General features: G+C 73.7%; 53 protein-coding genes and 1 tRNA gene (2 of these 54 cut by a window edge). 29 read left to right on the forward strand and 25 right to left on the reverse strand.

Annotated elements, in window-relative coordinates:
* Positions 1-802: the 5' portion of a gala protein gene (locus ABZ565_RS20875; protein ID WP_361028743.1), read on the reverse strand. It extends 335 nt beyond the left edge of the window; 802 of the gene's 1,137 nt are visible here — the first part of the coding sequence; it begins with the start codon at positions 800-802; its stop codon lies beyond the left edge, outside the window.
* Positions 803-826: 24 nt separating this feature from the next.
* Positions 827-902: transfer RNA gene (locus ABZ565_RS20880), tRNA-Cys, on the reverse strand.
* A 212-nt stretch (positions 903-1,114) separates the two neighbouring features.
* Between ABZ565_RS20880 and ABZ565_RS20885 the strand changes: the two genes are divergently transcribed.
* The 4 genes from ABZ565_RS20885 (at position 1,115) to ABZ565_RS20900 (ending at position 5,937) form a co-directional block, all read left to right on the forward strand.
* On the forward strand, positions 1,115-3,403 hold the full coding sequence (locus ABZ565_RS20885; RefSeq protein ID WP_361028746.1) for a glycosyl hydrolase family 18 protein: 2,289 nt from the start codon (positions 1,115-1,117) through the stop codon (positions 3,401-3,403).
* Between the two features lie 145 nt (positions 3,404-3,548).
* Positions 3,549-3,836, forward strand: coding sequence for a BatC protein (locus ABZ565_RS20890; RefSeq protein WP_361028749.1), 288 nt, complete (start codon positions 3,549-3,551; stop codon positions 3,834-3,836).
* Positions 3,833-5,044 carry a cupin domain-containing protein gene (locus ABZ565_RS20895; RefSeq protein ID WP_361028752.1) on the forward strand — a complete coding sequence of 404 codons (1,212 nt, stop codon included), beginning with the start codon at positions 3,833-3,835 and terminating at the stop codon, positions 5,042-5,044. The genes ABZ565_RS20890 and ABZ565_RS20895 overlap by 4 nt, the downstream gene beginning before the upstream one ends.
* Positions 5,041-5,937 (forward strand): sucrase ferredoxin, encoded by an 897-nt coding sequence (locus ABZ565_RS20900; protein WP_361028755.1) that lies wholly within the window; start codon positions 5,041-5,043, stop codon positions 5,935-5,937. The genes ABZ565_RS20895 and ABZ565_RS20900 overlap by 4 nt, the downstream gene beginning before the upstream one ends.
* 60 nt (positions 5,938-5,997) lie before the next feature.
* Here ABZ565_RS20900 and aceB read toward each other — a convergent pair whose 3' ends face one another.
* Together aceB and ABZ565_RS20910 are read right to left on the reverse strand one after the other, a co-directional pair.
* Entirely contained in the window at positions 5,998-7,617 is a 1,620-nt protein-coding gene (gene aceB, locus ABZ565_RS20905) for a malate synthase A (RefSeq protein WP_361028758.1), read from the reverse strand.
* A 231-nt stretch (positions 7,618-7,848) separates the two neighbouring features.
* Positions 7,849-8,442 (reverse strand): nucleotidyltransferase family protein, encoded by a 594-nt coding sequence (locus tag ABZ565_RS20910; RefSeq protein WP_361028761.1) that lies wholly within the window; start codon positions 8,440-8,442, stop codon positions 7,849-7,851.
* A 186-nt stretch (positions 8,443-8,628) separates the two neighbouring features.
* On the opposite strand from ABZ565_RS20910, the gene ABZ565_RS20915 reads away from it, so the two are divergent.
* Positions 8,629-8,943 (forward strand): DUF5955 family protein, encoded by a 315-nt coding sequence (locus ABZ565_RS20915; protein WP_361028764.1) that lies wholly within the window; start codon positions 8,629-8,631, stop codon positions 8,941-8,943.
* Positions 8,944-8,955: 12 nt separating this feature from the next.
* On the opposite strand, the gene ABZ565_RS20920 is transcribed toward ABZ565_RS20915, so the two are convergent.
* Together ABZ565_RS20920 and ABZ565_RS20925 are read right to left on the reverse strand one after the other, a co-directional pair.
* The gene (locus tag ABZ565_RS20920; RefSeq protein ID WP_361028767.1) at positions 8,956-9,591 is read right to left on the reverse strand and encodes a response regulator transcription factor; all 636 of its coding nucleotides are present in this window, start codon (positions 9,589-9,591) and stop codon (positions 8,956-8,958) included.
* Positions 9,588-10,790 (reverse strand): sensor histidine kinase, encoded by a 1,203-nt coding sequence (locus tag ABZ565_RS20925; RefSeq protein ID WP_361028770.1) that lies wholly within the window; start codon positions 10,788-10,790, stop codon positions 9,588-9,590. Before ABZ565_RS20925 ends, ABZ565_RS20920 begins: the two co-directional genes overlap by 4 nt.
* A 110-nt stretch (positions 10,791-10,900) precedes the next feature.
* Between ABZ565_RS20925 and ABZ565_RS20930 the strand changes: the two genes are divergently transcribed.
* The gene (locus tag ABZ565_RS20930; protein WP_361028773.1) at positions 10,901-11,974 is read left to right on the forward strand and encodes an ABC transporter permease; all 1,074 of its coding nucleotides are present in this window, start codon (positions 10,901-10,903) and stop codon (positions 11,972-11,974) included.
* Complete coding sequence (locus tag ABZ565_RS20935) at positions 11,971-12,651, forward strand: ABC transporter ATP-binding protein (RefSeq protein WP_361028776.1); 681 nt, start codon at positions 11,971-11,973, stop codon at positions 12,649-12,651. Before ABZ565_RS20930 ends, ABZ565_RS20935 begins: the two co-directional genes overlap by 4 nt.
* A 51-nt stretch (positions 12,652-12,702) precedes the next feature.
* On the opposite strand, the gene ABZ565_RS20940 is transcribed toward ABZ565_RS20935, so the two are convergent.
* On the reverse strand, positions 12,703-13,503 hold the full coding sequence (locus tag ABZ565_RS20940) for an IclR family transcriptional regulator (protein ID WP_361028779.1): 801 nt from the start codon (positions 13,501-13,503) through the stop codon (positions 12,703-12,705).
* A gap of 314 nt (positions 13,504-13,817) precedes the next feature.
* Between ABZ565_RS20940 and allB the strand changes: the two genes are divergently transcribed.
* A complete protein-coding gene (gene allB / locus ABZ565_RS20945; protein ID WP_361028782.1) occupies positions 13,818-15,167 on the forward strand; it encodes an allantoinase AllB in 1,350 nt (449 codons plus the stop codon).
* Positions 15,164-16,279 (forward strand): allantoicase, encoded by a 1,116-nt coding sequence (gene alc, locus ABZ565_RS20950; RefSeq protein ID WP_361028785.1) that lies wholly within the window; start codon positions 15,164-15,166, stop codon positions 16,277-16,279. Before allB ends, alc begins: the two co-directional genes overlap by 4 nt.
* A gap of 30 nt (positions 16,280-16,309) precedes the next feature.
* Here the strand turns inward: alc and ABZ565_RS20955 are convergent, their stop codons facing one another.
* The 5 genes from ABZ565_RS20955 to ABZ565_RS20975 all read right to left on the reverse strand — a co-directional run bounded on the left by ABZ565_RS20955 (position 16,310) and on the right by ABZ565_RS20975 (position 19,885).
* Complete coding sequence (locus ABZ565_RS20955; RefSeq protein WP_361028788.1) at positions 16,310-17,140, reverse strand: aldo/keto reductase; 831 nt, start codon at positions 17,138-17,140, stop codon at positions 16,310-16,312.
* 83 nt (positions 17,141-17,223) lie between these two features.
* On the reverse strand, positions 17,224-17,970 hold the full coding sequence (locus tag ABZ565_RS20960; protein WP_361028791.1) for an SDR family oxidoreductase: 747 nt from the start codon (positions 17,968-17,970) through the stop codon (positions 17,224-17,226).
* A 96-nt stretch (positions 17,971-18,066) separates the two neighbouring features.
* Positions 18,067-18,651 (reverse strand): TIGR03086 family metal-binding protein, encoded by a 585-nt coding sequence (locus ABZ565_RS20965; RefSeq protein ID WP_361028794.1) that lies wholly within the window; start codon positions 18,649-18,651, stop codon positions 18,067-18,069.
* Between the two features lie 29 nt (positions 18,652-18,680).
* On the reverse strand, positions 18,681-19,115 hold the full coding sequence (locus ABZ565_RS20970; protein WP_361028797.1) for a hypothetical protein: 435 nt from the start codon (positions 19,113-19,115) through the stop codon (positions 18,681-18,683).
* A gap of 125 nt (positions 19,116-19,240) precedes the next feature.
* Positions 19,241-19,885 carry a TetR/AcrR family transcriptional regulator gene (locus tag ABZ565_RS20975; RefSeq protein ID WP_361028800.1) on the reverse strand — a complete coding sequence of 215 codons (645 nt, stop codon included), beginning with the start codon at positions 19,883-19,885 and terminating at the stop codon, positions 19,241-19,243.
* Between the two features lie 158 nt (positions 19,886-20,043).
* Here ABZ565_RS20975 and ABZ565_RS20980 point away from each other — a divergent pair, with 158 nt between their 5' ends.
* Entirely contained in the window at positions 20,044-20,973 is a 930-nt protein-coding gene (locus ABZ565_RS20980) for a DMT family transporter (RefSeq protein ID WP_361028803.1), read from the forward strand.
* 5 nt (positions 20,974-20,978) lie between these two features.
* On the opposite strand, the gene ABZ565_RS20985 is transcribed toward ABZ565_RS20980, so the two are convergent.
* Positions 20,979-21,182, reverse strand: coding sequence for a hypothetical protein (locus ABZ565_RS20985; protein WP_361028806.1), 204 nt, complete (start codon positions 21,180-21,182; stop codon positions 20,979-20,981).
* A 146-nt stretch (positions 21,183-21,328) separates the two neighbouring features.
* Here ABZ565_RS20985 and ABZ565_RS20990 point away from each other — a divergent pair, with 146 nt between their 5' ends.
* The 8 genes from ABZ565_RS20990 to ABZ565_RS21025 all read left to right on the forward strand — a co-directional run bounded on the left by ABZ565_RS20990 (position 21,329) and on the right by ABZ565_RS21025 (position 29,431).
* Positions 21,329-22,549 carry a histidine kinase gene (locus ABZ565_RS20990; protein WP_361028809.1) on the forward strand — a complete coding sequence of 407 codons (1,221 nt, stop codon included), beginning with the start codon at positions 21,329-21,331 and terminating at the stop codon, positions 22,547-22,549.
* The gene (locus tag ABZ565_RS20995; protein WP_361028812.1) at positions 22,546-23,244 is read left to right on the forward strand and encodes a response regulator transcription factor; all 699 of its coding nucleotides are present in this window, start codon (positions 22,546-22,548) and stop codon (positions 23,242-23,244) included. The genes ABZ565_RS20990 and ABZ565_RS20995 overlap by 4 nt, the downstream gene beginning before the upstream one ends.
* 87 nt (positions 23,245-23,331) lie before the next feature.
* Positions 23,332-24,507: a cytochrome P450 gene (locus ABZ565_RS21000; RefSeq protein ID WP_361028814.1), complete on the forward strand. Its 1,176-nt coding sequence runs from the start codon at positions 23,332-23,334 to the stop codon at positions 24,505-24,507.
* Between the two features lie 171 nt (positions 24,508-24,678).
* Positions 24,679-25,662 (forward strand): sugar ABC transporter substrate-binding protein, encoded by a 984-nt coding sequence (locus ABZ565_RS21005; protein ID WP_361028817.1) that lies wholly within the window; start codon positions 24,679-24,681, stop codon positions 25,660-25,662.
* Positions 25,659-26,705, forward strand: a complete 1,047-nt coding sequence (locus ABZ565_RS21010; protein ID WP_361028820.1) for an ABC transporter permease — start codon at positions 25,659-25,661, stop codon at positions 26,703-26,705. Before ABZ565_RS21005 ends, ABZ565_RS21010 begins: the two co-directional genes overlap by 4 nt.
* Entirely contained in the window at positions 26,702-27,544 is an 843-nt protein-coding gene (locus ABZ565_RS21015) for an ATP-binding cassette domain-containing protein (protein ID WP_361028823.1), read from the forward strand. Before ABZ565_RS21010 ends, ABZ565_RS21015 begins: the two co-directional genes overlap by 4 nt.
* A gap of 113 nt (positions 27,545-27,657) precedes the next feature.
* Complete coding sequence (locus ABZ565_RS21020) at positions 27,658-28,821, forward strand: ROK family glucokinase (protein WP_361028827.1); 1,164 nt, start codon at positions 27,658-27,660, stop codon at positions 28,819-28,821.
* 13 nt (positions 28,822-28,834) lie between these two features.
* Positions 28,835-29,431: a hypothetical protein gene (locus ABZ565_RS21025; RefSeq protein ID WP_361028830.1), complete on the forward strand. Its 597-nt coding sequence runs from the start codon at positions 28,835-28,837 to the stop codon at positions 29,429-29,431.
* Here ABZ565_RS21025 and ABZ565_RS21030 read toward each other — a convergent pair.
* Positions 29,393-30,976: an isocitrate lyase/phosphoenolpyruvate mutase family protein gene (locus ABZ565_RS21030; RefSeq protein WP_361028833.1), complete on the reverse strand. Its 1,584-nt coding sequence runs from the start codon at positions 30,974-30,976 to the stop codon at positions 29,393-29,395. The genes ABZ565_RS21025 and ABZ565_RS21030 overlap by 39 nt on opposite strands.
* 65 nt (positions 30,977-31,041) lie before the next feature.
* On the opposite strand from ABZ565_RS21030, the gene ABZ565_RS21035 reads away from it, so the two are divergent.
* Positions 31,042-31,716 carry a winged helix-turn-helix domain-containing protein gene (locus tag ABZ565_RS21035; protein ID WP_361028836.1) on the forward strand — a complete coding sequence of 225 codons (675 nt, stop codon included), beginning with the start codon at positions 31,042-31,044 and terminating at the stop codon, positions 31,714-31,716.
* Positions 31,717-31,726: 10 nt separating this feature from the next.
* On the opposite strand, the gene ABZ565_RS21040 is transcribed toward ABZ565_RS21035, so the two are convergent.
* On the reverse strand, positions 31,727-33,295 hold the full coding sequence (locus ABZ565_RS21040; RefSeq protein WP_361028839.1) for a family 20 glycosylhydrolase: 1,569 nt from the start codon (positions 33,293-33,295) through the stop codon (positions 31,727-31,729).
* Between the two features lie 237 nt (positions 33,296-33,532).
* On the opposite strand from ABZ565_RS21040, the gene ABZ565_RS21045 reads away from it, so the two are divergent.
* On the forward strand, positions 33,533-34,828 hold the full coding sequence (locus ABZ565_RS21045; RefSeq protein ID WP_361028842.1) for a family 1 glycosylhydrolase: 1,296 nt from the start codon (positions 33,533-33,535) through the stop codon (positions 34,826-34,828).
* Between the two features lie 10 nt (positions 34,829-34,838).
* Positions 34,839-35,426 carry a TetR/AcrR family transcriptional regulator gene (locus tag ABZ565_RS21050; protein ID WP_361028845.1) on the forward strand — a complete coding sequence of 196 codons (588 nt, stop codon included), beginning with the start codon at positions 34,839-34,841 and terminating at the stop codon, positions 35,424-35,426.
* 140 nt (positions 35,427-35,566) lie between these two features.
* Here the strand turns inward: ABZ565_RS21050 and ABZ565_RS21055 are convergent, their stop codons facing one another.
* Together ABZ565_RS21055 and ABZ565_RS21060 are read right to left on the reverse strand one after the other, a co-directional pair.
* Entirely contained in the window at positions 35,567-36,658 is a 1,092-nt protein-coding gene (locus ABZ565_RS21055; RefSeq protein WP_361028848.1) for a serine hydrolase domain-containing protein, read from the reverse strand.
* A gap of 1 nt (position 36,659) precedes the next feature.
* Positions 36,660-38,954 (reverse strand): glycoside hydrolase family 3 C-terminal domain-containing protein, encoded by a 2,295-nt coding sequence (locus ABZ565_RS21060; protein WP_361028851.1) that lies wholly within the window; start codon positions 38,952-38,954, stop codon positions 36,660-36,662.
* A gap of 320 nt (positions 38,955-39,274) precedes the next feature.
* Between ABZ565_RS21060 and ABZ565_RS21065 the strand changes: the two genes are divergently transcribed.
* A complete protein-coding gene (locus ABZ565_RS21065; RefSeq protein ID WP_361028854.1) occupies positions 39,275-40,195 on the forward strand; it encodes an SGNH/GDSL hydrolase family protein in 921 nt (306 codons plus the stop codon).
* A gap of 4 nt (positions 40,196-40,199) precedes the next feature.
* Here the strand turns inward: ABZ565_RS21065 and ABZ565_RS21070 are convergent, their stop codons facing one another.
* On the reverse strand, positions 40,200-40,832 hold the full coding sequence (locus ABZ565_RS21070) for a helix-turn-helix domain-containing protein (protein ID WP_361028857.1): 633 nt from the start codon (positions 40,830-40,832) through the stop codon (positions 40,200-40,202).
* A gap of 165 nt (positions 40,833-40,997) precedes the next feature.
* On the opposite strand from ABZ565_RS21070, the gene ABZ565_RS21075 reads away from it, so the two are divergent.
* The 6 genes from ABZ565_RS21075 (at position 40,998) to ABZ565_RS21100 (ending at position 47,656) form a co-directional block, all read left to right on the forward strand.
* On the forward strand, positions 40,998-42,533 hold the full coding sequence (locus ABZ565_RS21075) for an ABC transporter substrate-binding protein (protein WP_361028860.1): 1,536 nt from the start codon (positions 40,998-41,000) through the stop codon (positions 42,531-42,533).
* A 28-nt stretch (positions 42,534-42,561) separates the two neighbouring features.
* Entirely contained in the window at positions 42,562-43,503 is a 942-nt protein-coding gene (locus ABZ565_RS21080) for an ABC transporter permease (protein ID WP_361028863.1), read from the forward strand.
* The gene (locus ABZ565_RS21085; RefSeq protein ID WP_361028866.1) at positions 43,500-45,236 is read left to right on the forward strand and encodes a dipeptide/oligopeptide/nickel ABC transporter permease/ATP-binding protein; all 1,737 of its coding nucleotides are present in this window, start codon (positions 43,500-43,502) and stop codon (positions 45,234-45,236) included. Before ABZ565_RS21080 ends, ABZ565_RS21085 begins: the two co-directional genes overlap by 4 nt.
* Positions 45,233-46,096, forward strand: a complete 864-nt coding sequence (locus ABZ565_RS21090) for an ATP-binding cassette domain-containing protein (protein WP_361028869.1) — start codon at positions 45,233-45,235, stop codon at positions 46,094-46,096. Before ABZ565_RS21085 ends, ABZ565_RS21090 begins: the two co-directional genes overlap by 4 nt.
* A gap of 206 nt (positions 46,097-46,302) precedes the next feature.
* Positions 46,303-47,001: a hypothetical protein gene (locus ABZ565_RS21095; RefSeq protein WP_361028872.1), complete on the forward strand. Its 699-nt coding sequence runs from the start codon at positions 46,303-46,305 to the stop codon at positions 46,999-47,001.
* A 49-nt stretch (positions 47,002-47,050) separates the two neighbouring features.
* Complete coding sequence (locus ABZ565_RS21100) at positions 47,051-47,656, forward strand: class F sortase (RefSeq protein ID WP_361028875.1); 606 nt, start codon at positions 47,051-47,053, stop codon at positions 47,654-47,656.
* On the opposite strand, the gene ABZ565_RS21105 is transcribed toward ABZ565_RS21100, so the two are convergent.
* From ABZ565_RS21105 to ABZ565_RS21115, 3 genes are all read right to left on the reverse strand, one after another.
* Positions 47,596-48,180 carry a hypothetical protein gene (locus ABZ565_RS21105; protein ID WP_361028878.1) on the reverse strand — a complete coding sequence of 195 codons (585 nt, stop codon included), beginning with the start codon at positions 48,178-48,180 and terminating at the stop codon, positions 47,596-47,598. The two genes, ABZ565_RS21100 and ABZ565_RS21105, sit on opposite strands and share 61 nt — an antisense overlap.
* 353 nt (positions 48,181-48,533) lie before the next feature.
* Entirely contained in the window at positions 48,534-49,598 is a 1,065-nt protein-coding gene (locus ABZ565_RS21110; protein WP_361028881.1) for a DUF917 family protein, read from the reverse strand.
* A gap of 54 nt (positions 49,599-49,652) precedes the next feature.
* Complete coding sequence (locus ABZ565_RS21115; RefSeq protein ID WP_361028884.1) at positions 49,653-51,293, reverse strand: OPT/YSL family transporter; 1,641 nt, start codon at positions 51,291-51,293, stop codon at positions 49,653-49,655.
* 202 nt (positions 51,294-51,495) lie between these two features.
* Between ABZ565_RS21115 and ABZ565_RS21120 the strand changes: the two genes are divergently transcribed.
* The gene (locus ABZ565_RS21120; RefSeq protein ID WP_361028887.1) at positions 51,496-52,266 is read left to right on the forward strand and encodes an IclR family transcriptional regulator; all 771 of its coding nucleotides are present in this window, start codon (positions 51,496-51,498) and stop codon (positions 52,264-52,266) included.
* A 16-nt stretch (positions 52,267-52,282) separates the two neighbouring features.
* On the opposite strand, the gene ABZ565_RS21125 is transcribed toward ABZ565_RS21120, so the two are convergent.
* The 4 genes from ABZ565_RS21125 to ABZ565_RS21140 all read right to left on the reverse strand — a co-directional run.
* Positions 52,283-52,954 (reverse strand): AroM family protein, encoded by a 672-nt coding sequence (locus tag ABZ565_RS21125; RefSeq protein WP_361028890.1) that lies wholly within the window; start codon positions 52,952-52,954, stop codon positions 52,283-52,285.
* Between the two features lie 147 nt (positions 52,955-53,101).
* Complete coding sequence (locus tag ABZ565_RS21130) at positions 53,102-53,881, reverse strand: 4'-phosphopantetheinyl transferase superfamily protein (RefSeq protein ID WP_361028893.1); 780 nt, start codon at positions 53,879-53,881, stop codon at positions 53,102-53,104.
* A gap of 7 nt (positions 53,882-53,888) precedes the next feature.
* The gene (locus ABZ565_RS21135) at positions 53,889-55,175 is read right to left on the reverse strand and encodes an MFS transporter (RefSeq protein ID WP_361028896.1); all 1,287 of its coding nucleotides are present in this window, start codon (positions 55,173-55,175) and stop codon (positions 53,889-53,891) included.
* A gap of 110 nt (positions 55,176-55,285) precedes the next feature.
* On the reverse strand, positions 55,286-55,733 hold the 3' portion of the coding sequence (locus tag ABZ565_RS21140) for a hypothetical protein (RefSeq protein WP_361028899.1). The gene runs 125 nt beyond the window's last position; the window shows 448 of its 573 coding nt (coding positions 126-573); its start codon lies off the right edge, out of view; its stop codon occupies positions 55,286-55,288.

A 55,733-nucleotide genomic window follows, 5' to 3' on the forward strand; every position in this document is an offset into this window, starting at 1 on the left:
CGGCCAGGGCGCGGGCTCCCTCGGGTCCGATGCCGTTGCCGCCCAGGCCGAGCCGGATCGGGCGGGCCGGGTCGACGGCGCCCGCGAGGACGGCGGCGCCCTCGTCGCCGAGGTGGTTGGACGGGAGGTAGAGCTCCCGCACCCCCGCGTCCAGGATCAGCCGGGCCAGCAGCGGCGCGGCGTCGGCGCCCAGCCCGTTGCCGCCGAGGAAGAGCCGCTCGACGGGGCGCGGACGGGTGCTCAGGACGTCCAGCAGGGCGGCGAGTCCGTCGGCCGTGACCCCGGTGTTGACCAGGTCGAGGGTGCGCAGCACGGTGTTGCGGCGCAGCATCGGGAGCAGGGCGCGGACGCCCGCGTCGCCGAGGGGGTTGCGCTTGAGCCAGAGGGCCCGGACGGTGGCGTCGTCGGCCAGGGCGGAGGCGAGGGCGGCGGCCCCTGCGGCGCCGATGCGGTTGCAGCCGAGGTAGAGGGTGTGCAGCCCGTGGCCGGTCCCGGCCGTCGCCGCGGCCACGGCCGCAGCGCCCTCGTCGCCGAGGGAGTTGGTCCCGAGCAGTACGTGGGTGGCGTGCGGCGAACGGGCGGCGGCGGGCATGACCCGGGCGGCGCCGGCCGCGCCGAGCCCCTGCTTGCAGAGGTCGACGCGCCCGTCGGCGCGCAGCGCGCCCAGCGGGAACGTCTCGTCGGCCGCGACGGGCTCCTCCGCCGCCAGCCGGTCGAGCAGCGGCCCGAGCAGCGCCGGGTCGGCGAGGGGCAGGTCCGGATGGTCAATGGCCGGACAACGCACCGGCAACGGCTGCGACATCTCTTACCCCCGTCTACGAAAAGGTGGCAAGACCGGTCGGATTCGAACCGACGTCCTCCAGCCTGCTGCTAGGGCGCGACGACCTCTGCGCTACAGCCTTGCCGTCGGTGATCCTAACCGTGACGGCGATCAATTCGCACACCTGCACCCATGGTTGGGCGGGCGTTGGCGTCCGAGCGGTGCTCGAACTTCAAGTGGTCTGTACCTCTTGACGACTTGGTCCAGACCAATTAGCTTCCCGGGTGCTCCATGGCACGACATCCGCACCTCCCCGAGGACCGCCTCACCGGTCCCTGCCGTAAGGGAGAAACCATGTTCGAGCACATGCCACTCAGACGGAGAACGGCGACCGCGCTGCTCGCCGTCCTCGGCCTCCTCCTCACGCTCCTGTCCCTGCAGGCCGTCCCCGCGCACGCGGCGGGCAAGCTCACGGCCACCTTCGCCTCCGCCGACAACGGCCCCTGGTGGAAGGGCACCTACGTCCTGCGCAACGACACCGACACCGCCGTCACCGGCTGGAGCCTGGAGTTCGACCTGCCCGCCGGGGTCGCCATCCAGTCCTCGTACAACGGGACCACCACCACCCGGGGCAGCCACATCACCGCCGTCAACGCGCACTACAACGGCACGGTCGCCGCGCACAGCAGCACCGAGCCGTACAGCTTCTGGTTCGTCGCCACCGGCCCGATCACCGCTCCGACCGGGTGCCGGATCAACGGCGACAAGTGCGACGGCTCCGCCGACGTGCCCCCGGGCGCGCCCGGCGGGCTGAAGCAGACCGACGTCACCGCCCGTACCGCGTCGCTGTCCTGGACGGCCGCCACCGCGGGCGACTTCCCCGTGGCCTCGTACGACATCCTGGCCGGCGGCAAGGTCGTCGGCTCCGCCACCGCGGCCACCTCCGCCACGGTCACCGGCCTGACCCCGGCCACCGCCTACGCCTTCACCGTCCGGGCCAAGGACATCCGGGGCAACGTCTCCGCCGAGAGCGCCCCGCTCACCGTGAAGACCGTCGACCCGGCCACCGACACCTCGGCCCCGACGGCCCCCGGCGCCCTGCGCGCCACCGCCACCGACTCCTCGTCCGTGACGCTCGCCTGGACCGCCGCGACGGACAACCAGCGCGTCGCCGCGTACGACGTCTACCGCGGCTCCGCCCTCGCCACCACGGTCTCCGGCACCACGACCACCGCGACGGTCGGCGGCCTCTCGCCCTCCACCTCGTACACCTTCACCGTGAAGGCCCGCGACGCCGCCGACAACGCCTCCCCGGCCGGCAACACCCTCACCGTGAAGACCGACGACATCGTCGGCGCCGGCAACTACGCCAAGGTCGGCTACTTCGTCCAGTGGGGCATCTACGGCCGCCAGTACTTCGTCAAGAACCTGGAGACCTCGGGCGCCGCCGGCAAGCTCGACATCGTCAACTACGCCTTCGCCAACATCGACCCCAACAACCTCACCTGCCTCAACGGCGTCACCAAGGGCACGACCGCCGACCCCCAGGACCCCGAGCAGGGCACCGGCGCGGGTGACGCGGACGCCGACTACGCCCGCCCGTTCAGCGCCGCCCAGTCCGTGGACGGTGTCGCGGACGACGGCTGGGGCAAGCTGCGCGGCAACTTCAACCAGCTCAAGAAGCTGAAGAAGCTGCACCCCGATCTGAAGATCGTGGTCTCGCTCGGCGGCTGGACGTACTCCAAGTACTTCTCCGACGTCGCCGCCACCGACGCCGCCCGCAAGAAGTTCGTCTCCTCCTGCATCGACATGTACATCAAGGGCAACCTGCCCGTGTACAACGGCGCGGGCGGCCCGGGCAGCGCGGCCGGCATCTTCGACGGCTTCGACATCGACTGGGAGTGGCCGGGCACCGGCACCGGGCACCCCGGCAACCACTACTCGCCCGACGACAAGGACAATCTCACCCTGCTGCTCGCCGAGTTCCGCAAGCAGCTCGACGCACTGGGCGGCGGCCACCGGCTGCTCACCGCCTTCACCCCCGCCGACCCGCAGAAGATCGACGAGGGCTGGGACCTGTCCAAGGTCTTCGGCTCGCTCGACGTCGCCAACGTCCAGGGCTACGACTTCCACGGCTCCGGCAGCGACAACTCCTGGGAACCCCACCGCACCGGCCACCAGGCCAACCTCTACAACGACGCCCAGGACCCGTACGACTTCCACTTCAGCGCGGACAGCGCCATCAAGGCGTACACCGACGCGGGTGTCGAACCACGCAAGCTGACCCTCGGCATCCCGTTCTACGGCCGGGGCTGGCAGGGCGTCACCGACGGCGGCGTCGCGGGCGAGTGGCAGCCGGCGGGCGGGGCCGCACCCGGCCAGTTCGCCGAGGAGGCCGGCACCCGGGGCTACTCGAACCTCATCGGCGCCTATCCGGCGATGACGGTCCATCACGACGAACAGTCCATCTCCACGTACGGCTACACCGGCAGCCAGTGGTGGTCCTTCGACGACACCTGGTCCATCGGCAGGAAGACGGACTACGTCAAGGACAAGGGGCTGCTCGGCGTCATGGTCTGGGAGATGTCGGGCGACACCACCCAGGGCACGCTGATGGGCGCCCTCGACAACGGGCTGAAATAGCCGTCACCGCTCGATTTCCCTCAAATCGAGACTTACCTCCCATAGCGGTAGGCTGTTCGCGGCGGTGCCCCCGTGGCACCGCCGTGCCTCACCACCGGGCCCGTCACGGGTCCGGCCCCAGCCGTTCGACGCGCGGGAGGAAGCAATGACCAGCCCCGAGCAGGACCCGAACCAGCAGGAAGGCCCCGCGGACGGTGGCGCGGCCGGTACGCCGGGCGTGCATGACGGCGGGGCGGACGGCGGCGCCGACGGCGGGGCGGACGGTGGCGCCGACGGTGGTGCCGAGGGTCCTGCGGACGGTGGCGCGGCCGGTACGCCCGGCGTCCAGGACGGCGGCGCGGACGGTGGTGCCGAGGGTCCGGCCGACGGCGGAGCGGCGGGTACGCCCGGCGTCCAGGACGGCGGGGCCGACGGCGGCGCGGACCGTTCTTGAGCACATCCCCGACCGGCACCCAGGACCCCCCGGCCGCGACGGCGGCCCCCGGGGTCCTGGAGTCGCGCCTGACACCCGGCACCGGCCGGGACGCGTTCGCCCGCGACTTCTGGGGCCGCGAGGCGCTGCTCACCCGCCGGGCCGGTGACTTCTCCGACCTCTTCTCGGCCGCCGCCGTGGACGAACTCCTCTCCCGGCGCGGACTGCGTACGCCGTTCCTCCGCGTCGCCAAGAACGGCGCCACGCTGCCCTACGCCTCGTTCACCTCGCCCGCCGGGGCCGGCGCCACCATCGGCGACCAGGCCGACGACACCGCGCTGTGGCGGGAGTTCGCGGACGGCGCGACCCTCGTCCTGCAAGCGCTCCAGCGCACCTGGGCCCCGGTCGGCGACCTCACCGCCGCGCTCGCCGCCGAACTGGGCCACCCGGTGCAGGCCAACGCCTATGTCACCCCGCCGCAGAACCGCGGCTTCGACGCGCACTACGACGTCCACGACGTCTTCGTGCTCCAGATCGAGGGCGCCAAGCGCTGGATCGTCCACCGCCCCGTGCACCCCGACCCGCTGCGCGACCAGCCCTGGACCGGCCACCGCGGCGCCGTCACGGAGGCCGCCGCGGGCGAACCGCATCTCGACACCGTGCTCGGACCGGGCGACGTCCTCTACCTGCCGCGCGGCTGGCTGCACGCCGCCGAGGCGCAGGGCGAGGTCGCGGTCCACCTGACGCTCGGCGTCCACACCTGGACCCGGTACGCGCTCGCCGAACAGCTGATGCGCGCCGCGCTCGCCGAGCTCCGCGAGGACCCCTGGATGCGCGGCTCCCTCCCGCTCGGCGTGGCCGGCCCGGACGAGGAGACCGCTCCGGTACGCGAACGCCTCGTCGCGGCCCTCGCCGGCGCCGATCCCGCCCCGGACTTCCACCGCGCCCGGCGCGCCCAGGCCCGCCCCGCACCGCTCGGCCCGCTCGCCCAGCTCGCCGCCGTCAACGGACTCGGCCCCGGCACCCCGGTCCGCCTCCGGGGCGCGCTGGAAGCCCGCCTGGAGGGCCGCCGCCTGGTCACCCGGGTCGGCCGGCTGGACTTCCCGGAGGCGGACCTCCCGGCCCTGGCCCGCCTGCTCGCCGGCGAGGTGCGCACCGCCGGCGACCTCGGCCTCGCCTGCGCGGGAAGGCTGCTGCGCGCCGGAGTCCTCGTCCCGGCCGCTCAGTGACAGCGGAACGCTTCTTCTGCGCCGACGCCGCCCGGGCCCGCGGCGACGCGCTCCCGGGCACCGCCCCGTACGGCCTGGTGTGGGTCCTCGTGGAGTACCACGCGCCCTGGCCCGCCAACGGCTACGACGGCCTCGCGCTCGACCCCGTCACCAAGTCCCTGCTCTACGAAGCGGCCCGGGCGGTGCGCGCCCGCATCCTCCTGATCCGGCGCCACGGGCGCCGCCCCGTGGACGCGGGCCCCCCGCGCTGGGCCGTCCTGCGGTACGACGCCACCGGCGCGCACCGCCAGCAGTGGGGGACCTGGGAACGCGACGAGGACCTGGCCCTCGCCGCCGCCGCGCTCGGCGCACCCGGAGAGCCCGGGCACCCGCCGGTCGTCCTCGTCTGCGCCCACGGCCGGCACGACACCTGCTGCGCCCTGCGCGGACGCCCGGTGGCCGGCGCGCTGAGCGAGCGGTGGGCGGACCTGGTGTGGGAGTGCACGCACGTGGGCGGCGACCGCTTCGCCGCCAATGTGCTGGTCGCGCCCGACGGCGTCTACTACGGCGGCCTGGACGCCGCCTCGTCCGTCGCCGTCGTCGAACAGCACCTCGCGGGGCGCGTCGACGCCGAGCACCTGCGGGGCTACACCGATCTCTTCCCGGCCCAGCAGGCGGCCCTCGCCGCCGTACTCGCCCGCTACGGCCCGGCCGCCCGCCACGCCTACACGGTCACCGGCACCTCCCGGTCCGGCCCTCACTGGCTGATCCGCGTCACCGGCCCCCCGCCCCGCGCGACCGCGTACGACGTGGAGGTCACCGCCCACCGCGCCCCACCGCACCAACTCACCTGCAACGGCCCGGCCACCAGCGCGGCCATGCTCCACGAGGTCATTTCGATCCGCGCCGGCTGAACGCGGAAGCCCCGCCCCCGGACGCGTACGCGAGGGGGCGGGGCAGGGAGCGTAACGGCGTCAGCGCAGCCGCTCGTACGCGGGCAGGGTCAGGAAGTCCGCGTAGTCCTGGTCCAGGGAGACCTGGAGGAGGAGGTCGTGGGCCTCCTGCCACTGGCCGGCGGCGAAGGCCTCCGCGCCGATCTCCTCGCGGATCGCGGCCAGTTCCTCGGCGGCGACCTTGCGGGCCAGGTCCGCCGTGGCGTGCTCGCCGTTCTCGAAGACCACGTCCGCGTTGATCCACTGCCAGATCTGCGAGCGCGAGATCTCGGCGGTGGCCGCGTCCTCCATCAGGTTGAAGATGGCGACCGCGCCCATGCCGCGCAGCCACGCCTCGATGTAACGGATGCCGACGGCGACGGCATTGCGCAGACCGTCGTACGTGGGCTTGGCGTGCAGGGTGTCGATGGCGATCAGGTCGCCGGCCGCCACGGAGACGTCCTCGCGCAGGCGCTCCTTCTGGTTCGGCTTCTCGCCGAGGACCGCGTCGAAGGAGGCCATGGCGATCGGGACGAGGTCCGGGTGGGCGACCCAGGAGCCGTCGAAGCCGTCGTTCGCCTCGCGGTCCTTGTCGGCCTTGACCTTCTCGAAGGCGACCTTGTTGACCTCGGCGTCGCGGCGGGACGGGATGAAGGCCGCCATGCCGCCGATCGCGTGGGCACCGCGCTTGTGGCAGGTGCGGACGAGAAGTTCGGTGTACGCCCGCATGAACGGGGCGGTCATCGTCACCGCGTTGCGGTCCGGCAGGACGAACTTGGCGCCGCCGTCACGGAAGTTCTTCACGATGGAGAACAGGTAGTCCCAGCGGCCCGCGTTCAGCCCGGAGGCGTGGTCGCGCAGCTCGTACAGGATCTCCTCCATCTCGTACGCGGCGGTGATCGTCTCGATCAGGACCGTGGCGCGGACGGTGCCCTGCGGGATGCCCAGCTCGTCCTGCGCGAAGACGAAGATGTCGTTCCAGAGGCGGGCCTCCAGGTGCGACTCCGTCTTCGGGAGGTAGAAGTACGGGCCCTTGCCGAGGTCGATCAGGCGCTGGGCGTTGTGGAAGAAGTACAGGCCGAAGTCGACCAGCGCGCCGGGCACCGGGGTGCCGTCGAGCTGGAGGTGGCGCTCGTCCAGGTGCCAGCCGCGCGGGCGGGTGACGACGGTCGCCAGCTCCTCGGCCGGCCTCAGCGCGTACGCCTTGCCGGACTTCGGGTCCGTGAAGTCGATGGAGCGGTTGTACGCGTCCATCAGGTTGAGCTGGCCGAGGACGACGTTCTCCCAGGTGGGAGCGGACGCGTCCTCGAAGTCGGCGAGCCAGACCTTCGCGCCCGAGTTCAGGGCGTTGATGGTCATCTTGCGGTCGGTCGGACCGGTGATCTCCACCCGGCGGTCGTTCAGCGCGGCCGGGGCCGGCGCGACCTTCCAGGAGTCGTCCGCACGGATCGCCGCGGTCTCCGGGAGGAAGTCCAGGGTGGAGGTGCGGGCGATCTCGGCCCGGCGCTCACCGCGGCGGGCGAGCAGCTCGTCGCGCCGGGGCGTGAACCGGCGGTGCAGCTCGGCCACGAACGCGAGGGCCGCGGGGGTGAGGACCTCGTCCTGCCGGGGCAGGGGCTCGGCATCGACGATGGCCAGCGAGGACGGCGCTGGTGCGGACATGAGCTGTCACTCCTTCAGCGGGCGGTGCGGACGGCGTCACGGCCGCCGGGCCGCCCGATTGGCACGGCGTGCCAGGGCTCCGGGATACGGCTGTGGCCGCCGTCTGAGGTGCAGAGGGCTTCTGATCAGTGGATAGTAGTTTCCTCATGGTGGAAGTTCAATGGTTTGTTGATGTCGAGATTCTTCGGGTCGACAGAACAGCCGGGGTGCTGGCGCAGCGTGCCAGGGCGTTCACTCCAGGTGCGAAAGGTCCGCCGGAGTGTCGATGTCGTACGCCTGTGCCACATCGCCGCACTCCACCAGCGTCAGCGCCTCCCGGTGTGCCCGCAGATAGGCCCGCGCCCCCTGGTCGCCCACCGCACCCGCCGCGATGTCCGCCCACCGGTCCGCCCCGAACAGCACCGGATGCCCGCGTTCCCCCGCGTACGAGGCCGCCGCCAGGCTCGTCCGGTCCCGGTACGCCGCGCGCACCCGGGCCACCGCCTCCGCCCCGATGCCCGGCTGGTCCACCAGCAGCACGAGCGCCGCGTCCGCGCCCGTCCCCGCGAGCGCGTCCAGCCCCGTCCGCAGCGAGGAGCCCATGCCCTCGGTCCACTCCGGGTTGACGCTCACGGTGCAGCCGTCCAGCTCCGCCCGGGCCGCGACCTCGTCGGCCGAGGCGCCGAGCACCACGTGGACCGGGCCGCAGCCGCCCTCGCGCAGCGTGCGCACCGCGTGTTCGACGAGCAGCCCGCCACGGTGTCCCAGCAGGGCTTTCGGGCGTCCACCGAGCCGGCGGCCCCCGCCCGCGGCGAGCAGCAGTCCGGCGATCCGTGCGTATGTCATGCCGCCTGGATACCCCACGGCGGCCGGTCCCGCCCCACCGCCTCGTACCTCTATGGCGTGTGTTACGTACGCGGAGTGGCGCCCGGCACCTTTTATGGCGTTAACTTGCCCGCATCCCCGGACACTTGACCATGGTGCGGGGACCGGTCGGAACGACACTGGCACAAGGACGTGCGAGGGGGAGCTTTGTTGAAGAGCGTCGGGCAGGAGCGGGTCACCGGCAGCGGTGAGGACCCCAGAGTGGCGGAGCTGCGCACGGCGGTCTCCCGGCTCCGGCGGGCCCTGGCCGGCCACCCGGGGCGGTTCCCCGACCGCGCCATCGCCGAGGACGAACTCGCGGCGCTGGACGCGATGGCGCGCAGCGGGGCGCCCGAGATCCCCCGGCTGCGCCGCTCGCTGCTGCTGATCGCGGGGGCGATCGGCTCGGTCAGCGCACTGGCCGCGGCCCTGCGGGACGTCCGGGTCGCCGTCGACCTCTTCGGGGAGCCGCCGCAGCGCTGAACTGGTGGGGCGTCAGCGGCGGATGAGCCTGCGGGCCGTCGCCGCCGCCACGGCGGCCGTGCGCGAGTCGACACCCAGCTTGGCGTAGACGTGCACCAGGTGGGACTTCACGGTCGCCTGGCTCAGGAACAGCCGCTTGCTGATCTCCGCGTTCGACAGGCCCTCGCCGACGAGTTGCAGCACCTCCAGCTCGCGCTTGGTGAGCGCCTGGGCGGGGGTGCGCATGCGGTCCATCAGCCGGTGCGCTACGGCCGGGGCCAGCGCCGAGCGCCCGGCGGCGGCCGTACGGACCGCCGCCGCCAGCTCCTCGGGCGGCGCGTCCTTCAGCAGGTAGCCGGCCGCCCCGGCCTCGACCGCCGCCAGGATGTCCGCGTCGCTGTCGTACGTCGTCAGGATCAGCACCCGGGGCGCGTCCGGCGCCGCCGTGATCGCGGCGGTCGCCTGCGAGCCGTGCATCCCGGCGCCGAACTGGAGGTCCATCAGCACGACGTCCAGCCCGCCCGCCGCCGCCCGGGCGACGGCTTCCTCGGCGGTGGCGGCCTCCGCGACGACCCGGAAGTCCGGCTCGGTGTCCAGGACGGCCCGGAGCCCCGCCCGTACCACTGGATGGTCGTCGGCGAGCAGCAGCCGGACGGGCGTCGCGCTCATGCCGCCTCCCGGCCGGCCCGGTCCACCGGCAGCGGCAGGGTCAGCGCGACGGCGGTGCCCTGGCCGGGCGCCGATTCGACGCTGAGGGTGCCGCCGAGCGACCGGGCCCGGGAGCGCATCGCGGGCAGCCCGAAGCCGCCGGACTCCGTGGCGCCGACCGCCGGGGCGTCCTGAGCGAAGCCGCGTCCGTCGTCCACCACGTCCAGCGACACCGAGGTGTCCATGAAGCTCAGCGTGATCTCCGCCCGCCCCGCAGCGGCGTGCCGCACGGTGTTGGCCAGTGCCGACTGGGCGGTCCGCAGCAACGCCACCTCGTACGGCGTCGGCAGCTCCACCGGCGTGCCGCTCGCCGCGAACCGCACGGTGAGCGTGGGCGTCGTGGAGCGGGCGGACAGCCGTTCCAGGGCGGCCGTCAGGGAGCCGTTCGCCAGGTCCGGCGGGGTCAGCGCGCGGACGAAGCGGCGCGCCTCGGCGAGGTTGTCCTGCGCCGCCTCGCGGGCCCGGTGCACATGGGCGGCGGCCGGGGCGTCCTCGGGCAGCGCGCGCTCGGCGGCGCGCAGCAGCAGCTGGATGGAGGACAGGCCCTGCGCGAGGGTGTCGTGGATCTCCCGGGCCAGCCGCTCGCGCTCCGCCAGGGTGCCGGCGGTGCGCTCCGCCTCGGCCAGCTCCGCACGCGTCGCGACCAGCTCCTCGATGAGCTCGCGGCGCCGTTCGCTCTCCCGGAACAACGCCTCGTAACCGAGGACCGTGGCGACGGCGACGGCCGCGCCGAGCAGCGGACCGATGAACGTGCCCGGCGTGACCGCCTGCCCGTGCAGCACGAAGCTCGCGATGGCGGCGCACGCCGTCACCGCCACGGCGGGCAGGCCCCAGCGCGTCGGGAGCAGGTGCAGCTGGAGGAAGTAGAGCGGGAAGGCCACCCACAGCGCGTCCGGAGACAGCACCAGCAGTGCGGCCCACAGCACCCCGAGCGCCGCCAGCCACCCCGCGCCCGCCCGGGTCCCCGGCTGCACGAACCTGGCCGCCGCGCCCGCCGCGTACACCGCGGCGAGCACACCGGCGACCGCCGTCACCGCGCCCGGGTGCCGGCCGCCGTCGGCGACGGCCTTGACGGCGGCGAGCGCCAGCAGGCCGAGCAGCAGCCCGTGCAGACACATCCGCAGCGCGGCGGCGACCGGGGGATGGACACGCGTTTCCATGATGGATCCAGCGTAGGCGCGGGCCGCCCGCGGCCGGTCAATCGAAAGGTTGATGTCGTCACCAGCCCGGGGGCGATGTTTCCGGAGCGGGGGGAAACGACGCTGGATCCATGTTCGTCGCATGGAGAGACCTACGGTTCGCCAAGGGCCGGTTCGCGCTCATGGGCACGGTGATCGTGCTGATCACCCTGCTCGTGGGCCTGCTGTCCGGCCTCACCGCCGGGCTGGCCCGGGAGAACACCTCGGCCGTCACCGGACTGAACGCCGACCACCTGGCGTTCGCCGCGCCACCGGCCGGCCGGGCGGTGTCCTTCACCGACTCGTCCGTCGGTCAGGACGCCGTACGCGCATGGGCCCGGCAGCCCGGTGTGGAGTCCGCGCACCCGCTCGGCATCCGCACCCTGAACGCCACCGCCGGTACGGGGGAGCGCACCGCCGCCGTCTCCGCGTTCGGCGTCGAGCCCGGCAGCGGCCTGGCGCCCGCCCGGGTCGGCCCCGGCGAGGTGGTGCTCTCGGGCGCGGGCGCCGACGAGCTGGGCGTACGCCCCGGCGACCGGCTGACCCTCGGCGGCCGGGAGGCCACCGTGGCCGCCGTCGCGGGCGACGCCTCGTACAGCCACACCCCGGTCGTGTGGACCGACCTCGCCGACTGGCGGCGGTCGGGGGCCGGGGACGGGCGCGCCACCGTGATCGCCCTGGCCACCAGCGGCGCCGCCGATCTGGCCGCCGGTGACCGGGCGGCGGGCACCCGCACCCTCTCGCTCGACGACTCCCTGACCGCCATCGGCTCCTACCAGGCCGAGAACGGCTCGCTCCAGCTGATGCGCGGCTTCCTCTTCGCCATCTCGGCCCTGGTCATCGGCGCGTTCTTCACCGTCTGGACGATCCAGCGCGGGGGCGACGTCGCCGTGCTCAAGGCGCTGGGCGCCTCCACCCCGTATCTGCTGCGGGACGCGCTCGGGCAGGCCGTCGTGATGCTCGTCGTCGGTACGGGCCTGGGCACCGCCCTCGCCTCCGGCATCGGCGCCCTGGTCTCCGGCGGGGCCGTGCCGTTCGTCCTGGACGCGGCGACGGTCCTCGTCCCGGCCGCCGTGATGATCGCGCTCGGCGCGGCCGGGGCCGCCCTGTCCATCCGGCGGATCACCGCCGTCGACCCGCTCACCGCGCTCGGGAGTGCCCGATGACCCTCACGCTCACCGATGTCACCCTCACCTACCCGGACGGCGACGGGCGCCTCACCGCGCTGGACCGCGTCGCGCTCGATGTGCCCGCCGGCACCCTCACCGCCGTCGTCGGCCCGTCCGGCTCCGGCAAGTCGAGCCTCCTCGCGGTGGCGGCGACCCTGGTCGCCCCGGACGACGGGGCGGTCGTCGTCGCGGGTACGGACACCACGGGGCTCGGGCGCGCGGAGAAGGCGGCGCTGCGCCGGGAGCGCGTCGGCATCGTCTTCCAGCAGCCCAACCTGCTGCCGTCCCTGACCGCGGTCGAACAGCTCCAGGTCATGACGCACCTCTCGGGCGGCCGGGCCGGGGCCGCCCGGGCCCGGGCGCTCGACCTGCTCGACGCGGTCGGTCTCGCCGGGCAGGCCGGCCGCAGGCCCCACCAGCTCTCCGGCGGCCAGCGCCAGCGGATCAACATCGCCCGGGCCCTGATGAACGACCCCGCCCTCCTGCTCGTGGACGAGCCGACCAGCGCCCTGGACCACGAGCGCGGCGCGGCCGTCCTGGACCTGCTGGTGACGCTGACCCGGCAGCGGTCCACGGCGACGGTCCTGGTCACGCACGACCGCGCCCACCTCGACCGCGTGGACCGGACGGTCACGATGGTGGACGGGCGCCTCACGGCCCCGGCGCCGGCCTGAGACGCGGGCGGGCCCGGACCTCGCGGAGGTCCGGGCCCGTCTCGTGGCCTCTCAGCCCGCCGTACCGCTGCTCGCCAGCGCGTCCGACAGTTCCTTGGCCGCCTGCTGAAGGATCGGCACGATCCGCTCGGTGGCCGCCTCGGTGACCCGGCCCGCCGGGCCGGAGATCGAGATCGCGGCGGAGGTGGGGGAGTTGGGCACCGAAACCGCCAGGCAGCGGACCCCCATCTCCTGCTCGTTGTCGTCCACCGCGTAGCCCACCCGGCGCACCTGGTCCAGCGCCTCCAGGAAGCCGTCGGGCGTGGTGATCGTCTTCTCCGTGGCGGCGGGCATCCCGGTGCGGGCGAGCAGGGCGCGCACCTCGTCCGGCGGGGTGTGCGCGAGCAGCGCCTTGCCGACGCCCGTGGAGTGCGGCAGCACCCGGCGGCCCACCTCGGTGAACATGCGCATCGAGTGCTTGGACGGCACCTGCGCCACGTACACGATCTCGTCGCCGTCGAGCAGCGCCATGTTGGCCGTCTCGCCGGTCTCCTCGACCAGCCGGGCCAGATAGGGGCGGGCCCAGGTGCCGAGCAGCCGTGCGGCGGACTCGCCGAGGCGGATGAGGCGGGGGCCGAGCGCGTAACGCCGGTTGGGCTGCTGACGTACGTAACCGCACAGGACCAGCGTGCGCATCAGGCGGTGGATCGTGGGCAGCGGGAGTCCGCTGCTCGCGGAGAGCTCGCTCAGGCCGACCTCGCCCCCCGCGTCGGCCATCCGCTCCAGCAGGTCGAAGGCGCGCTCAAGGGACTGCACACCACCGCTGGATCCGGCGGGCTTGGAGTCGGAAGTGCTGGCGTGGGACGGCGGCACGTCAACGGTCCTTTCGAGGCGGAGGAGCAAGGCAGCAGCCTACCGGGCCCTTTCCGATCGGCCCACAGTCGACGAGGGCCGTCAGGGCCGGTCAGCGCCCGTTTGTCCGGGTGTCCGCAGGCCGGGCGGTGCCCCGGCCGCGCAGCACCTGGCCCATTCTACGTTCCGCACTCCGAAATTTACCTTTTACTTTGTGGAAACCTCCAGTGCGGCGCCGGAAGCGGGCGGGGTGCGGGGAAGAGGTCTTGACGGGGCACGCTCCCGAGTGAAGACTCCTTCAACAGTTCGTTGAAAGTGCGAAGTGAGGAGCACCGGTGTCCGGTCCGGACGTGAAGCTGCTACTGCGTTCGACGCGCGTCGTCACCCCCGAGGGGACCCGGCCCGCATCGGTCGCCGTCACCGGCGGGACCATCGACGCCGTTCTGCCCCATGAGACCGAGGCGCCGGCCGGCGCCCGCCTCGAGGACTTCGGGGACGACGTCCTCATGCCCGGCCTCGTGGACACCCACGTCCATGTGAACGACCCCGGCCGCACCGAGTGGGAGGGGTTCTGGACCGCCACCCGCGCGGCGGCGGCCGGCGGCATCACCACGCTGCTCGACATGCCCCTCAACTCGCTGCCGCCCACCACCACGGTCGAGAACCTGCGGATCAAGCAGGGCGTCGCCGAGCCCAAGGTGCACGTCGACACCGGCTTCTGGGGCGGCGCGGTCCCGACCAACGTCAAGGATCTGCGCCCGCTGTACGAGGCCGGGGTGTTCGGCTTCAAGTGCTTCCTGTCGCCGTCCGGCGTCGAGGAGTTCCCCGAGCTGGACCAGGAGCAGCTGGCCCGGTCCATGGCCGAGATCGCCGGCTTCGGCGGGCTGCTCATCGTGCACGCCGAGGACCCCCACCACCTGGCCTCCGCGCCGCAGCAGGCCGGACCGGCCTACGCGGACTTCCTGGCGTCCCGGCCGCGCGACGCCGAGAACACCGCCATCGAGGGCCTGATCGCCCACGCCCGGCGGCTGAACGCCCGCGTCCACGTGCTGCACCTGTCGTCCAGCGACGCGCTGCCGCTGATCGCCGCCGCCCGGCGCGAGGGCGTCCGGCTCACCGTCGAGACCTGCCCGCACTTCCTCACCCTCACCGCGGAGGAGGTCCCCGACGGGGCCACCGAGTTCAAGTGCTGCCCGCCGATCCGGGAGGCCGCCAACCAGGACGCGCTGTGGCAGGGGCTCGCCGACGGCACCATCGACTGCATCGTCTCCGACCACTCGCCGTGCACCACCGACCTCAAGACCCCGGACTTCGCCTCCGCGTGGGGCGGGATCTCCTCCCTCCAGCTCGGCCTGCCGGCCATCTGGACCGAGGCCCGCCGGCGCGGCCACACCCTGGACGACGTCGCCCGCTGGATGTCCGCCGCCCCCGCCGCACTGGCCGGGCTGCACCACAAGGGCGCCATCGAAGCGGGCCGCGACGCCGACTTCGCGGTCCTCGCGCCCGACGCCACCTTCACCGTCGACCCGGCCGAGCTCTTCCACCGCAACCAGGTCACCGCGTACGCCGGCCGCACCCTGCACGGCGTGGTGCGCTCCACCTGGCTGCGCGGCGTACGCATCGCCGCCGACGGCGTCCTCGGCGAACCCACCGGCCGCCTCCAGACAAGGGAATCCCGAGCATGACGGCGACAACGCACTTCACCGGCGACGCGAATCCGTACGGCGGCGGCGACCCGTACGCCGACTACCGCACCGCGGACCTCCCCTTCACCCACCTCGTGGACCTCGCCGACCGACGGCTCGGCGCGGGCGTGATCGCCGCCAACGACGAGTTCTTCGCGGAGCGCGAGAACCTGCTCAAGCCGGAACCCGCCCACTTCGACCCGGAGCGGTTCGGGCACAAGGGCAAGATCATGGACGGCTGGGAGACCCGCCGCCGGCGCGGTGCGAGCGCCGAGCGGCCGCACCCGGTGGACGAGGACCACGACTGGGCGCTGATCCGGCTCGGCGCCCCCGGCATCGTGCGCGGCCTGGTCGTGGACACCGCCCACTTCCGCGGCAACTACCCGCAGGCCGTCTCCGTCGAGGCCGTATCGATGCCCGGCTCGCCCTCGCCCGAGGACTTGCTCGCGCCGGACGTCAAGTGGACGACGCTCGTCCCCCGCACCGCCGTGGGCGGCCACGCGGCCAACGGGTTCGCCGTCGACGTGGAGCGCCGCTTCACGCACCTGCGGCTCAACCAGCACCCGGACGGCGGCGTCGCCCGCCTGCGGGTCTACGGCGAGGTCGCCCCGGACCCCGCCTGGCTGGCCGCGCTCGGTACGTTCGACGTCGTCGCCCTGGAGAACGGCGGCCGGGTCGAGGACGCCTCCGACCGCTTCTACTCCCCGGCGACCAACACCATCCAGCCCGGCCGCTCCCACAAGATGGACGACGGCTGGGAGACCCGCCGCCGTCGCGACCGGGGCAACGACTGGATCCACTACCACCTGGTGGCGGAGGCGGACATCCGCGCCGTCGAGATCGACACCGCCTACCTCAAGGGCAACGCGGCCGGCTGGGCCCGGCTCACCGCCCGGGACGCGGAGACCGGCGCGTGGACCGAGTTCCTGCCCCGGACCCGGCTGCAGCCCGACACCGACCACCGTTTCGTGCTGCCCGAGGCCGTACGCGCCGACCAGGTGCGGATCGACATCTTCCCGGACGGCGGCATCTCACGGCTCCGCCTCTTCGGCTCGCTCACCGGACGCGGCGCGGCCCGGCTGGCCGCCCGCCACGCCGAACTCGGCGGCTGACGCGGCGTACTCCGACGAGCGCGGGGGGCGTCAGAACTCCTCGTGCTCCTCGGGGTCGCCGCCGAACCGCTCCCGCCGCCCGTTCGAGATCCGCCCCAGCTCCTCGGGCGTCAGCTCGAACCCGAACAGGTCCAGGTTCTCCCGCTGCCGCCCCGGATCGGCCGACTTCGGGATCGGTACGGCTCCGAGCTGGGTGTGCCAGCGCAGCACCGCCTGCCCCGGGGTGACGCCGTGCGCCTCGGCGACCGCCACCACCTCCGGGTCGGCCAGCAGGTCCCGGCCGCGCCCGAGCGGGCTCCAGCTCTGCGTGACGATCCCCATCGCCGCGTGCACCGCGCGCAGCTCCTCCTGGGGCAGCCGGGGGTGCAATTCGACCTGGTTGACGGCGGGCACCACGCCCGTCTCCTCCTCCAGCCGCTTCAGGTGCTCGGCGGTGAAGTTGGAGACGCCGATGGACCGGACGAGCCCGTCCTCGCGCAGCTTGACGAGCGCCCGCCAGGTGTCCACGTAGAGCCCCACCTTGGGCAGCGGCCAGTGGATGAGATAGAGGTCCACGTAGTCCAGGCCGAGGTTGCTCCGGGACTCCTCGAACGAGGCGAGCGTCTTCTCGTAGCCGTGGTGCCGGCCGGGCACCTTGGTCGTGACGAAGACCTCCTCGCGCGGTACTCCGCTGCGGGCGACGCCGCGTCCCGTACCGGTCTCGTTGCCGTAGTTCAGCGCGGTGTCCACGAGCCGGTAGCCGAGGTCGAGGGCTCCGGCGACGGCCTTCTCCGCCGCGTCGTCGTCCATCGGATAGGTACCGAGTCCGACCGCCGGGATCGTACGGCCGTCGTTCAGGGTGTGCACCGGGATACCGGACATGATCGTCCCTTCGTCTCGCCTGCCGTTACGGGCATGCCTCCCCGCCCAGCGTAGGCGGGGAGGCGGCGGGCGGCAGGGCGGCGTCAGGCGGCGTGGCCGCCGTCCACGACCAGTTCGGCGCCGGTGACGAAGGCGGCCTCCGCGCCGGCGAGGTACGAGATCAGCGCGGCGATCTCCTCCGCCGTGCCGAACCGGTCCAGTGCGTTGGCCGCGCGCTGGCCGTCGGCGAACGGGCCGTCGGCGGGGTTCATGTCGGTGTCCACGGCCCCCGGCTGGATCAGGTTGACCGTGATGCGGCGCGGACCCAGTTCGCGGGCCAGCGGCTTGGTCAGGCCGGAGAGCGCGGACTTGCTCATCGCGTAGAGCGTTCCGCCGGGTCCGCCCGCGTGCCGGCTCAGGGCCGTACCGAGGGAGATGATCCTGCCCCCGTCCTCCATCACCTCGGCCGCCGCCCGGCAGGCGAGGAACACCGCCCGGACGTTCACGGCGAGGACCCGGTCCACATCGGCGGGGGTGAGAGAGGCGATGGGGCCGAGGACGCCGATCCCCGCGTTGTTCACCAGGATGTCCAGCCGCCCCAGCTCCGCGACCGCCCGGTGCACCGCCGAGGCGGCGGCCTCCGGGTCCGCCGAGTCGGCGCGCAGGGCGACCGCGCGGCGGCCGGTCGCCTCGATCGCGGCCACCACCTCCTTGGCGGCGCCTTCGTCCCGTACGTAGGTCAGCGCCACGTCGGCGCCGTCCCGTGCCAGCCGCAGGGCGGTCGCGGCGCCGATGCCCCGGCTGCCGCCGGTGACGAGCGCGGTGCGGGGGGTGGTCGGGGTCGTGTTCATCGTGGTTCCTGTCCGTTGCCGGTCGTGCTGACAGGAACCAGGAAAGTCGTTCGGCGCCCCGGACACCGGCGGGAATTGGACGCCGAATCCGGGGCGTCAGCGCCAGTCCGGCGACCGGCCGAGCGCCGCCAGCACGCGGGGGAGCGGGCCGCCGTCCGTCACCGGCAGCGCGGGCCGGAAGGCGGCGCCCGGTCCTTCGCGCACCGGTCCGTCAGGGACGCGCAGGGCGAGGGGCAGGGCGGCCTCCACCACCTCGTCCGGCAGCGCGAGGGACAGGCCGAGCGTCGCGGCCGCGTCCCAGGAGTGCACGACGTAGTCGATGAAGTGGAACCCCATCGCGACGACCCCCGGGAACGTCGTCCCCGTGCCGATCTCCGGCAGCGCGAACCGCCGCTCCGACGCCCCCGGCGCCGCGAACGCGTCCAGAACGGTCCGGGCCGTCTCCCGGTACCAGGCCGCCGGATCGTCGCCGGCCGCCCGGTGCGCCCAGGCGGCGGCGTCGGCCCCCTCACCTCTCGCGGCGGCGGCGAAACCGAGGTGCTGGGCGCCCATGTGCTCCACCAGGAGGCGCAGCGTCCAGCCGTCGCACGGGGTGGGGCGGTCCCAGTCGCCGGGGCCCGCGCTGCCGACGACGCGCACGGATTCCAGCACCGCGATCCGGTCGAGCCCGATGATGTCCATGGTGGATCCCTTCGTAGGCGGACGGTGTGTCAGAGCGTGTCCACGGGCCACGGCGAGGCCCCGGACACCAGCCGCCACGCGGAGTCGTACACCGCCGAGCGGCTGGTGAAAGGGGCCGTCCAGGTCGCCGAGCGCAGGGTGCCCCCGTCCCGGTGGGCGCGGACGATCTCGCGGTGGTCGGGGCGGGCGACGAAGCCCATCAGGTGCTCCTGGGCCGTCCAGACGGTGATCGAACCGGACCGGTCCATCCGGGGGCCCACGTCCGCCCAGAGCCACATCCCGACCGCGCCCGGCGTCCGGGGCCAGGTGCGGCGCAGCCGCACGCCCGCCGCGCCGACGGAGAACGTGCGCCACGGGCGGTGCGTGACGAACTCGGTGACCCCGACGACCACCTCGGTGCCGGGTTCCAGGGCCCGGGCGGCGGGGCCCGGCTGCCACCGGGTGCTCCAGAGAATCTGCGGCACGGTCGATCTCCTCCTGGCACACACGGGGTCCTCGCCGCAGGTCTCCGCGGCGGATGTCCATGACCCTACAAGTAGACGAACGATCGTGCGATTAGTTTGCTCGGGCGCGCCCGTTCCCGCGCCTTCTACGCCTCGGCGGGCACCGACGACGGGTCCGCCGCCACCGCCCGGAGCCGCCCCAGGATCGCGCGCCTCGCCCTCGTATAGCTCTCCGCGCTGCCGCGCAGCACCGAGTCGCCGTTCGCCAGTTCCAGGAACGCGATGATCTCGAAGGCCAGCTGCGCCGCGTCGCAGTCGTCCCGGATCTCGCCCAGGGTCCGCGCCTCCTTGATCCGCCGCTCCACGAAGGCGAACCAGCCGGCCTGCGCGGCGGCGAGCGCGTCGTGCACCGCGCCCTCCCTGGCGTCGAACTCCGCGAGCGCCGCGTAGAAGAAGCAGCCGCCGGGGAAGACCCGGTCCTGTGAGTAGGCGATCCAGGACTCGCACATCCGCCGCACCCGGCCCAGCCCGGCGGGCGTCTCGCGGGTGGGGACCACCACGTGCTCGTCGTGGATCGCGACGGCCGCCCGGACGGTCGCCAGCTGAAGCTCCTCCTTGGAGCCGAACAGCGCGAACACCCCGCTCTTGCTCAGCCGGAGATCCGTGGCCAGCCGGCCGAGCGACAGCCCGTCCAGACCTTCCACCGAGGCGACCGCGGCCGCCCGGGCGAGAACCAGCTGCCGGGTGCGGTTGCCGCGCTCGACCCTGCCGTCCTGGCGTGTTCCGGCCATCCGGTGACTCCGTGCTCCGATGAGGTGCGGGCGGCCCGGCCAGGCCCTGGGGCGCGTCCGGGGCTCGTCATTCTAGGAGGGCGCCGGTAGCGTGATCGTTCCCCAGTGCGAGCCGGTGCCGTCTCCACGTCGTCCCTGTGGAGAGAGCAGGAGCCCCGTTGTCCTCCGCCGCCGTTCCCGCCCCCCTTCTCGCCCCGCCGCGCCGGGCCTGGCTCACCGATCTGCCCGTCCTGCTGGTCGCGGTGGTCTGGGGGTCCAGCTATCTCGCCGCCAAGGGCATCACCACCCCGCAGACCGTCGTCGCCGTGCTCGTGCTGCGGTTCGCCGTCGTGCTGCCCGTCCTCGCGGTCGCCGGGTGGCGCAGGCTGCGCGCGCTGAGCGCGGCGCAGTGGCGGGGCGCCGGGCTGCTGGGCCTCGTGCTCAGCGGGATCTTCCTGGTCGAGACGTACGGCATCGTGCACACCTCGGCCACCAACGCCGGGCTGATCATCAGCCTCACCATGATCTTCACCCCGCTCGCCGAGGCCGCCGTCACCCGGACCCGGCCGACGGGTCCCTTCCTCGCCGCCGCCGGGCTCTCCGTGGCCGGGGTGGTGCTGCTCACCCAGGGCGGCGGGTTCACCAGCCCCTCGGCCGGTGACCTGCTCATGCTGGCCGCCGCCCTCGCCCGGACCCTGCACGTCCTGCTCATGGCCCGCATCAAGTCGGTCGAGGGCGCGGACGCGCTCTCCCTGACGACCGTGCAGCTCGGCAGCGCCGTAGCCGTCTTCGCCGTGCTGGCCGCCGCGCCGGGGACAGGGGCGGCGCCCTGGACGGTCGCCGCCGGATTCGGGGCCCGGGAGTGGTGCGGGCTCCTCTTCCTCTCGGTGTTCTGCACGCTCTTCGCGTTCTTCGTGCAGATGTGGTCCGTACGCCGCACCTCGCCGTCCCGGGTCAGCCTGCTGCTCGGTACGGAGCCGCTGTGGGCCGCCGCCGCCGGCATCGCGATCGGCGGCGAGCGCCTGGGCCTCGCCGGGGCGGCGGGCGCCGTGCTGGTGCTGGCCGGAACGGCCTGGGGGCGGCGCAGCGCGGACCCGGGCGCGCCCTGACCGGCTCACTCCTTGATCGCGTCCGACGCGACCATCACGGCCGCGCCCGCCACCACCAGCACGATCGACACGAAGAGCGGGTACTCGGCGGCGAACGGCAGCCGCCGCACCAGGCTGAAGAAGCGGAACCAGTCGAACCACACGTGGAGCAGACCGGCGACCCCCTGGACGAAGACCAGGAAGCCGGCCGTCTCGCAGAATTTCTTCATGGCCCCGAGCCTGGCCGCCGGGGCGGCGCCGCCGCGTCGGCCGGTGGGCTGCCCGCAGGGTCCGAAAGTCTCCGCCTCCGCGACTTTGGTCGCTCCCGCGCCCCGGACACCCGGAACCCGCCGCCCACGTGCGTAGCTTTGTCGACATGACGCGTACGGAGTACCCCTGGCTGCTGCCCTCGGCGATGGCCGGACCCGAGCTGCCGGGCGACCGCGGCCGGACCCGCCGCACCGTGCGGGACTGGGCCGTCGACCTCACGGCGTTCCTCTGCGCGGCGGGCATCGGCCTGGCGACGCTCGCCGCGATCGAGGCCGACCCCACCACATCGGACACCTTCGTGCTGGTGGACTCCCTCATCGGCGCCGCCGCCTGCTGCGCCCTGTGGCTCCGGCGCCGCTGGCCGGTCGGGCTCGCCGTCGTCCTGACCCTGCTGGCCACCGTCGAACCGGTCGCGGCGGGCGCCCTGCTCGTCGCGCTGTTCAGCCTGGCCGTCCACCGGCCGTTCCGCCCGGTCGCCCTCGTCGGCCTGGGGGCCCTGGCCGTCGCCCCCGTACAGCCGTATCTGCGCCCCGACCCGGACACGTCGTTCCTGGCGTCCACCGTCATCGGGCTCCTGCTGATCCTGCTCGTCCTCAGCTGGGGCATGATCGTGCGCTCCCGGCGCCAGCTCGTCGTCTCCCTCCGGGAACGCGCCGTGCGCGCCGAGACCGAGGCGGCCCTCCGCGCCGAGCAGGCCCAGCGGCTCGCCCGCGAGGACATCGCCCGCGAGATGCACGACGTGCTCGCCCACCGGCTGACCCTGCTCAGCGTCCACGCCGGTGCCCTGGAATTCCGCCCCGACGCGCCCCCGGCCGAGGTCGCCCGCGCCGCCGGTGTCATCCGGGACAGCGCGCACGAGGCGCTCCAGGACCTCCGCGAGATCATCGGCGTCCTGCGCGGCCCCCGCGACGGCGACCCCGACGGCAACCGCCCGCAGCCGACCCTCGCCACCCTCGACGCCCTCGTCGCCGAGTCCCGGGAGGCGGGCATGAAGGTCACCCTGGACAACCGCCTCGCCGACTCCGACGCCGTGCCCGCCGCCTCCGGGCGCACCGTCTACCGCATCGCCCAGGAGGCGCTGACCAACGCCCGCAAGCACGCCCCCGGCACCGAGGTCACCGTCGCCGTCACCGGCGGACCCGGGCAGGGCATCACCGTGGACGTGCGCAACCCGGCCCCCACCGAACCCTTCACCCCGGTCCCCGGCTCCGGCCAGGGGCTCATCGGCCTCACCGAACGGGCCACCCTCGCCGGAGGCCGCCTCGACCACGGGCCCACCCCCGGCGGCGGGTTCGCGGTGCGGGCCTGGCTACCGTGGGCGTCATGACCGACGCGCCTGTCCGGCTCCTCATCATCGACGACGACCCCCTCGTCCGGGCCGGGCTGACCCTGATGCTGGGCGGCGCCGACGACATCGACATCGTGGGCGAGGGCGCCGACGGCAGCGAGGCCGCGGAACTGGTCGGCCGGCTGCGGCCCGACGTGGTCCTGATGGACATCCGGATGCCGGTCATGGACGGCCTGACCGCCACCGAAGCGCTGCGGGCCCGGCCCGACGCGCCGGAGATCGTCGTCCTGACCACGTTCCACGCCGATGAGCAGGTGCTCCGCGCCATCCGCGCCGGTGCCGCCGGCTTCGTCCTCAAGGACACCCCGCCCGCCCGCATCGTGGAGTCGGTGCGCCGGGTCGCGGCCGGCGACCCGGTCCTCTCACCCGCCGTCACCCGGCAGCTCATGGCCCGGGCGGCCGGTGCCGGGCAGGAGGAACGCGTGGACCGGGCCGCCCGGGCGCGCGAGCGGATCGCGCTGCTCGCGGACCGGGAGCGCGAGGTGGCCGTCGCCGTGGGACGGGGCCGGTCCAACGCGGAGATCGCCGCGACGCTCTACCTCAGCGTCGCCACGGTGAAGAGCCAGGTCTCCCGCATCCTCGCCAAGTTCGGCTTCAACAACCGCGTCCAGATCGCCCTGCTCGTCCACGACGCCGGTCTGCTGGACGACGAGAGCGGATCGAATCCGGCCTGAGGCCCCTCGTTCCCGGCAGGCATCCCGGCATACGCTGAACGGGCCGGTCCTCGGAGCGGGGACGACACGACGGGGAGGGGCGGGCCCATGTCCGAAGTCGATGTGGATCTCAGCGGGTTGGCCGACTTCACCGCGAATCCGTACCCCTACTACGAGCGGATGCGGGCGGCCGGACCCGTCCACCTCGTCCGCACCGACGAGTTCGACAGCATCTGGCTCGTCGTCGGCTACGACGAGGGCCGGGCCGTCCTGGCCGACCAGCGCTTCGGCAAGGACTGGCGGGCGCTGCCCGGCGAGACCGGCGGCGACCCGATCAACGCCAACATGCTGGAGATGGACGCCCCCGACCACACCCGGCTGCGCAAGCTCGTCGCGCGCGAGTTCACCCCGCGCCGGATCGAGGCGCTGCGGCCCCGGGTCGAGGAGATCACCGCTGAACTCCTCGACATGATGGTCCCCGAAGGCCGCGCCGACCTCGTGGACGCGCTCGCCTTCCCGCTCCCCATGACCGTGATCTGCGAGCTGATCGGCGTCCCCGACCTGGACCGGTCCGCCTTCCGCAAGCTGTCCAACGGCGTCGTCGCCCCCGTGAACGCGGTGGAGGAGGGCGAGGCGGTCCGCGCCATGGGCGCCTACCTCACGGAGCTGATCGAGGACAAGCGCCGCTCACCCGGCGACGACCTGCTCAGCGCCCTGATCGCCGCCCGCCACGAGGACGACGACGCACTGTCCCCCGACGAGCTGGTCGGCATGGCCTTCCTGCTGCTCGTCGCCGGCCACGAGACGACGGTCAACCTCATCTCCAACGGCGTACGCGCCCTGCTCGCCCACCCCGACCAGCTCGCCGCGCTCCGCGCCGACCTCTCGCTCCTCGACGGCGCCGTCGAGGAGATGCTGCGCTACGACGGCCCCGTGGAGACGGCGACCCTCCGGTTGGCCCGGGAACCGGTCGAGGTCGGCTCCCGGACCATCGGGACCGGCGACGCGGTCCTCGTCTCGCTCGCCGGCTCCGACCGCGACCCGGCCCGCTACCCCGAGCCGGACCGCTTCGACATCCGCTGTGACACCCGCGGGCACCTCGCCTTCGGACACGGCATCCACTTCTGCATGGGTGCCCCGCTGGCCCGGATGGAGGGCCGCATCGCGATCCGCGCGCTGCTGGAGCGCTGCCCCGGCCTGGAGGCCGACCCGGAGGGCGCCCCGTTCGACTGGCTGCCCGGCACGCTGATCCGGGGGGTGCGCCGCCTGCCGGTGCGCTGGTGAGCGACGCGCCGCCGTCCTCTTCGTGCCCCTCCGGGTTGCGGCGGCACGGGCTCGGGGATACTTGCCCAGCCGGGCCGGGACCACTGGGCCCCGGCTCCACCGGCAGCAGCACAGCGAGCAGCACAAGAAGGGCACGGCGTCGTGGCAAGGGTTCGGACAGGGGTACGTGCGATGGGCGCCGTGCTTGCGGCGGTGCTGGGGGTGTCCCTCATGGGATGCAGCAGCACCGGCGGCAAGCGGGCTGAGGAGCGTGCGGCCAAGGCCGCGGCCGAAGGCCGGGCCGCGGTGAACACGCCCCGCTGGACGTTCGCCATGGTCACCCACTCGGGCGACGGCGACACCTTCTGGGACATCGTCCAGAAGGGCGCCGACATGGCGGCCAAGAAGGACAACATCAACTTCCTGTACTCGCACAACGACGAGGGCCAGCAGCAGGCCCAGCTGGTGCAGGCGGCCATCGACAAGAAGGTCGACGGGCTGATCGTCACGCTCGCCAAGCCCGACGCCCTGAAGGACGTCGTCGCCAAGGCCGTCCGCGCCGGCATCCCCGTGATCACGGTGAACTCGGGCTCCGCCGAGTCCGAAGCGTACGGCGCGCTCACCCACATCGGCCAGGACGAGTCCATCGCCGGTGAGGCCGTCGGCGACGAGCTGAACAAGCGCGGCCGCAAGAAGGCCCTCTGCATCCTCCACGAGCAGGGCAACGTGGGCCACGAGCAGCGCTGCGCCGGCGCGAAGAAGACCTTCGACGGCCGGATGCAGAACCTGTACGTGGAGGGCACCAACATGCCCGACGTCCAGGCGTCCATCGAGGCGAAGCTCCAGTCCGACAAGGACATCGACGCGGTCGTCACGCTCGGCGCGCCCTTCGCGGACGCCGCCGTCAAGGCGAAGAAGACCGCCGGCAGCAAGGCCGAGATCGACACCTTCGACCTGAACGCCACCGTCGCCGCCGGGCTGAAGTCCAAGACCCTCGGCTTCGCCGTCGACCAGCAGCCCTACCTCCAGGGCTACGAGGCCGTCGACCTGCTCTGGCTCTACCGCTACAACCGCAACGTCCTCGGCGGCGGCCGCCCGGTCCTCACCGGCCCGCAGATCATCACCGCCAAGGACGCCGGCCAGCTCGCCGAGTACGCCGACCGGGGCACCCGATGACCGCCGGGCCCGGATCGTCCGCCGTCGTGGACGAACGGCTGCTGCGGACCTCGCCGCTGCGGAAGCTGCTCGGCCGCCCGGAGCTGGGCTCGGTCGTCGGCGCGCTCGCCGTCTTCCTCTTCTTCGCGGTCGTCGCCGACAGCTTCCTGCGCGCCACCAGCTTCGGAACCGTGCTGTACGCCGCCTCCACCATCGGGATCATGGCTGCGCCGGTCGCGCTCCTGATGATCGGCGGCGAGTTCGACCTGTCCGCCGGTGTGCTGGTCACCAGCTCCGCGTTGATCTCCTCGATGTTCAGCTACCAGATGACCGCCAACGTCTGGGTCGGCGTCTTCGTGTCGTTGCTGGTCACGCTCGCCATCGGCGCGTTCAACGGCTTCATGCTGACCCGTACGAAACTGCCCAGCTTCATCATCACGCTGGGCACGTTCCTGATGCTGACCGGTCTCAACCTGGGCTTCACCAAGCTGATCAGCGGAACCGTCTCCACGAAGACCATCGGCAACATGGAGGGCTTCCCCTCCGCCCGCAAGCTCTTCGCCTCGTACTGGACGGTCGGCGGCGTCGAGCTCAAGGTGACGATTCTGTGGTGGGCCGGTCTGGTGGCCGTCGCCACCTGGATCCTGCTCCGCACCCGCTTCGGCAACTGGATCTTCGCCGTCGGCGGCGGCGCGGACGCGGCCCGCGCGGTCGGTGTCCCCGTCATCCGTACCAAGATCGGGCTCTACCTCGGCGTCGCCTTCGCCGCCTGGGTCTCCGGGCAGCACCTGCTGTTCAGCTACGACGTCGTGCAGTCGGGCGAGGGGGTCGGCAACGAGCTGATCTACATCATCGCGGCCGTCATCGGCGGCTGCCTGATCACCGGCGGTTACGGCTCCGCGATCGGCTCGGCGGTCGGTGCCTTCATCTTCGGCATGACCAGCAAGGGCATCGTGTACGCGGAGTGGAACCCGGACTGGTTCAAGTTCTTCCTGGGAGCGATGCTGCTCCTGGCCACCCTGCTCAACGCATGGGTACGCAAGCGCGCGGAGGCGACGACATGACGGCCCCCAAGGCCCCGGAAGGGCCCAAGGACACCGGCCGGCAGGCCCTCGTCGAGCTGGACGACGTGGCCAAGTACTACGGCAACATCAAGGCGCTGGAAGGCGTCTCCCTCCAGGTGCACGCGGGCGAGATCTCCTGTGTGCTCGGTGACAACGGCGCCGGCAAGTCCACCCTCATCAAGATCATCGCGGGGCTGCACCGGCACGACGCCGGGCGGTTCCTGGTGGACGGCGAGGAGACCACGCTCGCCAACCCGCGCGACGCCCTCGACCGGGGCATCGCCACCGTCTACCAGGACCTCGCGGTCGTCCCCCTCATGCCGGTCTGGCGGAACTTCTTCCTGGGCTCCGAGCCGACCACCGGCGCCGGCCCCTTCAAACGCCTCGACGTGGGGCTGATGCGCGAGACGACCCGCTCGGCGCTGCTCCGCATGGGCATCGACCTGCGCGACGTGGACCAGCCCATCGGCACTCTGTCCGGCGGCGAGCGGCAGTGCGTGGCCATCGCGCGCGCCGTCCACTTCGGCGCGAAGGTGCTCGTCCTGGACGAGCCGACGGCCGCGCTCGGCGTCAAGCAGTCCGGGGTCGTCCTGAAGTACATCGCGGCCGCCCGGGACGCCGGCCTCGGCGTGGTCCTCATCACGCACAACCCGCACCACGCGTACCTCGTCGGTGACCGGTTCGTCCTCCTGAAGCGGGGTGCCATGGCCGGCAGCCACACCAAGGAGAGCGTCACGCTGGACGAACTGACCCGGCAGATGGCGGGCGGCAGCGAGCTGGAGGAGCTGAGCCACGAGCTGGAGCGCGCCTCCGGACCGGGGGCCGGCGACACCGTGTAGCGGAGGCGCCCGGCGACCCCGCCCCTTCCGGGGTGGCAGAATCGGGGCAGACGGGCGCCGTCCGCCACCGGGGTCACTCCTGACCCGGTCACCCCAATCCACACCCAGGGACGATGAGCACGTACCGCGACTTCGCACACCGCGGCTCCGCCCGCGCGACCGTCCTGCGGACCGTGGGCACCCGGGAAAGGCGCTCGCACCTCACGGCGCCCCGGGTCCCCACCGTCGGCATCGACATCGGCGGCACCAAGGTCATGGCCGGCGTCGTGGACGCCGACGGCACGATCCTGGAGACCGTGCGCACCGAGACCCCGGACAAGTCCAAGAGCCCGAAGGTCGTCGAGGACACGATCGTGGAGCTGGTCCTCGACCTCTCCGACCGGCACGACGTGCACGCGGTGGGCATCGGCGCGGCCGGCTGGGTCGACGCGGACCGCTCCAAGGTCCTCTTCGCCCCGCACCTGGCCTGGCGCGACGAGCCCCTGCGCGACGCCCTCGCCTCCCGGCTCGTCGTTCCCGTCATGGTGGACAACGACGCCAACACCGCCGCCTGGGCCGAGTGGCGCTTCGGCGCGGGTCGGGGCGAGGACCACCTCGTCATGATCACGCTCGGCACCGGCATCGGCGGCGCGATCCTGGAGGACGGCCAGGTCAAGCGCGGCAAGTACGGCGTGGCCGGTGAGTTCGGCCACATGCAGGTCGTGCCCGGTGGCCACCGCTGCCCGTGCGGCAACCGCGGCTGCTGGGAGCAGTACAGCTCCGGCAACGCCCTGGTCCGCGAGGCCCGCGAGCTGGCCGCCGCCGACTCGCCGGTGGCCCACGGGATCATCGAGCGCGTCAAGGGCAACGTCCCGGACATCACCGGACCGCTCATCACCGAACTGGCCCGCGAGGGCGACGCGATGTGCGTCGAGCTCCTCCAGGACATCGGCCAGTGGCTCGGCGTCGGCATCGCCAATCTGGCCGCCGCGCTCGACCCCTCCTGCTTCGTCATCGGCGGCGGGGTCAGCGCCGCCGACGACCTCCTCATCGGCCCGGCCCGGGACGCCTTCAAGCGCCAGCTCACCGGGCGCGGCTACCGCCCCGAGGCCCGGATCACCAAGGCGCAGCTCGGCCCGGAGGCCGGTATGGTCGGCGCGGCGGACCTCGCCCGGCTGGTCGCCCGGCGCTTCCGCCGCACCAACCGCCGCCGCGTCGAGCGGTACGAGCGGTACGCGCAGATCTACGACCAGGCGGCGAGCACCCTCCGCAGCAACCGCAACACCCGCACTTCCTAGGGGCCCCACACCCATGACCGCAGCCGAGCACCCCGTCGTGCCGCGCCAGTCCCCGCCGCCGGACGAGGGCGACGGGCCGCCCCCCGAGACCCGCCGCCGGCTGATCCGCCGACGCCTGATCACGGCGACGATCATCGTGCTGCTCATCGGCGTCCCCGCCGGATACCTGCTCATCTCGGCGGGTCAGAGCCGCCGCTCCGGCCAGGACAAGGCCGCCGAGGCCGCCGCGCAGGGGATGCGCCCCGGCTGGCCGTCCCGGATGCTGCGCCGCATCTTCGAGGTCCCGATCCCCGGCTACGCGACCGGCGTGCAGTACTACGAGACGAACAACTGGAAGGCCAGCCGGATGTACGCGCAGTTCCGCACGACGTCCAACGGCCTGGACGCCTTCCTGACCGACATCGGCACCGGCCGCGCCGCCCTGGAGCCCGGCAAGGTCACGATCAGCAAGCGCGACACCGAGATCGCAGGCTGGTACTTCGGTGACGGCGTCTCCTGGGCGGGCACCACCCACACCAACAAGGACCCGCGTCCCACCCAGGACATCACCGTGGACATGACGGACCCGATGTCACCGGTCGTCTACGTCGTCTCCGCCGCGACCCCCTGACCCGGCGCCCGACGCCAGAGCCTGCACATCGGCGTACAGGAGTGCTCCGCCCCGCACCTGGCCGCCGTCCCGGATCGCGGCTGCCGTGGACACGGCCCCGGCCAGCGCCTCCCGGTAGAGGAGTGAGCCCAGGCTGACCCGGCGCACCCCCAGGGCGCTCAGCTCGTCGATGCCGGGCCCGGCCGGGCTGTACAGCACGTTCAGCGGGGTGACGAGGACGGCGGTCAGCGCGGTGATCCCCGCCCGGTCCGAAAGACCCGGCACGAACACGCCGTCCGCGCCGGCCTGCTCGTAGACCGCGAGACGGCCGGCGGTCCGCTCCTGTTGGAGCCCCAGCCAGTACGTGTCCGTGCGGGCGTTGACGAAAAGCCCGGGGACCGCCTCCTTCACCGCGGCGATCTTCGCGGCGTGCAGGTCCACCGGTGCCAGGGTGCCGTCGGCCCGCCCGTCCTCCAGATTGATCCCCGCCGCCCCCGCCTCGTACAGCCGGCGCGCGAACCCGGCGACCTCCGCCGGATCGTCGCTGAAGCCCCCCTCGGCGTCCACGCTGAACAGGAACGACCCCCGCCCGAGCCGCCGTGCCAGGTCCACGGTCGCCTCCTTCGTCGCCGCCGCCCCGTCCGGCAGACCGAGCCCCGCCGCCACGCCCAGACTGGTGGTCCCCACCGCCTCGAACCCCTCGGCGGCCAGTGCGGCGGCCGACGCGCAGTCCCAGGCGTTGGGCAGCAGCAGGGCCCTTCCCCGGTGGTGGAGTCGCGCGAACGGGGTCATCGGCCGCCCGAGCAGCCCCTCGGCCAGCGCGAGGGCGTGCGCCCTGCCCGGACAGACCCGGGGCGGCGCGCCGAAGGTGAGCGGCACGGGGTGCTCCTGCTGGGCGGCCACCACATCGAGCAGGATCTCGTCGCCCTCGGCGATCTCCCGTCCGGCGACCCGGGTGGCGTGCGCGGCGACCCGGCGCATGACACGTACCGGCGGATCGGCCCGCAGCCCCCGGGCCGTCGGCGCCCCGGCCCCGGCCGCCGCGACGGCCTCGACCAGCGCAGCCGTCGCGGCGCATGCCTGGGCCAGCAGCCCGATGCGGTTGGCGACGGCCTCCAGGCGGGCCTCGTCCTCCGCCGGTCCCGGCGCGAGCAGCGCGACCAGCCGGGCGACGGCCCTGTCGGCTTCGGTCCCGCCGTCCTCGCCGAAGTACGCGTCCGCCACGACCCCCATGTCCCGGGCGATCCGCCCCGGCTCCGGCATGTCCAGCGCGGCGGCCAGGCTGCTCACCACCCGGGTCCGCAGGTCCCCCTCCCCGCCGGCCGCCGAGGCCGCCCGGTGCAGATCGGCCGGGGACAGGCGGTCGAGTTCGGCCTCCACCAACGCCCGCCGCCGCCGGTGCGGCTCACCGGAGGCGAACCTCGCCACGGTGGCCCGCAGCCAGGCGACGCTCGCACCGGGCGGGCCGGTGACGGGGTCCGGGGCCGGAGGGACGAGCGCGGGGTCCGCGAGGGCCGCCCGGATCTCCGCGTACCGGCGGAACTCGTGTGTCGTCGAGTGACTCATGGCTCCGACCGTAGACCCGGAACACTTCGGTCCCCGCCGAACCGTCTCTGCGCCACCATGGAGGCATGTCCTCCCTCGCCGACACCGCCGCTCTCTTCGCCGACCGCACCCGCGCCGCCTTCTGCGAGGCCCTGCTCGACGGGCGTGCCTGGACGTCCGGTGAGCTGGCCCGGCACGCGGGCGTCGGCGCGTCCACCGCCAGCGAGCAGATCTCCCGCCTCGTGGCCGGCGGCCTGCTGGCCGAGGAGCGCCAGGGCCGGCACCGCTATGTCCGGCTCGCGGGCCCGGAGGCGGCCGCGCTGACCGAGGCGCTCGCCGCGTACGCCCCCGGCACGGCCCGCCCGCGCACCCTGCGCGCCTCGGTCCGCCACGACGCCGAGGCCCGGGCGCGCACCTGCTACGACCATCTGGCGGGGCGGCTCGGGGTGGACCTGGCGGACGCGATGTGCGCGCGCGGCCTGGTCGACACCGGCTCCGGGATCACGGTCACCCCGGCGGGCCGGGACTGGCTGGCCGACACCCTGGACTACCGGCAGCCCGCCGGGACCCGGCGCCCCCTCGTCCGTACCTGCCTGGACTGGACCGAGCGCCGCTCCCACCTCGCCGGCGCCCTGGGCGCGGCGCTGTGCACGGCGGCCCTGGAACGCGGGTGGGTCCGCCGCGTCGGCTCCGGGCGCGCGGTGAAGGTGACACCGGAGGGGAGCACGGCGTTCGGGGAACTGCTCGGGGTGGAGGCGTGAGGGGCGGTCCTCAGCGCCAGTCCACCTCCGTGGAGGCGAAATAGGGCAGGCCCCGGTCGGCCCAGACGCGGCCGTGGTGGGCCAGGCGCTCGCGGTACTCGCCCCACTCGGGCGCGCGCCCGCACCACGCGGCCTCCGCGACCGAGGGCAGCCGGGGCAGCAGGAGTACGGAGACGTCCTCGAAGCCCTTGAACTTCTCGGCGAACACCGTGGCCTCCACGCCCGCGACGTTCGCGTCCGGGATCGCGTGGGCGCCCGGGTCCCATGCCGCCGTGTGGCGGACGCCCAGGGGGCGGTATCCGTCGAAGCCGAGCCGGGCGGCCTCGGCGGACTGCTCGGGCGGGGCGAACTCCGTCGCGTACGGGCGGTCCAGGTAGAGGTGGGACTGCGGGGAGAGCAGGACGCGCCCGCCGCCCTCGACGGTGCGGCGGAGGTCGTCGTCGGTGGGGGCGAAGAACCTCTTCAGCGCCGCGATGATCTCCACGGTCCGCCCGGCGGCCACGAGTTCGGGGCGGGCGGCCAGCCCCTCCGCCGTGTCCGGGAGGTCCATCATCTCCACGTCCACCCAGTACTGCGCGATGTCCTCGGTCCCGATCCCGGCGCGTGAGGACTCCTGCCAGGCGACCGGGCGCTTGCCCAGCTCGCGGACGAGCGCGCGCAGTTCGCGTACGGAGGCGTCGAAGCTCTCCGGGGTGGCGCCGAACGCCTCGTCGGCGCCGATGTGCACGTAGGGGCCGGTCGTCAGCGCGCAGACCTCGGCGAGGACACGGGCCACGGCGGCGCGGGTCGCCTCGTCGGTCAGGTCGAGCGGGGGCACGAACGGGAAGCGGTCCGCGAGACCGGGCGGGGCGGGGGCCGGGGGGAGTCCGGGCACGGCGGCGCGGAGCGTCGCGCAGTGGCCCGGCAGGTCGATCTCGGGGACGACGGTGACGAACCGCCGGGTCGCGTACTCCTGGAGCGCGCGGTATTCGGCCGCCGTGTAGAACTCCGTGCCCGGTGCCGTCAGGGCGGGGATGCCGGGCAGCCCGATGCGCCAGCCCTCGTTGTCGGTGAGGTGCAGGTGCAGCACGTTGAGCTTGTAGAGCGCGGCGAGGTCGATGATCCGGCGCACCTCGTCCGGGGTGAGGAAGCTGCGGGCCGGGTCGACCATGAGGCCGCGCCAGGCGTAGCGCGGGGCGTCCGTCAGCTCCTGGAAAGGGAGTTCGCCGGTGCCGCGGGCCGCGGCGATGAGCTGGAGGGCCGTGGTCGCGCCCCGGAACACCCCCGCCGGTGTGCGGCCGTGGCACGTGATGCCATCGGCGTCCACGCGGAGCCGGTAGCCCTCGTCCACCGGGTCCGCGCCGCCGTCGGGGGCGAGCCCGAGGGGCGGCTCGGACACCACCTCGTCCAGGCCGAGGACCAGGGCGCGGGGTGTCCCGGCGGGCCCGTCCGGCAGGTGCGGGGCGAGCAGCGCCCCTACGGTCGCGGCGACTTCCGCCAGCGCCGGGTCGGCCGCCCGTACGTGCCAGGGGCCGGCGGCGGGCAGTGTGCCGGCCGGGGAGGACGGTCGGGCGGCGGCGTGCGGAATGACGGCGTTCACGGGCTACTCCCTGCGGTGGGACCGGTGGGACCGGTGGGACCGGTGGGCCAGGGGGCCGGAGCCAACGGTGTCAGGTCCGGCGGGCCCGGCCCCCCGGGCATTCGGTGCCGGAGTGGGACCGGACCGGCCGCCTCTTCTCCCGTACCGCTGCCACCTGTACGCTAACACGAAAACCGATCAATGAACGTTTTTCGCGGAGGGGGCGAACGGCCCGCCTCCGGGCGAAAGGAGAACCCGATGGTGCACGAGGCCGGACCCGGTTTCGCCCTGCCGGAAGGCTTCCTCATGGGGGCGTCGACCTCGGCCCACCAGGTCGAGGGCAACAACGTCTCCAGCGACTGGTGGAGCCTGGAGAACCGCCCCGGGAGTTTCGTCCAGGAGCCCAGCGGGGACGCAGCGGACAGCTTCCACCGGTGGCCCGAGGACATGGACCTGCTGCGCGAACTCGGCTTCGACTCCTACCGGTTCGGCATCGAGTGGGCGCGTGTCGAACCGGAGCGCGGCCGGGTCTCGCGCGCCGCCGTCGAGCACTACCGGGCCATGGTGCGCGGCGCGCTGGAACGCGGACTCACCCCGGTCGTGACCCTCCACCACTTCACCTCGCCCCGGTGGTTCAGCGACCTCGGCGGCTGGACGGCCCCCGGCGCCGACGAACTGTTCGCGGTCTACGCGCGCACCTGCGCCGGCATCCTGCGCGCGGGCGTCCGCCATGTCGCCACCATCAACGAGCCCAACATCATGGCCCTGATGTACGCCCTGAAGCGCCACGCGGCCGAGCACGGCTGGGAGAGCGTCGCGCACGGGGCCAACGCCGCCCGCGAGGCCGGGGCCGCCGCCGTCGACCCGGCCTCCTTCGTCCCGGACCCCGAGGTGATCCAGGCCCTGATCCGCGCCCACCGGGCCGCCACCGCCGCGCTGAAGGACACCGTGCCGGGCGTCCAGGTCGGCTGGACCGTGGCCAACCAGGTCTACCAGGCCGAGCCGGGCTGCGAGTCCGCCGCGACCGCCTACGCCCGGCCCCGCGAGGACGTCTTCCTGGAGGCCGCCCGCGAGGACGACTGGATCGGCGTCCAGGCGTACACCCGCCACCGCATCGGCCCCGACGGCACCCTGCCCCCGCCCCCAGGAACCGAACTGACGCTCACCGGCTGGGAGTTCTACCCCGAGGCGCTCGGGGACGCGGTGCGGCACACGGCGGAGGTCGTCGGCCCGCACGTGCCGATCGTGGTCACCGAGAACGGCATCGCCACCGACGACGACGAGCGCCGCATCGCCTACACCGCCCGCGCCCTGGCGAGCCTCGCCGAGGTGATGGCCGAGGGCGTCGACGTCCGCGGCTATCTGCACTGGAGCGCCCTCGACAACTACGAGTGGGGGAGCTACCGGCCGACGTTCGGGCTGATCGCGGTCGACCGCGACACCTTCGCCCGGACGCCCAAGGAATCGGCGCGCTGGCTGGGCGGCCTGTCCCGGGACCGCCGGCTGCCCGCCGCGGCCCCGCTCGGGTCGGTGGCCGCCCCGTCCTCGCGTTAGGGTGACCGGCATGGCGAAACGGGGCCCGTACGAGAAGGGCGAGGCCAAGCGCAGCGAGATCCTGCACGCGGCACTGGAGATCTTCGCCGCCGAGGGGTACCGGGGTACCTCCCTGCGGAAGGTGGCGGCGAAGTGCAGCCTCAGCCTGCCCGGGCTGATGCACTACTTCGACTCCAAGGAGGACCTGCTCACCCAGGTCCTGCGGATGCGTGACGAGACCGCGCGGGCCCGGCAGGTGGAGCGCGCCGATCCGTACGGCTACCGCGAGATCATCCGGGAGGGCGCGAAGACGCCCGGCCTGGTCGAGCTGTTCGTCTCGATGGCCGCCGCCGCCAGCGACCCGGCCCACCCCGCCCACGCCCACTTCGCCGAGCGCTACCCCGTGGTGCGTGAACGCGTCGCGGACTTCGTCCGGGACGGGGTCGCGGAGGGGCGGATCAGCTCCGCGATCCCCCCGGAGCGGCTGGCCGTGCTCCTGGTCGCCGTGGCCGACGGCATCCAGCTGCAGTGGCTGATCGACCGGTCGACGGACATGGAGCAGCCCATCGAGGACCTGCTCGCCGTCCTCGACCCGCGCACGGCGCCCGAAGAGGCCTGAACAGCGCGGGAGGGGCGGCGCCCGGGCGCGCCGCCCCTCCCCCTTTTCCCGTACGGGTCAGAGCGCCGCCGCCGTCGCGGTCACCGCCTCCGTCCAGTCCGTCCAGCGCGGATCCGGTCCGGCCGCCGGTTCCCAGGCCATCACCGTGCACACGTACCCCACGGCGAGACCGCTGCCCGGGTCCGCCATCCCCAGCCGCCCGCCCGCCCCCGCGTGCCCGAACGAACCGGCGCCCAGCATCGGCAGCCCCTTCCGGGGCAGCTCGAAGCCGAGCCCGAAGCGGGAGCGGCCCGCCGGGTCGCCGCCGTCGAGCGGAGGCGGGGGCGGCACGTCGTCGTGCGGGACGACCGCCCGTTCCAGCGTGGCCGGGGACAGCAGCCGCACCCCGTCCACGGACCCGATGAGCGCCGCGTACAGCCGGGACAGCGAGCGGGCGTTGCCGATCCCGCCGGCGCCGGGCAGCTCGGCGCACGCCCCTCGCGGGTCGTCAGCCCCTCCACCGCCGCCGCCAGTTCCGCCTGCGACGCCCGCAGCGCGAGGGACAGCGGCGCGTCCGGGGCGAGCCCCAGCCCGGCGAGGAAGCCGGCGACCTGCTCCGGCGTGGGGTCGGGGTGTACGGCGTACTGCGGGGCGAACCGGTGTTCCTCCCGCGCCGGCAGTCCGATCCACAGGTCGAGCCCCAAGGGCTCCGCCACCTCGGCGGCGAAGAACGCCCCGACGCTCCGCCCGCACACCCGGCGCACCACCTCGCCGACCAGGTGCCCGTACGTCAGCGCGTGGTACAGGCACGCCGTGCCCGGCTCCCACACCGGCCGCATCGCCGCCAGGGCGTCCACCCGGGCGTCCCGGTCGAGCAGCCCGGGCAGCCCGCACCCCGCAGGGCCGGCCGCGAACGCGGGCAGCCCCGCCCGGTGCGTGAGGAGGTCGGACACCGTCGTGCCGGCCTTCCCCGCGGCGGCGAACTCCGGCCAGTAGCGGGCCACGGGCGCGTCGAGGTCCAGGTCGCCCCGTTCGCTCAGCAGGTGGGCGCAGACCGCGACGAGGCCCTTGGTCACCGACATCAGGACGCCGACCGAGTCCGTCCCGAAGCCGGGCGGACCGGCGGCGAGGTCCACCACCGGGCGTCCGTGGTGGTGGACGGCCAGCTGCGCCGCGCCGGGGTCGTCGGCGCAACCGCGTACGAACGCGGCGCGGACGGGCTCCCAGCCCGGTGCCACCCAGCCGGTGAGCACCTCAGCCCTCCCGCTGTTCCATGCGCGCCTCCACCTCGTCCGCCAGGGCGGGCAGGCTCTCGGGGGCCAGCGGGCTCTGCGGGAACTCGGCGATCACGTCGAGCGGCACCCCGGCGAGGAACCGCCGCATCACGGGATCGGCCAGCGCGCCCGAGGAGGCGTCCGTACGGACCTTCGCGAACGCCTCCGTCAGCAGCGGGCCCCCCACCGGGTGCTCGAACCACTCGGCGAGGGTGTTGCGCCCGGTCAGCCGCAGCCCCGAGGGATCGCCCTCCACCTCGGTCTCCACGCGGGCGCGGATGTCGCGCGAGGAGGCGCCGGCCTCGAAGCGGTAGCGGCCGCCCTCGACCTTCCAGCCGTCCTCCCGCTCGCTGAAGTACGCCAGGTCGTGCCGCGCCACGCGCACGGCCACCTCGGCGCTCGCGCCCGGCTCCAGGAACACCGAGGCGAAGCCCCGCAGTTCACGTACGGGCCGCAGGACGCGTGAGCCGTCCGGCCCGCCCACGTAGATCTGCACGACCTCGCGCCCGGCGACCGTGCCGGTGTTGGTGACCGTCAGCGTGACGCGGAAGCCGTCGCCGTCCGCCCGCACGGCCAGGTCCTCGTAGCCGAACGTCGTGTACGACAGGCCGTGACCGAACGGGAACGCGACCTCGCGGCGCTGTGCGTCGTACCCCCGGTATCCGACGAAGATCCCCTCGCCGTACCGGGCCCTGCCCTCCTCGCCGGGGAACGAGAGGTGGCTCGGGGAGTCCTCAAGCCGCAGCGGGACGGTCTCCGTCAGCTTTCCGGACGGGTTGACCGCGCCGAACAGGACGCGGGCGAGCGCGCCGCCGCCCGCCTGGCCGAGCAGCCACCCTTCCACGAGGGCCGGCACCCGGTCCTGCCAGGGCGAGGTGCGGACGACACCGCCGTTGGACAGCACCACGACCGCGCGCGGATTGACGTCCAGGACCCGCCGCAGCAGCTCGGTCTGGGCGGCGGGCAGGTCCAGGTGGTCGCGGTCGAAGCCCTCGGACTCGTCCTGCGCCGGCAGGCCCAGGAACAGCACCGCCGTGTCCGACGTCTCCGCCAGCCGCACGGCCTCGTCCGCGAGTTCGGCGTCCGCCGGGCCGTCCTCCGCGCCGGGCAGCGCGTACCCGGCGGCGAACCGCACCTCCGCGCCCGTGGCCAGCTCGCGCAGGCTGTCCAGCGGGACGTCGAGCCGGGTGGGCGTCACCTGCGAGCTGCCCGCGCCCTGGAAGCGCGGCGTACGGGCGAACTCGCCGATGACCGCCAGGCTGCCGCGCGCCGGGTCCAGCGGCAGCAGCGCGTCGGCGTTCTTCAGCAGCACCACGCACTGGTCGGCGGCCCGCCCGGCGACGCGGTGCGAGGCGTCCGCGTCGAACGTTCCGGGCTTCCCGGCGCCGCCCGTCGCGCGGTCGGCGAAGAGGGCGAGCCGTTCGACGGTCCGGTCGAGCACCGCCTCGTCCAGCGCACCGGACTCCACGGCGGCGGCCACCTCGCGGTCCGTGTGCCCGCCGGGGCCCGGCATCTGGAGGTCGAGGCCGGCGCGGAGGGCGGCGACCCGGTCGCGTACCGCGCCCCAGTCGGAGACGACGATTCCGTCGAAGTCCCACTCGTCGCGCAGGATCTCGGTGAGCAGGCGGGTGTTCTGCGCCACGGGCACGCCGTTGAGGCCGTTGTAGGACGCCATGACGGACCAGGGGCCGTCGCGGCGGACGACGCGTTCGAAGGCGCGCAGATAGATCTCGCGCAGCGGGCGCTCGTCGATGTCGGCGCTGACCCGCATCCGGTCGGTCTCCTGGTTGTTGGCCGCGTAGTGCTTGAGGGACGCCCCGACCCCGGCGTTCTGGAGCCCGCGCACCATCGCGCCGCCCAGCTCCGACGAGACCAGCGGGTCCTCGGAGAAATACTCGAAGTTCCGGCCGCACAGCGGTGACCGCTTGATGTTGATGCCCGGTCCGAGCACCACGTGGACGCCGTGCGCCACCGCCTCGGCCGCGATGGCGGCGGCGACCTCCTCGGCCAGCCCCGGGTTCCAGCTGCTGCCCAGGGCGACGGCGGGCGGGAAGCAGGTGGCGGGTGCCGCGCTGTGCAGGTCGAGCTGGCCGCCGTCGCCGCTCTCGCGGGGCAGCCGCAGCCCGTGCGGGCCGTCGGACATCCGGACGGCGGGCACCCCGGCCGCCTCGGACCCCTCGCTGACGAAGTCCCCGGAACCGCTGGTCAGGGCGGCTTTCTCGGCGAGCGGGAGGCCGGTGGCGGGGGAGGGGCGGGGTGCGGATCGCTGAGTCATACGAGTACCTGTCGGGCTTCCGTGAAGGGGGCGGGGCCGGGGCGAGGGCCGTCCGGTGGAGCGAATCGGGGCAAGACGGCATGCGACCCAAAAACGTATGGTGATCGGTTTTTGGTGTCAAGGGTCCCCGCGCGCGGCGTGCGGGACCCCCTCGATCGGCTGGATTCCATTTCGGACGCGGCTCTTGACGGCCAGAAACCGATCATCGTACGGTTTTCGAGCTCGGGCGGTCCGCTCCGATGAGCTCCCTGCTGCCGACCGCCTCATCGGCCCCGCACTCCCGTGAATCGCCCCGCACTCCCATGAATCGAGGAACGGTCATGTCGGTATCCGGTCGGTCGACCACCCCCGCGCGCCGAGAGGCGGACCACCCGGCCCGCGCCCCGCGCCTGGCCCTCGCGGCGGCGGCCGCCGCCGCGCTGCTGGCGGGCGCCGCCGCGCCCGGCGTCGCCGCCCCGGCCGCCCCGGCGTCCGGCGAGCCCGTCCGGTACGTGGCGCTCGGCGACTCGTACAGCTCCGGGCTCGGCATCCCGCAGCAGACCGACACCGTCTGCGGCCGCTCCGACCGCAACTACCCGTCGCTCGTGGCGGCGGCGGTCGGTGCCGCGTCGTTCACCGACGTCACCTGCGCCGGGGCCGACACCACGCACATGGCCGGTCCGCAGGACGCCGTGGCGCCCCAGCTCGACGCGCTGCGCCCCGACACCACCCTGGTCACCCTGGGCGTGGGCGGCAACGACCTCGACCTGGCCGGCGTCATCACCCGGTGCGTCCTGGTCGGCTACCTCGCGCCGCACGGCTCGCCCTGCAAGAGCAGCTTCACCCTGTTCGGCACCGACCAGATCGGCTCCCGTATCAACGCCACCGCACCGAAGCTCGACGCGGTGCTCGACGCGATCCACGCCCGCTCGCCGCAGGCCCGGGTCCTGCTCGTGGGCTACCCGTCGCTGCTGCCGGACGACGGCAGCTCCTGCCGCGCCACGATCCCGCTCGCCGAAGGCGACTTCGGCTGGGTCCGGGACAAGGAGAAGCAGCTCGACGCGATGATGGCGCAGCGGGCCGGGGCGCACAGTGCGGGTTACGTCGACACCTACGGCCCGTCCGTCGGGCACGACGCCTGCCGGGCCGCGGGGGTGCGCTGGATCGAACCGGCCGACTCGGCCGAGGGCGCCGGCTTCCACCCGAACGCCTCCGGACACAGGAGCACGGCCGATGCCGTCCTCGCCGCCCTCGGTCGCTGACGCCTCAGCCGCCTTCCTCCGCCGCCACGCCGTAGCGGCGGAGGAAGGCGCGGACCTGCTCCGCCATGTCGACCGCGTCCGGCTCCAGCAGCCACTGCGTCTGGAGCCCGTCCAGCAGGGCGAGCAACTGCTGGGCCGCGGCCGCCGGGTCCTCCCGGACGCCGGCCGCCGCGAACAGCTCCGCCAGCAGGCCGGTCATCTCCCGGCGCAGGACCTGGTAGCGCCGTACGAAGTACAGGTGGGCGGGGTGCTCCGGATCGGACGCCTCCGTCGACAGCTTCGCGTACAGCGCGACCAGCCCCGGCGTCCGGGCGTTGCGGGTGACCACGTCGAGCAGCAGGCGCAGCCGCTCCGCGGGCTCCGGCTCCGGATCGCCCGGGGCGAGCATGCCGGGGAACAGGCGGCGGGCGTCCAGCTCGTCCCGACGGCTCAGCACGTCCAGGAGCAGGGCCTCCTTACCGGGGAAGTGGTGCAGCACCCCGGCGTGGGTGAGTCCGGCGTGGGCGGCGATGTCGCGCAGCGAGACCGCGAGGAAGCCCGAGCGGGCGAACAGTTCGGTCGCGGAGTCCAGGACGCGGGCGCGGGTGCGCTCGCCCTTCGACAGCCGTCGGGGCGCCTCGGGAGCGGGGTCGGTCACGTCGGAAGTCTCCTGCCGCGGTCGGTCCTCGGGGGTGCCCTGCGGAACTTACCGGCTGGTTAATTCCACCGAGCAAAAACCTACCAAGTGGTTAATTCCGTGTGTAGGCTCACCGGCAATCTTCGCCGGGGCGGTGCCCCCGGCTCTCCAGACGGAGCGAAAGACATGAGCAGAACTGCCCGAACCGCGACGGTTGCCGCCTGCGTCGCGGCCTCGCTCATCCTCGCCGGATGCGCCGGCGACAACGGCGGCGCCGCGGGCGCCGGATCGTCCACGCTGAACATCGCGACGATGACCCTCCCGCAGAGCCTGGACCCCGCCGTCGCCACCGGCAGCGCCCTGCCGTACTTCCAGGCCGTGTACGACACCCTCATCAAGCGCGAACCCGACGGCACCTTCAGGCCGATGCTCGCCACGGAGTGGACGTACGACAAGAACCGCACGCGACTCGTGCTGACCCTGCGCAAGGACGTGAAGTTCGCCGACGGCACCGTCTTCGACGGCGCCGCGGTCAAGGCGAACCTGGAGCGCTTCCAGAAGGGCGGCGGCGCCTCCGCGAAGTGGCTGAACGACCTGGAGGCCGTCGATGTCACCGACGCCGCCCACGTCACGCTGAAGCTCAAGCAGCCCAACCCGGCGATGGAGTTCTACCTCAGCGACGCACCCGGCCTCATGGCCAACCCCAAGCAGTTCACGAAGGGCGACAGCCTCAAGACCACCCCGGACGGCACCGGCCCGTACCGCCTCGACAAGACGCGTACCACCGTCGGCACCAAGTGGTCCTACACCCGCAACGCCGACTACTGGGGCAAGGAACTTCCGTACAAGAACGTCACCTTCAGCTTCTTCGACAACGAGACCGCGATCACCAACGGCCTCAAGACCGGGCAGATCAACGCGGCGCTCCTGCAGACCGCCGACCAGCAGATCGCCGTCGAGTCCGACCCGAAGGTCAAGACGGAGAAGCAGGAGTTCGACTTCCAGGGGCTGCTGCTGTTCGACCGCGACGGCAAGATCACCCCCGCCCTGAGCGACCCGCGCGTGCGGCAGGCGCTCAACTACGCCCTGGACCGCGAGACGATGCTCGACCGCATCCGCCAGAAGCGCGGCCGGACCACCTCACAGGTCTTCGGCCCCGAGACCCAGGCGTACGACAAGAAGCTGGACAGCTACTACGCGCACGACCCCGCCAAGGCCAAGTCCCTGCTCAAGCAGGCCGGTTACGCGAAGGGCTTCACGCTGAAGCTGCCGAGGATCACGGCGATCGTCAACGACGCGCTCGCCGCCTCGCTCCAGTCGGACTTCAAGGCCATCGGCGTGAAGCTGGTCTGGGACACGCTCGACGGCGCCTCGGCCGTCCAGAAGGTGTTCAAGGACCGCCTCTACTCCGGCATGGTCATGAACATGGGCCAGTCCACCTCCGACTGGGCGGCGGCCGACGAGCTGGTCACCCCGGGCGCCTTCAACATGTTCGGCACCACGGACAAGGTGACGCGGAAGCTGCTGCCCGCCCTCAAGGCCGGCGGCCAGGCCGAGGCGAAGTCGGCCGCGCGCGAACTCAACCAGCACCTGGTCGAGGACGCGTGGTTCGTCCCCTTCTACCGGATGAGCTACCTGCACGTCTCGGACGGCACCGTGAAGATCGCACCCCAGTCCGGCATGGCCGTCCCCTCGATCTACAACTACGCGCCCGCCAAGTAGCGCCCCGCGCCGACGGATACCGAGTGTCATGCTGAACTTCATCGCCCGCAGGATCGCCTCCGGAGCCGTGCTCCTGGTCGTGATCTCCTTCCTCACCTATCTGCTGCTGTCCGTCCCGCACATCGACGTGGGCCGGCAACTGCTCGGCGAGAGCGCGTCCCAGAGCGCCATCGACGCCAAGAACGCGTCGCTGGGCCTGGACGACCCGGTGCTCCAGCAGTACGGGAGCTGGCTGTCCCACGCCGTCCGGGGCGACCTCGGCACCTCCTGGTTCACGAGTGAGGACGTGGGCCAGGCCGTCGGCAACCGCCTCCCGGTCACGGCCAGCCTGATGCTCGGCGTCACCGCCGTCACCACGGTCCTCGCCTTCCTGCTGGGCGTGTGGGCCGGGGTGCGGCGCGGAGCCGCCGACCGCTTCGTGCAGGTGCTGGGCGTGGTGGGGTACGCCCTGCCGGGATTCCTGCTCACCCTGGTCCTGGTGCTGGTCTTCGCGGTACGGCTCCGCTGGTTCCCGGCCATCGGCTACACCGGGTTCACCGACTCGCCCAGCGGCTGGCTGTCCACCATCACCCTGCCGGTGCTCTCGCTGTCGGTGGCCTCCGTGGCGGGCGTCTCCCAGCAGGTGCGCGGCGCCGTCATCGACGCCCTGCGGCAGGACTACGTACGCACCCTGCGCGCCCGCGGACTGCCCGCTTCCCGCATCGTGTTCAAGCACGTCCTGCGCAACGCGTCGGCGCCCGCGCTCTCCGTGCTCGGCATGCAGTTCGTCGGCCTGCTCGGCGGCGCCGTCCTCGTGGAGCAGATCTTCGGGCTCCCCGGCATCGGCTCCATGACCGTCACCTACACCACCCGCGGCGACATCCCCGTGATCATGGCGCTCGTCATGCTCACCGTCGTCGGCGTCGTCCTGATCAACCTCCTGGTCGACATCCTGATCGGCTGGCTCAACCCCAAGGCGAGGGTCGCATGAGTACCGGCCGCACCCTGCGCAGGGTCCTGCGCAACCCCCTGGGCGGCCTCTCCGCCGCCCTGCTCCTCATCATCGTCGCGGCCGTCCTGCTGGCACCCGTGATCGCCTCGCAGGACCCGGGTGCCTCGTCGCTGAGCGAGGCGTTCGCGGGGCCGAGCGGCGGGCACCCCCTCGGCATGGACTCGGCGGGGCGCGACATCCTCGCCCGGGTGCTGTACGGCGGGCGCAACACCCTGGGCGGCGCGCTGCTCGCCCTCGCCATCGCGGTGGTGCTCGGTGTGCCGTCGGGGCTCTTCGCCGGGTACCGGGGCGGCTGGTTCGACTCCGCCGCCAACTGGACGGTCAACCTCGTCATGGCCCTGCCCGCCATGGTCGTGCTGCTCGCCTCCCGCGCCATCCTCGGCCCGGACGTCCACGTCCTGATGATCGTGCTCGGCGTCCTGGTGGCGCCCAGCTTCTTCCGCCTGGTGCGCGGCATCGTCGCCCATGTGCGGGGCGAGTTGTACGTGGACGCCGCGAAGGTCTCCGGACTCTCCGACACGCGCATCGTCGCCCGGCACGTCCTGACCGTCGTACGCGGCCCCATCATCATCCAGATCGCGCTGGTCGCGGGCATCGCGATCGCCCTCCAGGCCGGCCTGGAGTTCCTCGGCATCGGCAGCGGGTCCTCCGCGACCTGGGGCGCCATGCTCAACGAGGCGTTCCAGAACATCCAGCGCGCGCCCCGGCTCATCCTCTGGCCCGGCCTCGCCCTCGGCCTCACCAACTGCGCGCTCGTCCTGCTCGCCGGAGCCGTACGCGACGCCCTGGAGGAGCAGACGCCCCGGCCCTCCCGCAGGCGGCGCTCCGAGCCCGCCGAGGACCCGGAACCGGTCGCCGGGTCCACCGCCCCACGCGCCGAACTGCTCTCCGTGCGCGGCCTCGGCGTCGCCTACGCCCGGCCCGACGGCAGCGACAAGGAGGTCGTGCACGGCGTCGACCTCGATGTGCGCCCCGGCGAAATCGTGGGCCTGGTCGGGGAGTCCGGTTCCGGGAAGACCCAGACGGCCTTCTCGGTCCTGGGCCTGCTGCCCGAGGGCGGGCGCGTCACGCGCGGCAGCATCACGGTCAACGGCCGGGAGACGGCGGGTATGCGGGAACGCGACCACCGCGCGCTGCGCGGCCGCACCCTCGCGTACGTACCGCAGGAACCCATGAGCAATCTCGACCCCGCCTTCACCATCGGCAGCCAGCTCATGGAACCCGTACGCCACCACCTCGGACTGGGCCGCAAGGAAGCCGCCGACCGGGCACGGGAGTTGCTGCGCCTGGTCGAGATCCCCGACCCGGACCGCACCCTGCGCCTCTATCCGCACGAGATCTCCGGCGGCATGGCCCAGCGCGTCCTGATCGCCGGCGCCATGTCCTGCGACCCGGACCTCCTCATCGCCGACGAGCCCACCACCGCGCTCGACGTGCGCGTCCAGGCGGAAGTGCTCGCCCTCCTGCGCCGGCTGCGCGACGAACGCGGCCTCGGCGTCCTCCTGGTGACCCACAACCTCGGGGTCGTCGCCGACCTCTGCGACCGGGTGGCCGTGATGAAAGCCGGGCGCATCGTGGAGACCGGCACCACCGAACAGATCCTCGGCGCGCCCCGGGACCCGTACACCCGCACGCTGCTGGCGGCCGTCCTCGACGACGCACCGGCCCGCGCCCCCTGGCAGCCCCGAGAAGCAAGGACCGTCACCGCATGAAGACCCCCGCCGAGGCCGCCCCCGACGCCCCCGACGACGCCCTGCTCACCGTGCGGGACCTGCGGGTCTCCTTCCCCGGCAAGGGGCGGCGCGCCCCGGAGATTGAGGTCCTCAAGGGCGTCGGCCTCTTCGTCCGGCCCGGGGAGACCCTGGGCCTGGTGGGCGAGTCCGGCTCCGGCAAGTCCACCATCGGCCGCGCGGTCCTCGGGCTCGTCCCGGTGCGTTCGGGCTCGGTCACCTTCGACGGCGAGCGCATCGAGCACGCCGACGCCCGCCGCCGCAGGGCCCTCAGCCGCGACCTCCAGGTCATCTTCCAGGACCCGTACACCTCCCTGAACCCGTCCCGCACCATCGGGGACACCCTCGCCGAGCCGCTGATCGGGCAGGGCACGAGCGCGCGGGAGGCCCGGGGGAGGGTCGCCGGGCTGCTGGACCGGGTGCATCTGCCGTCCGACGCGGCGGGCCGGCTGCCCCGGGAGTTCTCCGGGGGCCAGCGGCAGCGGGTGGCGATCGCCCGGGCGCTGGCCCTGCGCCCCCGGCTGGTCATCTGCGACGAGCCGGTGTCCGCGCTGGACCTGACGACCCAGCGCACGGTGCTCGACCTGCTCCTGGAGATCCAGGAGGAGACGGGGGTCGCGTACCTCTTCGTCTCCCACGACCTGGCCGTCGTCCGCTTCATGAGCCACCGCGTGTCGGTCATCCATCGCGGCGAGATCGTGGAGACGGGCGACGCCGCGACGGTCACCTCCGAGCCGCGACACGCCTACACACGCACCCTGCTGCTCGCCTCGCCGGTGGCGGACGTGGCCGAGCAGCGCAGACGGCGCGCGGCGGCCGAGGCCGGGGCCGGGCCGGGCTGACCTGCGCGGCGGGCATCGGGGCGGGGCGCTTCCGGGCGCCCCGTTCGCCTGTCCGGAGGGCTCTTCGGGTCGGATGGCTATCGGCTACTCAGGGTACTTGTCGCACTTTTCAGAGTGTTACGCGGCATTTATCCCGTGCGTCATGGCATCTCTTAGGTCGATCGATTGATCAGTACGACAATCATCCCGGCTCGAAGGAGTTCAGCATGCGTATTTCCGCTTCTGTCCGTGCCCGCAGCGTCCGCGCGGGCACCGTCGCGGCCGCCGCGGTCGCCGCCGCCGCTGCCACGCTGGGCGGGGCTTCGGCCGCCTTCGCCGCCCCCGGCGACAGCGGCGACATCGACATCCGCTCCGGCGGCTGGGTGGCGCGCGGCGGCGACGGCAACGAGGTCTGCAAGTTCGTCCTCCAGGCCAGCAACTTCGGCGACATGCCGGCCGTGCCGTGGACCATCACCGCGCAGCCCCCGACCGTTCCCCCGGGGGACACCCTCGCCAGCACCCTGCCCCTGGTGAACGGCTCGGCGCGCAGCCAGGAGTACCTGCTCCCCGAGGGCACGTACCAGCTGGTGTGGATCGTTCCGTCCGGCCGGAAGGACAAGACGTTCAAGGTCGACTGCACCAAGCCGGCCGGCAACAACGGGTCGGGCAACAACGGGCCGGGCAACAACGCCTCAGGGGACAACAGCGAGCGCGGCTCCGCCGCTTCGGACTCCGACTCGGGCTACGAGCAGCCGTCCGGCGGCGTGCCCGCCGGTGGCGGCGGCGTCCCGGACATGGAGAGCGTCGGCTCCGAGAGCGACTCGAATGTCGCGACCACCGCCGCGCTGGCGGCCGGCGCCGCCGGCGCCGCCGGGCTGATCATGGTCCGCCGAGCCGCACGCCGCCGTGCCCGCAACGAGGCATAACCCGCGCAGAAGACGCCGACGGGGCCCGAGCCGGGCGTGTCGTCTCACGATGACGTTGTGCGTGACTTCCTCGCTGGTGACCGGCGTCGTCTGGGCGAGTTCCGACTCGTCCGACGATCCGGTCGCCGCCGCCCACGGCAACGACGCCGCGGGCGGCGGCGACCGGCCGGTCCCGCACGCACCCCTGTCCCCGTCGCGGCCGGTGAAGGTCGCGGTGCCCGCGATCTTCATCGAGGCGCCGGTCACCGGCCTCGGACTCGACAAGAAGGGGCACCTCGGGGCCCCGCCCATGAGCAGACCCAGGGAGGTGGGCTGGTACCGCGACGGGCCCTCGCCCGGCGAGAAGGGCACCTCGCTGATCGTCGGCCACCGCGACACGGAGACCGGACCGGCGATCTTCCTCAACCTCAACGCCCTGCACAAGGGCGACAAGGTCACCGTCACCCGGGCCGACAAGCAGACCGCGGTCTTCACGGTCGACGAGGTCGAGACGTACACGAAGGACAAGTTCCCCGACGACAAGGTGTACGGCAGCACCGGCCGCCCGGAGCTCCGCCTGATGACGTGTGGCGGACGCTTCAACAAGAAGGACGGCTACTCGGCCAACGTCGTCGTCTTCGCCCACCTCACGTCACTCAAGAAGCAGAAGGTCTGACGGGCCCCCACCCCGCCTCCTCCGGCTTCCCGTACGGCGAAGGCGTTCAGGGTCAGGGACAGGCTCGCGGTGAGCCGCCGCGCGTACGGGACGTGCAGCGACTCGTTCGGCCCATGGGCATTCGCTCCCGGGCCCAGCACTCCGCAGGCCAGGAACTGGGCCCCGGGGAACTGCCGGGACAGCTTCCCCATGAGCGGGATCGTGCCGCCCTGCCCGATCCGGGACACGTCCGCCCCGACGAAGCGGGCCCGGCTCGCCCCGGAGACCGCGGCGCTGAGCCACGGCTCCTCGGCGGGCGCGTGCCAGCCGTCCGCGAGGACCCGGTCGGGCGTGAAGCGGACCGCCGCGCCGTACGGCGGGTCCGCCTCCAGGAGCCTGCCCAGCTCCGCGACGGCGCCGCGCCGTCCGGCGTCGGCGGCAGCCGCAGCGCCGGCTTCACCCGGGTGTGCGGGCGCAGCACGTTGCCGGCCGAGGCGACCGGGGGCAGCCCGTCCGCGCCGGTGACCTCCAGGCTGGGGCGCCACGCCCGGTTGAGCAGCAGCTCCCCGGGGTCGTCGGCGAGGTCTCCCCGTACCAGTCGAAGCGCTCCCGCGCCCCGTCGCCGAGCAGGGCCGCCGCCTCCCGGGTCTGCTCCCGGCGCTCCGGGGGCACCTCGCCGTGCAGGACGGCGGGGCGCAGGCCCGGCAGCGGGACCTCGCGCAGCCAGGCCGCCGCCGCGTCGACGGCCCGGTCCAGGTGCCCTCGGGCCTCCCACTCCGGGTCGTACGCGGGGCTGACCGCCGGGACCCGGACGTGGGCCCGGACCAGCGGCAGGATCTCGGCCTCCCACCGCGCCTCGCGGAACTCCCGTACCCGGCCCGGGCCGGTGACGGCCGGCTCAGAGACGGGCGAGCGCCTTCGCGGCGGGCGCGAACTCGATTCCGAGCAGCGCCTCGACGGGGGCGTACACCTCGGGCATGTACATCGTCGGGGACAGCAGCAGGTTCTCCGCCGGGGCGACCAGGACCTCGATCCGCTTCCCCACCTCGACGTCGGCGGAGGCGAGCGGCTGCCCCGCCTCGTCGAACGTCGTGATCAGGTCCGGGAACGCCGCCCGGCGGCCGTCGGCCAGGTCGAGCGCCATGTACTCGTTGACGAAGTGCAGCGTGGTGCCGCCGGCGTCGTCCAGGACCGCGACGCCCACGTCCAGGCCCTCGCGCTGCTCGCAGCGGTACTCGCGGACGGTCCCCGCCGCGGCGATCTCGCCGCCCAGCTGCCGGGCCGCGCCGGCCGGCCCGTCGGCCAGGAAGCGGTGTCCCAGCTCGATCGCGAAGCCGATGGCGCCCGGGGCGCCGTTGCGGACGGCGTAGCCGATCTCGACCGGGTTGCGGGCCACGCCCACCCAGCCGCCCGCCTCCACGGACGCGCGGCGGACCACGTTCGAGGTCGCGTCCAGGCGGCCGGAGACGGCGCCCTCGACGTAGGCGTGCGGCTTGCCGCCCGCGTAGCCCTGGCTGGACCGGTAGGCCTCGCGGCGGTGCAGGCCCATCGCGCCCATCTGGCTGGAGGGGTGGGCGCGGCCGTTGCACGCCAGGTCGATGACGGGGAGGCCGGTGAGCGCGGAGTGGAACCAGCCGTTGATCGTGGTCTCGGCGCCGTTCTCGTTCGTGTGCAGCGCGGCCAGGTCACCCGGCAGCTCGCGGCGCAGCAGTTCCAGCGCGCGCACCAGGTGCGTCGGCAGCACCTGCGGGTCGGGCGCGGCGGGGGCGCCGACCAGGGCCACGGTCGCGGTCAGGTCACCGTCCGCGAACTCGTCGGCGCTCCACAGCTCGGGCGTGCCGACCTGGAGGGCCAGTTCGGCGGTGCGCAGGCCCCGCTCCACGAACCCGCCGCCGCCTCCGCCGAGTACGGCACCGCCGTACACGGCCGCGCGGATGTCGTCATGGGTCAGCTGTCGCTTCACGGGGTTCTCCCAGGGTGGTGCTGTGCGGGTGTACGAGAGGGCGGAGGGGTCCGGCTACTTGGCGGCCTTGAACACGCCGTTGCCGAAGGAGTAGAGGGCGTCACCGGCGATCGCACCGCCGGCGAACACCTCCAGGTCGCCCTTGACGTCCCGGCCGAACAGGCGCGGGGCGAGGACGCGGGCGGCGATGCCGGCGGCGACCATCCAGCCGGCCATCGGGGTCGTGATGAGCAGCCCGGTCGCGAGCAGGATGCCGAGCTGCCGCTTCGACCCGCCGGCGAGCTGCACGATCGCGCCCGGGACCGCCCACAGCGCGAGGTGCTTCGCGGTCTCGACGGACGGGCCCGCCTTGATCGCGGCGACGTACGCGGCGTCGATCGGGGCGGTCTGCCCGTTGTCGAAGAACACCCGGTACGAGACGAGGACGACGACGATCGCGACGCCGAAGCCGATCATCGCGGCGATCAGCTGCTGGCGGCGGCCCTCCAGCTCGAAGGCCGGGTCGGCGTTCTCGCCGCGCAGGAGGTAGCCGGTCTTGAGGTCGTAACCCATGTCCGCGAAGGCCGGACCGGTCGCGGCGGTGAAGCCGGACAGCACGACCAGCGCCTCCGGCGGGAAGCCGATGAGGATGCCGAGGAGCAGCGTGATCAAGGCGATCGCGAAGGCCGGGAACCAGCCGGAGTGCATGGACGCGATGCCGACCAGCAGCTCGTGCAGGAACGCCGCGACGGAGGCGTACACCAGGAAGCCGATCAGCATGCCCGGGGTCATGTGCGTGGCCGCGCCGGTCCCGAAGGCCAGCAGGACCGAGATCGCGAGGTAGGCGCCGAGGCCCAGCCGCATCGAGCGCCCCAGCCGCCGCGCGCCCTCCTCCGCGCCCTCGGGCGCACCGGCCGAGCCGGCCCGCACCGCGTTCGTCCGCCGGGCGCCGAGGATCGTCCGGCCGACCTGGACGAGGGCGACGAGACCGGCACCGATCATCATCCCGTGCGGCAGGTACATCGCGTTCAGGTCGAGGCCGAGGAGCGGGTCCGCGTACTGCGTGAACAGCAGGCCGGCGCCGAACGCGGCCATCGCGCCGAAACCGCCGATCAGGGCCACGCCGAACGCCGACATCGGCAGCGAGAACACCGCGCCCGCCAGACCGGTCACCAGGCCCAGGCCGAGCACCTTGGCGCGCCGGCCGCCCTGGTCGCCCGCCTTGATCGCCTCGGCGGCGGCGAGCCCGAGCGGCCACGGGTTCTTCGCGGGGAAGGCCGGGGTGTCGTACATCCGGTACAGCAGCCAGGCGTCGACCAGCATCGCGACCGAGACCCCGGCCAGCATCGGGACGACCATGTCGTCCATCCCGAACAGGAACGGGATGCCGATCGGCAGGAACAGGCTGTTCGCGGCGCCGAACGTGGCCGACGAGATGCTGGTCTGCGCCAGGTTCTGCGCGTGGACCGAGCGGAAGCCGCGGAAGGCGACGAGCGGCACGCGGGCCAGCGTCATCGCGGCCAGCGCGCCGATCAGCGAGGTGCTGGGCGTGACGCCGAGGGTGGCGAGCAACTGCACACCGACGACCGCGCCGAACACGCTGAGCACCACGGTGAGGATCAGATTGCCGGGGGCGAGGGCGCGGGGATGGCGCGCTCCGTCGGCCGCGGTGTGCGGGACGTCGGTGACGGCCCGGTTCGGCGCGTCGGTGCTCATGGATCTCCGGTGCTTCCGTGCGGGGCGGCGTGTCCGCCGCTCCAGGAGTTCCAAAATCTGGAACCATGTGTGAATATCTGGATGTACTGGATCCTCTCCGGGGCACGCCCGCCCGTCAAGGGGGTGGGCGGCGGTCTCGGTATGCGGGCGCCCCTTACGATCGGACGCACGGGCCCCGGGGCCCGGGGGAGGCAGGAGAACGGTGAGCACACTCGCCAACGCGCGGGACGTCCTGCGGCTGCTGGCGCGCCTTCAGCGCGACCTGACCGTGACGGACGTGGCGGGCGCCCTGGACCTGCCGAAGAGCTCCGTGTCGCGGACGCTGAGCATGATGGCCGAGTACGGCTTCCTGGACCGCGACCCGGTGAGCCGCGCCTACCGGCCCGGCGAGCTCGTCATGGAAGCCTCGTACCACTTCCGCGCCTCCCGCTCCACCGCCTCGCTCCTGGAGGAGGAGCTGGCCAGGCTGGTCGCCGACATCGGCTACACCGGTTACGTGGACGTGCTCGACGGCGCCGAATCGCTGGTGCTGCACATGCGCATCGGCACGGTCGGCGCCCTCCAGGCGTACACCCCGGCCGGCACCCGCGCGCCCGCCTACGCCAGCTCGATGGGGCGCGCCCTGCTGGCCCGCCTGGACGACGCGCAGGTGCTGCGGCTCGTCGGCGCCCGCCTCGGACAGGCCACCGGATCGGCCCCCCGCACCCCCGGCGAGCTGGTCTCCTCCCTGGCCCGGGTGCGCGCCGACGGCTGGGAGTCCTCACGCGGCGAGTTCGTGCCGAACGTCGCCGGGATCTCCGCCGCCGTCGTGGACGGCGACACGGGACAGGTCTTCGGCATAGGGATCGCCCTGCCCGCCCCCGAGCTGCGCCACGAGAACGAGGCCCGCTTCGGCCGTGCGGTGCGGGATGCCGCCCGGCGCGTGGGGAAGCGGATCGGCGATCCGTACTGGCTGCGGTACGTGGCCGAATAGGACCCGGGGCCGGCCCTCAGGCGAGCAGCGGCCCCAGCATCGCGCCCACCACCGCGCCCGGGGTCAGCACCGGGGCGGTGATCCCGGCCGCGCGCAGCGCCTCGCGGTGCCGGGTCCCGTAGCCCATGCAGTCGAGCACCAGCGCGTCCGCCCCCGCGTCCAGCCGGGCGTGGGCCGCCGCGCGCAGGGCGCCGTCGCCGTCGGCGTACGGCGAGGCGGTGCTGAACGCCGGGGCCGGGTCGAGCGCCCGCCACTTCGTCCGCGCCTCCGCCACCTGCTCCGGCAGCGGTACGACGATCCCGACCCGGCTGCCCCGCAGCGCCGCGCCCACGTACCCCGTGAGCAGTGCGTCCGGCTCGACCAGCCGCGCCCGCCGCGTCCGCAGCCCCGGGAACTCCCCGGTGCACAGGAGCACCACGACGTCCGCCCCCTCCGCCTCCACCCGCTCCACGAGGGCGACGAGACCGGCACCGACGGCGTCGGCGTCCAGCGTCACGGGCATCCCGTCGCTCAGCCGGCTCAGCAGTGTCGCCCGCCCCGGCACCGCCCCGAACCGCGCCTCCGCCTCCGCTCGGCCGAGCCCGTCGAGGACCCCCGCGTGCTGTACCCGGGCGGTGGGCGGCAGCTCCGCCTCGATGGCCACGGAGAGGTCGGGGCGGGGAGACTGTCCGATGGTCAGGAAGGTCACGGTGTGTATGGGCCTCGCCTCGACGTTGTTCCGGATAATGGAAGCCGGATGCATGCTACGGAACAACGTGAGGCCTGGCATCGCCCGTACGGCAGGCGGAGGCCCCCGGCGGTGGTCACCGCCGGGGGCGTCACGGGGCGGAGCCGGTCACCCCGGACCGGTGCCGCCCCTCTCGTCACGGCGGAGTGCCACCGCAGCCCGGTGGCCGGGCGGGACAGCGATGTCCGCCAGGAGCCAGCCGCCCGGGGCGGCCGGAGCCGGCCCGGCACCCACGTACTCCGCCGAGGGGTCCGCGCCCAGGCCGATGCCGAGGCCCTTCAGATACGCCTCCTTCCTGGTCCACACCCGGGCGAAGGCGGCCGGCCGCGACGCGGGCGCCAGCGCGGCGAGTTCCGCCGCCTCCAGGGGATGGACCACATCGGCCGCCTCCAGGAGGGTGAGCGGGTCCGGTACGGGCTCGACGTCCACGCCGACCGGGGTGGCGGCGACGGCGATCAGGCTCAGGCCCTCGCAGTGCGAGAGCGAGAAGTGCAGGGGCCCGTCCGGGATCACGGGCCGCCCGTGCGGTTCGCCGCAGCCCGGGCAGGGGGCCCGGGCCACCGGCACCGTGCGCGGGGCGACGCCGAGGTGGTTGCCGAGGACCCGGCGCAGGCCGACGTGGGCGCACAGATACGTGGCGCGGTCGGTGGGGCGGCGGAACTCCTCGGCCCGGGCCAGTTCGGCGGGGCCGAGCACGAGCGGGGCGTACCGGGTCGCGGTCTCCTCGTGCGCGGCGGTGGCCACCAGCCAGAGCTGCGGGCGGCCGGGGCCCGGACCGGCCGGCGGGGGCAGCGCGGCGGGCAGCGGCGGCAACGCCGTGGGCAGGAGGGCGGATTCCAGGACGGCGGATTCGAGGACGGGTGACGGGCGGGGATCCAGCAGGGACATGGTCGCCTCACACGGCGGTGGCGGTGGGCTCGGGGGCGGCGGAAGCCTTCGGGGTGGGGGCCATCCGCGTCAGGGGGGCGCGCAGGGCGAGCGTGGCGGCGACCGGTGAGAACAGTGCGACGGATGCGCACAGCAGCCAGGTGCCGGTCACGCCCAGGGGCGCCGAGAGCGAACTGAAGACGGCCAGGGACAGGGGCGCGGCCCCGATGCTGGACAGCGAGAACGTGGACATCGCGGCGCCCAGCTTCCCCTCGGGCACGGCCTGTTGGTACGCGGTGACCAGGGCGGGTCCGTTGAGTCCCGAGAACAGGCCCACCGCGCACGCCGTGACCGCGAGGACCGCCGGCGAGGGCACCAGGGCCATGGAGCCCATGCCCACGGCCAGCCCGGTGCCGGTGACGATCAGCTTGACCGGGACGGGGATGCGGTGGGCGAGCGCGGCACCGGCCGCCGCTGACGCCAGGGCGCCCGCGCTGAACGCGGTCAGGGCTGCCGCGACCGAGCCGATGCCCCAGCCTTCGCCGGACGCGCGCAGCGGGAGGGCCACCTCGGCCGGCCAGAGGAACGCGAAGTCCATGCAGAAGCAGGCGATGAACATCCAGCGCAGCCGGGGGTGGGCGCCCAGGAGGAGCAGTCCGTCACCGGAGCGCCGGAACAACGACGGGCGCGGCCCGGTGCCGCGCTCCGGCCGGGTCATGCCCCGGGTCACCTGGAACGCGCAGACCAGCCAGACGGCGCACCCGGCCGCCGAGACGAGCATGACCCCGGACAAGCTGCCCGCCACCACCAGCCAGGCGCCCAGCGGTGATCCGGCGATCGGGGCCAGCCGCATCACCATGGAGAACAGCGAGTTGGCGCGGCCCAGGTGCTCCTGAGGGGCCAGCCGGGTGAGCAGGACGCCCGACGCCGGGCCGGTCAGGCCGAGCAGCGAGCCCTCGACCACGGCGACGGCGATCAGCGGCCAGATGCTGTGGGCGCCCGCGGTGACCAGGGCGCCGATCACCAGCACGACGAGCCGGGTGGCCGTGGCTCGGAGGAGGACCGCGCGCGGGCCGAGGGCGTCGGCGAGGGCGCCGCCGAACAGCAGCATCAGGGCGCGCGGCAGCGTGGAGGCGAGGATGACGAGCGTGACCGCAGACCGGCCGCCGAGCTGGACGGCCGTCCAGTTCATGGCGATGATCAGCGCGAAGCTGCCGCACTGCACGGCCGCCTGGCCGGTGACGAAGCTGCCGATGCGCCGCCAGTCGGGAGCGGGGCCCGCCTCGGACGGCGGGGCGGTGGGGTTCGTTGTCATGGGTTCGGCTTCCTGGGGTCGGCTGTCCGGGGTGGGGGCCCGGGGTGGCGTTCTGGGGTGGCGTTCTGGGTTGGCTTTGTGCGAGGTGCGGGGTGCGGCGCGCCCGTGGTTCAGCGGCGCGTGACGCGGACGTCGACTCCGGTGTCGTCGCCGCGCAGCGTCGCCGCGACGGCCAGTGCGGCGGCCCGGCACGCGGCGCGCCGCAGGGCCCGCCGGTCGTGTGCGGAGCGGGTGCGCCCGGGGGCACGGAGTTCCAGACGGCCGCCGAGGTAGCCCCGGCCCGCCTCGGCCAGGGCCCGCTGGGCGGCGAGCCGGGCCGCGTGGATCACGGGTTCCGGGGCGCCGGTGACCGGGTCCGGGGTGTCGGTCACGGGTTCCGGGGCGCCGGTGACCGGGTCCGGGGTGTCGGTCACGGGATCCGGGGTGTCGGCCACGGGGTCCGGCTCGTCGGTGACGAGGTCCGGCGCGTCGGTCGCGAGGTCCGGGCCGTCGGTCGCGGGGCCCCGGCCATCCGCGTAGCGTACGCCGTGGCCGGCGGGCCCGACGGTGACGCCGGGG

The organism is Streptomyces sp. NPDC016469 (genome assembly GCF_040632905.1).
Classification (GTDB): domain Bacteria; phylum Actinomycetota; class Actinomycetes; order Streptomycetales; family Streptomycetaceae; genus Streptomyces.

Bases quoted from the DNA above. Each gene is read 5' to 3' on its own strand.
- ABZ565_RS21045 (WP_361028842.1), top strand. From the start codon at position 33,533: ATGGTGCACGAGGCCGGACCCGGTTTCGCCCTGCCGGAAGGCTTCCTC.
- ABZ565_RS21030 (WP_361028833.1), bottom strand. From the start codon at position 30,976: ATGAGTCACTCGACGACACACGAGTTCCGCCGGTACGCGGAGATCCGG.
- ABZ565_RS21080 (WP_361028863.1), top strand. From the start codon at position 42,562: ATGCTGAACTTCATCGCCCGCAGGATCGCCTCCGGAGCCGTGCTCCTG.
- ABZ565_RS21115 (WP_361028884.1), bottom strand. From the start codon at position 51,293: ATGAGCACCGACGCGCCGAACCGGGCCGTCACCGACGTCCCGCACACC.
- ABZ565_RS20930 (WP_361028773.1), top strand. From the start codon at position 10,901: ATGTTCGTCGCATGGAGAGACCTACGGTTCGCCAAGGGCCGGTTCGCG.
- ABZ565_RS21075 (WP_361028860.1), top strand. From the start codon at position 40,998: ATGAGCAGAACTGCCCGAACCGCGACGGTTGCCGCCTGCGTCGCGGCC.
- ABZ565_RS20985 (WP_361028806.1), bottom strand. From the start codon at position 21,182: ATGAAGAAATTCTGCGAGACGGCCGGCTTCCTGGTCTTCGTCCAGGGG.
- ABZ565_RS20975 (WP_361028800.1), bottom strand. From the start codon at position 19,885: ATGGCCGGAACACGCCAGGACGGCAGGGTCGAGCGCGGCAACCGCACC.
- ABZ565_RS20910 (WP_361028761.1), bottom strand. From the start codon at position 8,442: ATGACATACGCACGGATCGCCGGACTGCTGCTCGCCGCGGGCGGGGGC.
- ABZ565_RS20960 (WP_361028791.1), bottom strand. From the start codon at position 17,970: ATGAACACGACCCCGACCACCCCCCGCACCGCGCTCGTCACCGGCGGC.
- ABZ565_RS20995 (WP_361028812.1), top strand. From the start codon at position 22,546: ATGACCGACGCGCCTGTCCGGCTCCTCATCATCGACGACGACCCCCTC.
- ABZ565_RS21000 (WP_361028814.1), top strand. From the start codon at position 23,332: ATGTCCGAAGTCGATGTGGATCTCAGCGGGTTGGCCGACTTCACCGCG.
- ABZ565_RS20955 (WP_361028788.1), bottom strand. From the start codon at position 17,140: ATGTCCGGTATCCCGGTGCACACCCTGAACGACGGCCGTACGATCCCG.
- ABZ565_RS21085 (WP_361028866.1), top strand. From the start codon at position 43,500: ATGAGTACCGGCCGCACCCTGCGCAGGGTCCTGCGCAACCCCCTGGGC.
- ABZ565_RS21090 (WP_361028869.1), top strand. From the start codon at position 45,233: ATGAAGACCCCCGCCGAGGCCGCCCCCGACGCCCCCGACGACGCCCTG.
- ABZ565_RS21020 (WP_361028827.1), top strand. From the start codon at position 27,658: ATGAGCACGTACCGCGACTTCGCACACCGCGGCTCCGCCCGCGCGACC.
- alc (WP_361028785.1), top strand. From the start codon at position 15,164: ATGACGGCGACAACGCACTTCACCGGCGACGCGAATCCGTACGGCGGC.
- ABZ565_RS21100 (WP_361028875.1), top strand. From the start codon at position 47,051: ATGACGTTGTGCGTGACTTCCTCGCTGGTGACCGGCGTCGTCTGGGCG.
- ABZ565_RS21130 (WP_361028893.1), bottom strand. From the start codon at position 53,881: ATGTCCCTGCTGGATCCCCGCCCGTCACCCGTCCTCGAATCCGCCGTC.
- ABZ565_RS20965 (WP_361028794.1), bottom strand. From the start codon at position 18,651: ATGGACATCATCGGGCTCGACCGGATCGCGGTGCTGGAATCCGTGCGC.
- ABZ565_RS21095 (WP_361028872.1), top strand. From the start codon at position 46,303: ATGCGTATTTCCGCTTCTGTCCGTGCCCGCAGCGTCCGCGCGGGCACC.
- aceB (WP_361028758.1), bottom strand. From the start codon at position 7,617: ATGTCCGCACCAGCGCCGTCCTCGCTGGCCATCGTCGATGCCGAGCCC.
- ABZ565_RS21065 (WP_361028854.1), top strand. From the start codon at position 39,275: ATGTCGGTATCCGGTCGGTCGACCACCCCCGCGCGCCGAGAGGCGGAC.
- ABZ565_RS20925 (WP_361028770.1), bottom strand. From the start codon at position 10,790: ATGGAAACGCGTGTCCATCCCCCGGTCGCCGCCGCGCTGCGGATGTGT.
- ABZ565_RS20935 (WP_361028776.1), top strand. From the start codon at position 11,971: ATGACCCTCACGCTCACCGATGTCACCCTCACCTACCCGGACGGCGAC.
- ABZ565_RS20890 (WP_361028749.1), top strand. From the start codon at position 3,549: ATGACCAGCCCCGAGCAGGACCCGAACCAGCAGGAAGGCCCCGCGGAC.
- ABZ565_RS21015 (WP_361028823.1), top strand. From the start codon at position 26,702: ATGACGGCCCCCAAGGCCCCGGAAGGGCCCAAGGACACCGGCCGGCAG.
- ABZ565_RS21035 (WP_361028836.1), top strand. From the start codon at position 31,042: ATGTCCTCCCTCGCCGACACCGCCGCTCTCTTCGCCGACCGCACCCGC.
- ABZ565_RS21060 (WP_361028851.1), bottom strand. From the start codon at position 38,954: ATGACTCAGCGATCCGCACCCCGCCCCTCCCCCGCCACCGGCCTCCCG.
- ABZ565_RS20885 (WP_361028746.1), top strand. From the start codon at position 1,115: ATGTTCGAGCACATGCCACTCAGACGGAGAACGGCGACCGCGCTGCTC.
- ABZ565_RS20920 (WP_361028767.1), bottom strand. From the start codon at position 9,591: ATGAGCGCGACGCCCGTCCGGCTGCTGCTCGCCGACGACCATCCAGTG.
- ABZ565_RS21010 (WP_361028820.1), top strand. From the start codon at position 25,659: ATGACCGCCGGGCCCGGATCGTCCGCCGTCGTGGACGAACGGCTGCTG.
- ABZ565_RS21135 (WP_361028896.1), bottom strand. From the start codon at position 55,175: ATGACAACGAACCCCACCGCCCCGCCGTCCGAGGCGGGCCCCGCTCCC.
- ABZ565_RS21050 (WP_361028845.1), top strand. From the start codon at position 34,839: ATGGCGAAACGGGGCCCGTACGAGAAGGGCGAGGCCAAGCGCAGCGAG.
- ABZ565_RS21005 (WP_361028817.1), top strand. From the start codon at position 24,679: ATGGGCGCCGTGCTTGCGGCGGTGCTGGGGGTGTCCCTCATGGGATGC.
- ABZ565_RS21025 (WP_361028830.1), top strand. From the start codon at position 28,835: ATGACCGCAGCCGAGCACCCCGTCGTGCCGCGCCAGTCCCCGCCGCCG.
- ABZ565_RS20990 (WP_361028809.1), top strand. From the start codon at position 21,329: ATGACGCGTACGGAGTACCCCTGGCTGCTGCCCTCGGCGATGGCCGGA.